At 70.7% G+C, this 55,367-nt stretch carries 53 protein-coding genes, 3 tRNA genes, 1 other RNA gene and 1 pseudogene (2 of these 58 running past the window's edge); 23 read left to right on the forward strand and 35 right to left on the reverse strand.

The genetic code is table 11. From position 1 onward, the window contains the following. On the forward strand, positions 1–757 hold the final stretch of the coding sequence (locus ASD66_RS06405) for an ABC transporter permease (protein ID WP_056890336.1). The gene continues 1,682 nt to the left of window position 1, outside the view; 757 of the gene's 2,439 nt are visible here — the last part of the coding sequence; its start codon lies beyond the left edge, outside the window; it ends in the stop codon at positions 755–757. A 217-nt stretch (positions 758–974) separates the two neighbouring features. On the opposite strand, the gene ASD66_RS06410 is transcribed toward ASD66_RS06405, so the two are convergent. The 3 genes and pseudogenes from ASD66_RS06410 to ASD66_RS25170 all read right to left on the reverse strand — a co-directional run. Beyond that, a complete protein-coding gene (locus ASD66_RS06410; RefSeq protein WP_056890337.1) occupies positions 975–1,613 on the reverse strand; it encodes a 3-oxoacid CoA-transferase subunit B in 639 nt (212 codons plus the stop codon). Continuing rightward, positions 1,610–2,135 (reverse strand): CoA transferase subunit A (locus tag ASD66_RS06415; RefSeq protein ID WP_235529976.1); only part of this gene is annotated, 526 nt, incomplete at its 5' end. The genes ASD66_RS06415 and ASD66_RS06410, both read right to left, overlap by 4 nt. 1 nt (position 2,136) lies before the next feature. Further along, positions 2,137–2,353, reverse strand: a pseudogene (locus tag ASD66_RS25170) (CoA-transferase); the annotation flags it as partial. Between the two features lie 171 nt (positions 2,354–2,524). Between ASD66_RS25170 and ASD66_RS06420 the strand changes: the two are divergent. From ASD66_RS06420 to ASD66_RS06430, 3 genes are read left to right on the forward strand one after another with little or no spacing between them, the layout of a single operon-like run. Continuing rightward, a complete protein-coding gene (locus ASD66_RS06420; protein ID WP_056890338.1) occupies positions 2,525–3,292 on the forward strand; it encodes an IclR family transcriptional regulator in 768 nt (255 codons plus the stop codon). A 28-nt stretch (positions 3,293–3,320) separates the two neighbouring features. Next, a complete protein-coding gene (locus tag ASD66_RS06425; protein ID WP_056679765.1) occupies positions 3,321–4,337 on the forward strand; it encodes an ArsA-related P-loop ATPase in 1,017 nt (338 codons plus the stop codon). Further along, complete coding sequence (locus ASD66_RS06430; RefSeq protein ID WP_056890339.1) at positions 4,334–5,515, forward strand: ArsA family ATPase; 1,182 nt, start codon at positions 4,334–4,336, stop codon at positions 5,513–5,515. Before ASD66_RS06425 ends, ASD66_RS06430 begins: the two co-directional genes overlap by 4 nt. Positions 5,516–5,563: 48 nt before the next feature. Here the strand turns inward: ASD66_RS06430 and ASD66_RS06435 are convergent, their stop codons facing one another. Then, entirely contained in the window at positions 5,564–5,845 is a 282-nt protein-coding gene (locus ASD66_RS06435; RefSeq protein WP_200949888.1) for a WhiB family transcriptional regulator, read from the reverse strand. 194 nt (positions 5,846–6,039) lie between these two features. Between ASD66_RS06435 and ASD66_RS06440 the strand changes: the two genes are divergently transcribed. Next, on the forward strand, positions 6,040–8,406 hold the full coding sequence (locus tag ASD66_RS06440; RefSeq protein ID WP_156388554.1) for a penicillin-binding protein: 2,367 nt from the start codon (positions 6,040–6,042) through the stop codon (positions 8,404–8,406). 36 nt (positions 8,407–8,442) lie between these two features. On the opposite strand, the gene ASD66_RS06445 is transcribed toward ASD66_RS06440, so the two are convergent. Next, positions 8,443–8,904, reverse strand: coding sequence for a GatB/YqeY domain-containing protein (locus ASD66_RS06445; protein WP_056679929.1), 462 nt, complete (start codon positions 8,902–8,904; stop codon positions 8,443–8,445). A 26-nt stretch (positions 8,905–8,930) separates the two neighbouring features. On the opposite strand from ASD66_RS06445, the gene ASD66_RS06450 reads away from it, so the two are divergent. The 3 genes from ASD66_RS06450 (at position 8,931) to ASD66_RS06460 (ending at position 11,498) form a co-directional block, all read left to right on the forward strand. Then, a complete protein-coding gene (locus ASD66_RS06450; protein WP_056890340.1) occupies positions 8,931–9,845 on the forward strand; it encodes a metallophosphoesterase in 915 nt (304 codons plus the stop codon). A 263-nt stretch (positions 9,846–10,108) separates the two neighbouring features. Beyond that, positions 10,109–10,182 (forward strand) — tRNA-Pro (locus tag ASD66_RS06455). 212 nt (positions 10,183–10,394) lie between these two features. Next, positions 10,395–11,498, forward strand: a complete 1,104-nt coding sequence (locus tag ASD66_RS06460) for a hypothetical protein (RefSeq protein WP_156388555.1) — start codon at positions 10,395–10,397, stop codon at positions 11,496–11,498. Between the two features lie 112 nt (positions 11,499–11,610). On the opposite strand, the gene ASD66_RS06465 is transcribed toward ASD66_RS06460, so the two are convergent. The 8 genes from ASD66_RS06465 to ffs all read right to left on the reverse strand — a co-directional run bounded on the left by ASD66_RS06465 (position 11,611) and on the right by ffs (position 19,024). Next, a complete protein-coding gene (locus ASD66_RS06465; RefSeq protein ID WP_082563678.1) occupies positions 11,611–12,663 on the reverse strand; it encodes an aspartate-semialdehyde dehydrogenase in 1,053 nt (350 codons plus the stop codon). Further along, positions 12,660–13,931 carry an aspartate kinase gene (locus tag ASD66_RS06470; protein WP_056679751.1) on the reverse strand — a complete coding sequence of 424 codons (1,272 nt, stop codon included), beginning with the start codon at positions 13,929–13,931 and terminating at the stop codon, positions 12,660–12,662. Before ASD66_RS06470 ends, ASD66_RS06465 begins: the two co-directional genes overlap by 4 nt. A gap of 67 nt (positions 13,932–13,998) precedes the next feature. Continuing rightward, positions 13,999–14,595: a DUF5063 domain-containing protein gene (locus tag ASD66_RS06475; protein WP_056679748.1), complete on the reverse strand. Its 597-nt coding sequence runs from the start codon at positions 14,593–14,595 to the stop codon at positions 13,999–14,001. Continuing rightward, positions 14,588–15,187, reverse strand: coding sequence for a recombination mediator RecR (gene recR / locus ASD66_RS06480; RefSeq protein WP_056679745.1), 600 nt, complete (start codon positions 15,185–15,187; stop codon positions 14,588–14,590). The genes ASD66_RS06475 and recR overlap by 8 nt, the downstream gene beginning before the upstream one ends. 1 nt (position 15,188) lies before the next feature. Further along, on the reverse strand, positions 15,189–15,581 hold the full coding sequence (locus ASD66_RS06485) for a YbaB/EbfC family nucleoid-associated protein (protein WP_056679742.1): 393 nt from the start codon (positions 15,579–15,581) through the stop codon (positions 15,189–15,191). Between the two features lie 16 nt (positions 15,582–15,597). Beyond that, positions 15,598–17,874, reverse strand: coding sequence for a DNA polymerase III subunit gamma and tau (locus ASD66_RS06490; protein WP_414858566.1), 2,277 nt, complete (start codon positions 17,872–17,874; stop codon positions 15,598–15,600). A gap of 36 nt (positions 17,875–17,910) precedes the next feature. Next, positions 17,911–18,885: a hypothetical protein gene (locus tag ASD66_RS06495; protein WP_056679736.1), complete on the reverse strand. Its 975-nt coding sequence runs from the start codon at positions 18,883–18,885 to the stop codon at positions 17,911–17,913. Positions 18,886–18,933: 48 nt separating this feature from the next. Beyond that, positions 18,934–19,024: signal recognition particle sRNA small type (ffs, locus tag ASD66_RS24095), an RNA gene on the reverse strand. Positions 19,025–19,120: 96 nt separating this feature from the next. Between ffs and ASD66_RS06500 the strand changes: the two genes are divergently transcribed. Next, positions 19,121–19,208 (forward strand) — tRNA-Ser (locus tag ASD66_RS06500). A 127-nt stretch (positions 19,209–19,335) separates the two neighbouring features. Here ASD66_RS06500 and ASD66_RS06505 read toward each other — a convergent pair. The 6 genes from ASD66_RS06505 to ASD66_RS24380 form a co-directional block, all read right to left on the reverse strand. After that, on the reverse strand, positions 19,336–20,553 hold the full coding sequence (locus ASD66_RS06505; protein WP_056890342.1) for a S8 family serine peptidase: 1,218 nt from the start codon (positions 20,551–20,553) through the stop codon (positions 19,336–19,338). Then, a complete protein-coding gene (locus ASD66_RS06510; RefSeq protein WP_056890343.1) occupies positions 20,541–21,941 on the reverse strand; it encodes a type VII secretion protein EccB in 1,401 nt (466 codons plus the stop codon). The genes ASD66_RS06505 and ASD66_RS06510 overlap by 13 nt, the downstream gene beginning before the upstream one ends. A 6-nt stretch (positions 21,942–21,947) precedes the next feature. Beyond that, a complete protein-coding gene (gene eccD, locus ASD66_RS06515; protein ID WP_056890344.1) occupies positions 21,948–23,306 on the reverse strand; it encodes a type VII secretion integral membrane protein EccD in 1,359 nt (452 codons plus the stop codon). A gap of 112 nt (positions 23,307–23,418) precedes the next feature. Further along, complete coding sequence (locus tag ASD66_RS06520) at positions 23,419–23,715, reverse strand: WXG100 family type VII secretion target (protein ID WP_056890345.1); 297 nt, start codon at positions 23,713–23,715, stop codon at positions 23,419–23,421. Between the two features lie 28 nt (positions 23,716–23,743). Further along, positions 23,744–24,064 (reverse strand): WXG100 family type VII secretion target, encoded by a 321-nt coding sequence (locus tag ASD66_RS24695; protein WP_162254251.1) that lies wholly within the window; start codon positions 24,062–24,064, stop codon positions 23,744–23,746. A 122-nt stretch (positions 24,065–24,186) separates the two neighbouring features. After that, positions 24,187–25,551 (reverse strand): hypothetical protein, encoded by a 1,365-nt coding sequence (locus ASD66_RS24380; RefSeq protein ID WP_056890347.1) that lies wholly within the window; start codon positions 25,549–25,551, stop codon positions 24,187–24,189. A 147-nt stretch (positions 25,552–25,698) separates the two neighbouring features. Here ASD66_RS24380 and eccCa point away from each other — a divergent pair, with 147 nt between their 5' ends. Continuing rightward, entirely contained in the window at positions 25,699–29,682 is a 3,984-nt protein-coding gene (gene eccCa / locus ASD66_RS06535; RefSeq protein ID WP_056890348.1) for a type VII secretion protein EccCa, read from the forward strand. A 146-nt stretch (positions 29,683–29,828) separates the two neighbouring features. Here eccCa and ASD66_RS06540 read toward each other — a convergent pair whose 3' ends face one another. Next, complete coding sequence (locus tag ASD66_RS06540; protein ID WP_056890349.1) at positions 29,829–31,445, reverse strand: helicase HerA-like domain-containing protein; 1,617 nt, start codon at positions 31,443–31,445, stop codon at positions 29,829–29,831. A gap of 96 nt (positions 31,446–31,541) precedes the next feature. Here ASD66_RS06540 and ASD66_RS06545 point away from each other — a divergent pair, with 96 nt between their 5' ends. Continuing rightward, positions 31,542–31,922: a VOC family protein gene (locus ASD66_RS06545; protein ID WP_056890350.1), complete on the forward strand. Its 381-nt coding sequence runs from the start codon at positions 31,542–31,544 to the stop codon at positions 31,920–31,922. 5 nt (positions 31,923–31,927) lie between these two features. Here the strand turns inward: ASD66_RS06545 and ASD66_RS06550 are convergent, their stop codons facing one another. Next, the gene (locus tag ASD66_RS06550) at positions 31,928–32,584 is read right to left on the reverse strand and encodes a LysE family translocator (RefSeq protein ID WP_056890351.1); all 657 of its coding nucleotides are present in this window, start codon (positions 32,582–32,584) and stop codon (positions 31,928–31,930) included. A 101-nt stretch (positions 32,585–32,685) separates the two neighbouring features. On the opposite strand from ASD66_RS06550, the gene ASD66_RS06555 reads away from it, so the two are divergent. Both ASD66_RS06555 and ASD66_RS06560 read left to right on the forward strand, forming a co-directional pair. Continuing rightward, the gene (locus ASD66_RS06555) at positions 32,686–32,982 is read left to right on the forward strand and encodes a type II toxin-antitoxin system VapB family antitoxin (RefSeq protein WP_056679706.1); all 297 of its coding nucleotides are present in this window, start codon (positions 32,686–32,688) and stop codon (positions 32,980–32,982) included. After that, positions 32,982–33,500 carry a LytR C-terminal domain-containing protein gene (locus tag ASD66_RS06560; RefSeq protein WP_056679702.1) on the forward strand — a complete coding sequence of 173 codons (519 nt, stop codon included), beginning with the start codon at positions 32,982–32,984 and terminating at the stop codon, positions 33,498–33,500. Before ASD66_RS06555 ends, ASD66_RS06560 begins: the two co-directional genes overlap by 1 nt. A gap of 2 nt (positions 33,501–33,502) precedes the next feature. Here the strand turns inward: ASD66_RS06560 and ASD66_RS06565 are convergent, their stop codons facing one another. After that, on the reverse strand, positions 33,503–35,023 hold the full coding sequence (locus ASD66_RS06565; protein ID WP_056679699.1) for a potassium/proton antiporter: 1,521 nt from the start codon (positions 35,021–35,023) through the stop codon (positions 33,503–33,505). Positions 35,024–35,109: 86 nt separating this feature from the next. Here ASD66_RS06565 and ASD66_RS06570 point away from each other — a divergent pair, with 86 nt between their 5' ends. From ASD66_RS06570 to ASD66_RS06590, 5 genes are all read left to right on the forward strand, one after another. Then, on the forward strand, positions 35,110–36,585 hold the full coding sequence (locus tag ASD66_RS06570; protein WP_056890352.1) for an FAD-binding protein: 1,476 nt from the start codon (positions 35,110–35,112) through the stop codon (positions 36,583–36,585). A gap of 78 nt (positions 36,586–36,663) precedes the next feature. Further along, positions 36,664–37,830 carry a pyridoxal phosphate-dependent aminotransferase gene (locus tag ASD66_RS06575; protein ID WP_056890353.1) on the forward strand — a complete coding sequence of 389 codons (1,167 nt, stop codon included), beginning with the start codon at positions 36,664–36,666 and terminating at the stop codon, positions 37,828–37,830. A gap of 143 nt (positions 37,831–37,973) precedes the next feature. Further along, the gene (locus tag ASD66_RS06580; RefSeq protein WP_156388556.1) at positions 37,974–38,396 is read left to right on the forward strand and encodes a hypothetical protein; all 423 of its coding nucleotides are present in this window, start codon (positions 37,974–37,976) and stop codon (positions 38,394–38,396) included. A 3-nt stretch (positions 38,397–38,399) separates the two neighbouring features. Beyond that, positions 38,400–39,332 carry a hypothetical protein gene (locus tag ASD66_RS06585; RefSeq protein WP_056890354.1) on the forward strand — a complete coding sequence of 311 codons (933 nt, stop codon included), beginning with the start codon at positions 38,400–38,402 and terminating at the stop codon, positions 39,330–39,332. Beyond that, positions 39,329–40,633 (forward strand): hypothetical protein, encoded by a 1,305-nt coding sequence (locus ASD66_RS06590; RefSeq protein ID WP_056890355.1) that lies wholly within the window; start codon positions 39,329–39,331, stop codon positions 40,631–40,633. The genes ASD66_RS06585 and ASD66_RS06590 overlap by 4 nt, the downstream gene beginning before the upstream one ends. 136 nt (positions 40,634–40,769) lie before the next feature. Here the strand turns inward: ASD66_RS06590 and ASD66_RS06595 are convergent, their stop codons facing one another. The 3 genes from ASD66_RS06595 to ASD66_RS06605 are packed head-to-tail and all read right to left on the reverse strand — an operon-like array spanning position 40,770 to position 43,740. Then, complete coding sequence (locus ASD66_RS06595; protein WP_056890356.1) at positions 40,770–42,173, reverse strand: vWA domain-containing protein; 1,404 nt, start codon at positions 42,171–42,173, stop codon at positions 40,770–40,772. Between the two features lie 9 nt (positions 42,174–42,182). Continuing rightward, positions 42,183–43,064, reverse strand: a complete 882-nt coding sequence (locus tag ASD66_RS06600; RefSeq protein WP_056890357.1) for an AAA family ATPase — start codon at positions 43,062–43,064, stop codon at positions 42,183–42,185. Positions 43,065–43,074: 10 nt separating this feature from the next. Then, positions 43,075–43,740, reverse strand: a complete 666-nt coding sequence (locus tag ASD66_RS06605) for a TetR/AcrR family transcriptional regulator (RefSeq protein WP_056890358.1) — start codon at positions 43,738–43,740, stop codon at positions 43,075–43,077. Between the two features lie 88 nt (positions 43,741–43,828). On the opposite strand from ASD66_RS06605, the gene ASD66_RS06610 reads away from it, so the two are divergent. After that, a complete protein-coding gene (locus tag ASD66_RS06610) occupies positions 43,829–45,739 on the forward strand; it encodes a CocE/NonD family hydrolase (protein WP_056890359.1) in 1,911 nt (636 codons plus the stop codon). A 3-nt stretch (positions 45,740–45,742) separates the two neighbouring features. Here the strand turns inward: ASD66_RS06610 and ASD66_RS06615 are convergent, their stop codons facing one another. Continuing rightward, a complete protein-coding gene (locus tag ASD66_RS06615) occupies positions 45,743–46,522 on the reverse strand; it encodes a hypothetical protein (RefSeq protein WP_056890360.1) in 780 nt (259 codons plus the stop codon). A gap of 146 nt (positions 46,523–46,668) precedes the next feature. Here ASD66_RS06615 and ASD66_RS06620 point away from each other — a divergent pair, with 146 nt between their 5' ends. Then, the gene (locus tag ASD66_RS06620) at positions 46,669–47,304 is read left to right on the forward strand and encodes a hypothetical protein (protein WP_156388557.1); all 636 of its coding nucleotides are present in this window, start codon (positions 46,669–46,671) and stop codon (positions 47,302–47,304) included. 3 nt (positions 47,305–47,307) lie between these two features. On the opposite strand, the gene ASD66_RS06625 is transcribed toward ASD66_RS06620, so the two are convergent. The 4 genes from ASD66_RS06625 to ASD66_RS06640 all read right to left on the reverse strand — a co-directional run bounded on the left by ASD66_RS06625 (position 47,308) and on the right by ASD66_RS06640 (position 48,542). Beyond that, the gene (locus ASD66_RS06625; protein ID WP_056679665.1) at positions 47,308–47,502 is read right to left on the reverse strand and encodes a hypothetical protein; all 195 of its coding nucleotides are present in this window, start codon (positions 47,500–47,502) and stop codon (positions 47,308–47,310) included. 100 nt (positions 47,503–47,602) lie between these two features. Then, a tRNA-Ser gene (locus ASD66_RS06630) sits at positions 47,603–47,692 on the reverse strand. Between the two features lie 38 nt (positions 47,693–47,730). Beyond that, the gene (locus tag ASD66_RS06635; protein WP_235529977.1) at positions 47,731–48,129 is read right to left on the reverse strand and encodes a PaaI family thioesterase; all 399 of its coding nucleotides are present in this window, start codon (positions 48,127–48,129) and stop codon (positions 47,731–47,733) included. After that, complete coding sequence (locus ASD66_RS06640) at positions 48,126–48,542, reverse strand: hypothetical protein (RefSeq protein WP_056679662.1); 417 nt, start codon at positions 48,540–48,542, stop codon at positions 48,126–48,128. The genes ASD66_RS06635 and ASD66_RS06640 overlap by 4 nt, the downstream gene beginning before the upstream one ends. An 86-nt stretch (positions 48,543–48,628) precedes the next feature. Between ASD66_RS06640 and ASD66_RS06645 the strand changes: the two genes are divergently transcribed. Next, entirely contained in the window at positions 48,629–49,426 is a 798-nt protein-coding gene (locus ASD66_RS06645; RefSeq protein ID WP_200949892.1) for a helix-turn-helix domain-containing protein, read from the forward strand. A 27-nt stretch (positions 49,427–49,453) separates the two neighbouring features. On the opposite strand, the gene ASD66_RS06650 is transcribed toward ASD66_RS06645, so the two are convergent. Then, positions 49,454–49,897 carry a nucleoside deaminase gene (locus ASD66_RS06650; protein ID WP_056890593.1) on the reverse strand — a complete coding sequence of 148 codons (444 nt, stop codon included), beginning with the start codon at positions 49,895–49,897 and terminating at the stop codon, positions 49,454–49,456. Positions 49,898–49,931: 34 nt separating this feature from the next. Next, positions 49,932–50,414 (reverse strand): tRNA adenosine deaminase-associated protein, encoded by a 483-nt coding sequence (locus tag ASD66_RS06655; protein ID WP_056679659.1) that lies wholly within the window; start codon positions 50,412–50,414, stop codon positions 49,932–49,934. 111 nt (positions 50,415–50,525) lie between these two features. Between ASD66_RS06655 and upp the strand changes: the two genes are divergently transcribed. Continuing rightward, positions 50,526–51,167 (forward strand): uracil phosphoribosyltransferase, encoded by a 642-nt coding sequence (gene upp / locus ASD66_RS06660; RefSeq protein ID WP_056679657.1) that lies wholly within the window; start codon positions 50,526–50,528, stop codon positions 51,165–51,167. Positions 51,168–51,177: 10 nt separating this feature from the next. Here upp and ASD66_RS06665 read toward each other — a convergent pair whose 3' ends face one another. Together ASD66_RS06665 and ASD66_RS06670 are read right to left on the reverse strand one after the other, a co-directional pair. After that, positions 51,178–51,987, reverse strand: coding sequence for a hypothetical protein (locus ASD66_RS06665; protein WP_056890362.1), 810 nt, complete (start codon positions 51,985–51,987; stop codon positions 51,178–51,180). A gap of 24 nt (positions 51,988–52,011) precedes the next feature. Next, complete coding sequence (locus ASD66_RS06670) at positions 52,012–54,162, reverse strand: HelD family protein (protein WP_056890363.1); 2,151 nt, start codon at positions 54,160–54,162, stop codon at positions 52,012–52,014. Between the two features lie 155 nt (positions 54,163–54,317). On the opposite strand from ASD66_RS06670, the gene ASD66_RS06675 reads away from it, so the two are divergent. Continuing rightward, positions 54,318–54,737 (forward strand): DoxX family protein, encoded by a 420-nt coding sequence (locus tag ASD66_RS06675; protein ID WP_056890364.1) that lies wholly within the window; start codon positions 54,318–54,320, stop codon positions 54,735–54,737. A gap of 27 nt (positions 54,738–54,764) precedes the next feature. Here the strand turns inward: ASD66_RS06675 and ASD66_RS06680 are convergent, their stop codons facing one another. Beyond that, positions 54,765–55,367 carry the 3' portion of a rhomboid family intramembrane serine protease gene (locus ASD66_RS06680; RefSeq protein ID WP_056679648.1) on the reverse strand. Its footprint extends 15 nt past the window's final position, so the window shows 603 of its 618 coding nt (coding positions 16–618); its start codon lies beyond the right edge, outside the window — the gene reads right to left on this strand; its stop codon occupies positions 54,765–54,767.

A 55,367-nucleotide genomic window follows, 5' to 3' on the forward strand; every position in this document is an offset into this window, starting at 1 on the left:
GCTGATGCGGAGCACGCCGGACTTCGCCGCGCCCCGCGCCGGGGAGATCTACCTGCCGATCGACGCACTGGAGAACGGCAACGTGCCACGCACGGTCACGGTCACCGTCGGCGAGCGCACGGAGACCCTGCGGGTGAACGCCGGGGAGGACTGGGGCAACGTCGCCGTCGTCGCCCCGCAGACGCTGGCCGGGCTCGACGCGGCACCGTCCACGCAGGCGATCTGGGTGCGGGCCGATCTCGACACCGACGCCGAGGACTTCAGCGGCGACCTGTCCGCCGTGGCCGCGGCCTCCGACGCCGACGTGGTCTCGACCCTGGGCAAGTGGGCCTTCGTCGACCTCCAGCTCGACGTGATGACCGGCGCGATCGTCGGCCTGCTCGGCATCGCCGTGGTCATCGCGCTGATCGGCATCGCCAACACGCTCGGCCTCTCGGTGCTCGAACGAGGACGCGAGAACGCCCTGCTGCGGGCCCTCGGCCTGACCCGTCGCCAGTTGCGGGCCACCCTGGCCACCGAGGCGGTGCTGCTCTCCGTGGTGGCGACCCTGCTCGGCACCACCCTGGGCATCGGCTTCGCCTGGGTCGGCGTCCAGACCATGCTGGCGAAGTACGTCGAGAACGCGTCCATGACCCTGCCGCTGGGCCAGCTCGCGATCGTCGTACTCGTGTCCGCTGCAGCCGGGCTCCTGGCCTGTGTGCTGCCTGCCCGCCGCGCGGCACGGGTGACGCCGGCCGCGGGCCTGACGATGGAGTGAGCGCGCCTTCCTCGTCGGTCGAGTGCCTCGCGTCGTTCGAGTGGCCAGCGCGCCCTCTCGGTGGTCGAGTAGCCGCGAGGAACGAGCGGCGTATCGAGACCCTCGGCAACTGGCCCTGGTCTCGATACGCTCGCTGGCGCTCGCCACTCGACCACCGAGGGCAGCGCTCGCCACTCGACCACCGAGGGCAGCGCTCGCCACTCGACCGACGAGCAGGTCAGAGCAGCTCGGGCTCGGTCTTCTCGCGGATCTCGTCCTCGGTCACGCCGGGAGCCAGCTCGACCAGCTTCAGCCCGCCTCCCTCGGCTGCCGGGAGGATGTCCATGACGCCGAGGTCGGTGATGATGCGTTGTACGACGCCGAGGCCGGTGTAGGGCAGCGAGCACTCGTTGACGATCTTGTAGGAGCCGTCGCGGGCCACGTGCTCCATCAGCACGATCACCTTCTTGGCGCCGTGCACGAGGTCCATCGCGCCGCCCATGCCCTTGACCATCTTGCCGGGGATCATCCAGTTGGCGATGTCACCCTTCACCGACACCTGCATCGCACCGAGGATCGCGGCGTCGATCTTGCCGCCGCGGATCATCCCGAACGAGGTGGCGGAGTCGAAGAACGACGCGCCACGGTTGAGCGTGACGGTCTCCTTGCCGGCGTTGATCAGGTCGGCGTCGACGTTCTCCTCGGTCGGGTAGGGCCCGACGCCGAGGATGCCGTTCTCGGACTGCAGCACCAGCTCGGTGCCCTCGGGCACGTAGTTCGGCACCAGGGTCGGCAGGCCGATCCCGAGGTTGACGTAGGAGCCGTCGCTCAGCTCCCCGGCCGCCCGGGCCGCCATCTCTTCACGCGTCCAGCTCATCGGACAGTCCTCTTCTCGATCCGCTTGTCGGCAGCCTGCTCGGGGGTCAGCGCGACCACGCGCTGCACGTAGACCCCGGGGGTGTGCACGTCGTTGGGGTTCAGCTCGCCCGGCTCGACGAGCTCCTCGACCTCGGCGATCGTGAGGCGACCGCACATCGCAGCGAGCGGGTTGAAGTTGCGGGCGGAGTCGCGGAAGACGAGATTGCCGTGCCGGTCGCCCTTCCAGGCCCGGACCAGCCCGAAGTCGGCGACGATCGCCTCCTCGAGCACGAAGTCACGACCCCCGAAGCTGCGCACCTCCTTGGGCGGCGAGGCCACCACGACGTTGCCGGCGTCGTCGTACCTCCAGGGGAGGCCGCCGTCCGCGACCTGGGTGCCGACGCCGGTGGCGGTGTAGAAGCCCGGGATGCCCGAGCCGCCGGCGCGCATGCGCTCCGCCAGGGTGCCCTGCGGCGTGAGCTCGACCTCGAGCTCACCGGAGAGGTACTGCCGGGCGAACTCCTTGTTCTCCCCGACGTACNTCCGGCGCAGGCGTCGGGCCATCAGCAGCCGGCCGAGACCCCAGTCGTCGACGCCGCAGTTGTTCGAGACCGCCTCGAGGTCGTCGGCCCCCTGGGTCAGCAGGGCGTCGATCAGCACCGACGGGATGCCGCACAGTCCGAAGCCGCCCACGGCCAGGGTCGCCCCCGAGCCGATGTCGGCGACCGCCTCGGCGGCGTTGGCCATCACCTTGTCCACGAAGGTCTCCTCCTCCTCGACGTGCCCACCGATCCGGAAGGCCCACCCCCTGTTCTGCCGCACCCGGGGGACGGCGTCAACGTCCGGTCGGGAGATGGACGCGGATCTCTCGTACGACGCACACATTCGAGCGGATGCGTTCACTGGGTGAACGCGCAGTATCGTCGTCCCATGCAGGCCTCACACCAGGTGGTCGCGCGCATCGGGCGGGTGCTGCGTGCGGTCTCCCAGCACGAGCCCGACGGTGTCACGACGACCGCTGCGGGGGTCGCCGCCGATCTCGCTCGGCCGACCGCCCACCGGTTGCTGGTCGCGCTGCAGCAGGAGGGTCTGGTCGACCGGACGCCGGCCGGCCTGTGGCAGCTCGGGCCCGAGACGTTCCTGCTCGGCAGCGCCGCGGCCGCACGCTACGACGTCAGCCACCTGGCCGGCGCCAGCCTGCGCAGGCTGAGCGAGGCCACCGGCGAGAGCGCGTTCTTCTCGGCCCGGCGCGGCGACGAGACGATCTGCCTGGTCCGCGAGGACGGCAGCTTCCCGATCCGCTCCCACGTGCTGCACGAGGGCATCCGGTTCCCGCTCGGCGTCGCCTCGGCCGGCCAGGTGATCCTGTCCTACCTGCCGGAGCGGGAGATCACCGACTACCTCGACGACCACGACCTCACCGAGCGGTACGGCGCCACCCACGCCCGCAAGGCGGTGGAGCAACGCATCGCCGAGACGCAGCGCCAGGGCTACGCGTTCAACCCCGGGCTGATCGTGCGCGGCAGCTGGGGCATAGGTGCCGCGGTCTTCGACTCCGACGAGTCACCCCAGTGGGCGCTGAGCCTGACCGGGATCGACCACCGGTTCGCCGACGACCGGCGTCCCGAGCTCGGCCGGCTCCTGCTCCAGGAGGCCCATGACCTGTCGCGTCGCATCCGCCGGTTCCGTTCCCAGTAGTCCGACCGCCCGGTTAGGCTCTCGTCCCGTGAGCACCACCGACTGGCCGAAGGTCCAGCTGCACGTCGTCACCGGCAAGGGCGGAACCGGCAAGTCGACGGTCGCCGCTGCACTGGCTCTTGCCCTGGCCAGCCGTGGCAAGAGCGTGCTGCTCTGCGAGGTCGAGGGTCGCCAAGGCATCGCCCAGATGTTCGACGTCTCGCCCCTGCCCTACGAGGAGCGCCGGATCGCGTCGGGGCTCCCCGGTTCCGAGGGCAGCGCCGGCGAGGTCTACGCCCTGCACATCGACGCCGAGTCCGCGCTGCTCGAATACCTCGCGATGTACTACAAGCTCGGTCGTGCCGGGCGGGCGCTCGACCGCTTCGGCGTCATCGACTTCGCCACCACGGTCGCCCCCGGCGTACGCGACGTACTGCTCACCGGCAAGGTCTTCGAGGCCGCCAAGGACGGCCGCAAGAAGGGCACCTCCAGCAAGGCCGGCCAGCAGTACGACGCGATCGTGCTCGACGCTCCTCCGACCGGCCGGATCGCCCAGTTCCTCAACGTCAACGGCGAGCTGGCCGGGCTGGCCAAGGCCGGGCCGATCAAGAAGCAGGCCGACACCGTGATGACGCTCTTCCGCTCTCCCCGCACCGCCATCCACCTGGTCACCGTGCTCGAGGAGATGCCGGTCCAGGAGACCGCCGACGGCGTGGGCGAGCTGCATCAGGCCAAGCTCCCCGTCGGCGGGGTGATCGTGAACCTGGTCCGGCCACGCGACCTCAGCGCGGAGCAGCTCGACGCGGCCCGCAACGGCACCCTCGACCGTGACGGCATCGAGGCGGACCTCCGCTCGGCCGGCGTCGAGGTCGACAAGGTGCTCGTCGACGGGCTGCTCACCGAGGCCCACGACCACGCCGAGCGGCGCGCCCTCGAGGAGAGCCAACGGGCCCTGGTCCATGAGATCGGCGTCCCCATCTACGAGCTGCCCCGACTCCCGTCAGGAGTCGACATGGGCGGCCTCTACCAACTGGCCGCGACGCTGCGAGAGCAAGGGATGGCATGAGCCGGCAACGCACCCGGGTCGGCCCGCTGGCCTCGACGGGCGAGGTCGCCCCGACCCTCGACATCGACGCACTGCTCGACAACCCGGCCACCGAGATCATCGTGTGCTGCGGGTCCGGCGGGGTAGGCAAGACCACCACCTCGGCATCCCTCGCACTGCGGGCGGCCGAGCGTGGCCGCAAGGTCGTCGTACTCACCATCGACCCGGCCCGACGGCTGGCGCAGTCGATGGGCATCGAGGCCCTCGACAACACGCCCCGGCCGGTGGCCGGCGTCGCCGAGGGCACCGGGTCGCTCGACGCGATGATGCTCGACATGAAGCGGACCTTCGACGAGGTGGTCGAGAGCCAGGCCAGCCCCGAGAAGGCGAAGCAGATCCTGGAGAACCCCTTCTACATCGCGTTGTCCAGCTCGTTCGCGGGCACCCAGGAATACATGGCGATGGAGAAGCTCGGGCAGCTCTACCGCGACGCGAAGCAGTCGGGGGCCTACGACCTGATCGTCGTCGACACGCCCCCGTCGCGTTCGGCGCTGGACTTCCTCGACGCTCCCGAGCGGCTGAGCAGCTTCCTCGACGGCAAGTTCATCCGGCTGCTGCTGGCGCCGGCGCGGGGCCCGGCACGCATCATGACCGCCGGCTTCGGGTTGATCACGAACGCGTTGACCAAGATCCTCGGGGCGACCGTGCTCCAGGACCTCCAGATGTTCGTCGCGGCGTTCGACACCCTCTTCGGCGGCTTCCGCCAGCGGGCCCAGAAGACCTATGAGCTGCTGCAGGCCGAAGGTACGGCGTTCCTTGTCATCGCGGCTCCGGAGCCCGACGCGCTGCGCGAGGCGGCGTACTTCGTCGACCGGCTCAGCGGGGAGAACATGCCGCTCGCCGGGTTGGTGGTCAACCGGGCCGGCATCAGGCCGGAGAGCGAGCTCAGCGCCGACGAGGCGATGGCCGCCGTCGAGCGGCTCGCCAGGCGTGACGGCGGGGCCGAGGTCACGGCAGGCCTGTTGCGGCTGCACGCCGACCGGGTGCGGATCGTCGAGCGTGAGACCGGGTTGCGGGCCAGGTTCGCCGCGGCCAACCCCAGGGTCGCCACGACGGTCGTCCCGGCACTGGCCACCGACGTGCACGACCTCGACGGGCTCCGTCGAATCGGCTCGCTGCTGGCCGGCCCGGCGGCCTGACGTCCGAAGTAGTCAGTCAGGACCGGGTCGACCCCAGTGGCCAGTCGCTCAGACGAGTGCGCCCGAGTGGCCGGCCTTGGCGGCTTCCAGCACGCTGCGCCAGGACGCGGCGGGGCTACGACGAAGCAGTGCCCGGCGCTCGCGCTCGGTCATGCCTCCCCACACACCCCACTCGATCTGGTTGTCCAGCGCTTCGGCCAGGCACTCGGTGCGCACGGGACAACCCGCGCAGACCTGCTTGGCCTTGTTCTGCTCCGCACCACGGACGAAGAGTTCGTCCGGCTGCGCCTGTCGACACGCCGCTGCCGGCGCCCAGTCTTCAACCCACATGATGTCCCCACATCCAAACCGAGATGGATGAGCTCCAATCTGAAACTCACCACGGGCCAATCCCCACAAGTAAAGGTAGGCAATGATCGGTGGTTGAAACAGACACGAGTTGGCCACTTCGTCTAGTCAGAAAGGACTAGTCGCCAACCCGCACCAATGCGGGTGATATGGCCCTGTCACGTATCCTGAGGTGCATGTCCGCCCCCGATGACGGCCGCTCCCGCCCGGTTTCCGTGCTCTCCCACCTCGGCTCGATGCTCGCTGTCTCGGTGATCCTGGGAGTCGTCGCCGCCGGGCTGGCCATCCCGTTCGCCGCGGTCGCCGGGCTCACCGCGGGCAACGTCTCGGACTCCCTGCAGGAGCTGCCCGACGAGCTCGAGACCGAGGCGCTGGCCCAGTCGTCCCGCATCCTCGCCAGCGACGGCACCACGATCGCCACCCTGTACGACGAGAACCGGGTGAACGTGCCGCTGCGCCAGATGGCCAAGGTCATGCGCCAGGCGATCGTCTCGATCGAGGACTACCGCTTCTACCAGCACGGCGCCCTCGACGTGAAGGGCACGCTGCGCGCGTTCATCACCAACCAGGCCTCGGGCTCGACCCGCCAGGGTGGCTCCTCGATCACCCAGCAGATGGTCAAGCTGACCCTGATCAGCCAGGCCAAGGACGACGACGAGCGCAAGGCCGCCCAGGCCGAGACGATCGCCCGCAAGCTGCGCGAGCTGCGCTACGCGATCGCCTTCGAGGAGAACTACTCCAAGGACTGGATCCTCGAGCGCTACCTCAACATCGCCTACTTCGGTGACGGCGTGTACGGCGTACAGGCGGCGGCCAAGCACTACTTCAGCAAGGACGCCCGCAAGCTGAACCTCCGCGAGGCGGCCACCCTGGCCGGGCTGGTGAAGAACCCGGTCGGCTACGACCCGATCACGTTCCCCGACAAGGCGCTCTCGCGTCGCAACGTCGTGCTCGACCGCATGGCCCAGCTGAAGGTGATCAGCGAGGAGCGGGCCGAAAAGATCAAGTCCCAGGGCCTGCGTCTCAAGATCACGTCCAGCCGCAACGGCTGCCTGCTGGCGCGGGCACCGATCTACTGCGACTACGTGGTCAACTACCTCACGCGTGACCCCGCGTTGGGCAAGACCCCCGAGGACCGCCTCACCCTGCTGAAGTCGGGCGGCCTGACCATCCGCACGTCCCTCGACCTCCGGTTCCAGGACGCCGCCGACGCGTCGGTGCGCAACCACGTGCGCCAGAACGAGTCGGCCATCGGGTCCCTGGCCCTGATCCAGCCCCGGACCGGCAACGTCAAGGCGATCTCCCAGTCCAGGCCCCTGGGGCTCAAGGAGAAGATGGGCGAGACGTCCATCAACTATGCGGTGCCCAAGGAAGAGGGCGGCGCCCGGGGCTTCCAGGCCGGCTCGACGTTCAAGGCGTTCGTGCTCGCCGATGCGATCCGGCAGAAGATCTCCCTCAACACCACGATCGACTCGCCCAAGGAACGCACGTTCCAGGAGGCCGACTACAAGAACTGTGACGGCCAGCCCTACGGCTACGGCAGCTTCTCCATCCCGAACTCCACGACCTCCGGTCCGAAGAACCTCTACACCGGCACGCGCGAGTCCGTGAACACCTTCTACATGGCCCTTGAACAGCTCACCGGCATCTGCACGCCGTACCGCCTGGCCAAGCAGATGGGCGTCAACCTGACCAACCCGGTCGACAGCAGCTCCGGTTCGGCCGAGCGAGTGCCGACCTTCACGCTCGGCGTTGCCGACGCCACCCCGCTCGAGATGGCCGAGGCCTACGCGACGTTCGCCGCCCGCGGCCTGCACTGCGACGCGCGACCGGTCACCAAGATCGAGGACGCCAACGGCACCCTGCTCAAGGACTACCCGCGCAAGTGCACGCAGGTGCTGCCCAGCGCGGTCGCCGACGCCGTCAACGACGTCCTGCGCGGCGTGCAGGAAGGCGACGGCTTCGGTGCCATCAACGGTCTCGCCCTCGGCCAGCAGTCGGCCGGCAAGACCGGTACGACGAACAGTGCCAACTCGGTGTGGTTCGTCGGCTACACGCCCAACCTGGCCGGTGCGTCGATGATCGCCGGGGTCAAGGAGGACGGCGGCCCCGACTCCCTGATCGGCAAGACCATCGGCGGCAGCACCCTCTACTCGGCCTCGGGCTCCGGCACGGCCGGCCCCATGTGGGGCGACGCCATGCACGTCATCGAGCAGTGGCTCGACGACGAGACGTTCACCCCGCCGTCCTCGACCGAGATCTCCGGTGTGCTCGTCGACATCCCGCCGACCGGTGGCATGAACGTCGACGACGCCAAGGCCACTCTCGAGGACCTCGGTTTCAAGGTGATCGTGGCCAGCGGCCAGGTCGACTCCAGCTACAACCAGGGCACCGTCGCCTACACCGACCCCGGGTCGGGTGGCCAGCAGTCCTCCGGCGACGTGGTGACGATCTACGTCTCCGACGGCTCGCCGTACGTCCCGCCGAAGCAGGACCCGCCCAAGAAGAAAAAGAAGAAGCCCGGGCGCGGACGCGGCCGCTGACTCACTGACGCGAGCGACACGGCGCCCGCGTGGAACTCAGGCGCCGAGCTGGCGGCGTACCTCGGCCGCCACCAGGCCGCCGTCCGCCTTGCCCTTCACCTGCGGCGAGACGATGCCCATGACCTTGCCCATCGCGCGCATGCCCTCGCCGGCGGCGCCGGTCTTCTCGACGGCGGCGGTGACGAGGTCGGCGATCTCGGACTCGCTCAGCTGGGCCGGCAGGTAGTCGCCGATCACCACGAGTTCGGCCCGCTCCTTGTCGGCCATCTCGGCCCGGCCGCCGTCGTCGAAGGCGGTTGCGGCCTCGCGCCGCTTCTTGGCCTCGGTGGACAGCACGCCGATGATGTCGTCGTCGGACAGCTCCACCTGGGTCTTGCCGGCCACCTCGGCGTTCGTGATCGCGGTGAGCAGCATCCGGAGAGTGGAGGAGCGCACCTCGTCCCGGGCCTTGATGGCCGTGGTCAGGTCACTGCGCATGCGGTCCTTGAGAGCACTCATGAGGACCATTGTGGCAGCCTTGAGGGATGTCGTTCACCCGCATTCTCGGCCTCGGCGTGCTCGCCGGCGTCGCCACGCTCGGGTACGCCGCCACGGAGGCCCGTGCCTACACGCTCCGGCGGGTGGAGCTGCCGATCCTTCCGGCCGGGCAACGGTCGCTGCGGGTGCTGCACCTCTCCGACATCCACATGACCCCTGACCAGTCACGCAAGCAGGACTGGGTACGCCGGCTGGCCGCGCTCCAGCCCGATCTGGTGATCAACACCGGTGACAACCTGGCCCACCGTGACGCCGTACCCGTGGTGCTCTCCACGCTCGAACCGCTCCTCGAGGCGCCGGGCGTCTACGTCTTCGGGTCCAACGACTACTTCGAGCCGGCTCCGCGCAACCCGTTCAGGTACCTCATGCCCGACGACGGCACTCGCGCCGTCGACTCGCCCCAGTTGCCGTGGAAGGACCTGCAGCGGGGCTTCGAGGAGGCCGGCTGGACGGGTCTGACGAACACGACCGGCTCGCTCACCATCGGCGACACCGCGCTCGCCTTCGCCGGTGTCGACGACCCCCACCTCTCGTACGACGACCTCCCGGCCGTGTCCGGACCGGCACCAGCGGGGGCCGACGTACGCCTGGCGGTTGCGCACGCTCCGTACCTGCGGGTGCTCGACCAGTTCGCCGCCGACGGGTACGACGCGATCATCGCCGGCCACACGCACGGCGGGCAGGTGTGCCTGCCGTTCAATGGTGCACTGACCACCAACTGCGACCTCGACAACGCCCGTGCCAAGGGCCTGCACCGGCACCCGGCGGAGTCGGCGCCCGGTGATCCGGGCTCGGCCTGGCTGCACGTCTCGGCCGGTGTGGGCACCAACCCCTACACGCGGATCCGCTTCGCCTGTCGCCCCGAGGCCACCCTCCTCACCCTGACCTGTCGCGAGAACTGATCGACCTGTCGCCAGTTCCGGTCGACCTGTCGCCAGTTCGGGTCGACCTGTCGCCAGTTCGGGTCGACCTGTCGCCAGTTCCGTAGGGCCGTGCCGAAGAACGGGCACAACGCGCTCGGCGCACGCCGCGCACGCCCGACGGCCCGCTCCATTCCGGCGGATTGCCCGTTCTTCGGTACATCGGTCTCGTCCCCGGGCACCGATTTCAGGGGGCCGGTTGCCCTCGGGTATGCTCGCGTCCGTTCGCGGGCACGTTCCGCGATCGGGCTGTGGCGCAGCTTGGTAGCGCGCTTCGTTCGGGACGAAGAGGCCGCAGGTTCAAATCCTGTCAGCCCGACCCTGTAGATGGCCGGACCTCCATGGTCCGGCCATCACGCATTTCCGACCCTCTCCGTCGTGTAACGCGCTGTCCATGACGCTGTGCACCCTGCCGGCCGGGTGCACAGCGTCAACAGAGGCGCACAAGACGAACCTGCTCCGGTGCACACCTGTACGCCCAACACCCGGATGCCAGGTAGGACACGTTGCACCTCTGGCAGACTGCGCTCCATGGCTGACAAGGATCTTGGGGACGGCCCCTCACTGGAGATGCCCTCACTCGGCAATCTCTTCCGGCGCAAGAAGGGCAAGCAGGAGCCTGCGCCGGACGACTCGCTCACGCCGACCCAGGAGGAGCTGGACGCCGTCGTACGCGGCCGGAAGCCTTCGGAGGCGAGCGAGCCCCCCGCGGACAGTGCGACGCCCGCGGACGAGTCCCCGGAGCCCGTCACGGAGACGCCCGAGGTGGCCGAGGAACCGGTCGCGGAAGCCGTCGCTGAGCCGGAGTCACCCGCGCCGGCCGTTGTCGACGCCACCGCGCCCGAGACCACCGTCACCGAGACCCCCACTGAACCGGACGCGGAGCCCACCGTCGTCCTGGGCAGTACGCCGGACGCGGACGACACGTCCCACACCGCGGTGCTCGACGACCTCGACACGGTCGACCCGCAGCCGGCCCCACCCGTGCAGGAGTCGCCCGCAACAGCTGCACCGGCACCAACGGCCGAGCCGGCTGCTCCTGCCCAGGCACCAGCAGCGGACGACGACATCGACGACCGGCCGCTCTTCACCGACGAGGTGACCGAGCCGGCCGCCGCCATGCCGTCGCCCGAACCCGCTGGCGACGTCACGGACGAGGACCTCACGGACGACGAAGACGACGAGGACGAATCAGCTGTTGCGGCCAGGCGTCGCGCGCCCCGCGAGCGGCGTACGTTCACCCTGCCGGCACTTCCGGGACGGGTCGCCGCAGCGATCACCGGCCTGGTGATCGGTGCCCTCGCCGTCGCGATGACCTACCTGGCCGTCCAGGGCTGCGAGGCGGTCAAGGGCACCAGCAGCTGTGGCACGCCCGGCTTCTTCCTGCTGATCGCGATCATGATCCTGCTCGTGGTGATCGGCAGCGCCCTGCTCGGCGCATGGAAGGTCGCCGACCCCGGCAGCACCAGCTTCCTGGCCGTCGGCCTCGTCGCCGTGATCGCGCTGCTGTTCCTGATCCGGGTGATCTTCTCGCCGTGGATGGTCGTGGTCATCCCGGCCGTCGCGGTGGTCACCTTCGTGGTCTCGCAGTGGCTGACCTCGCTGTTCATCGAGGACCACGGCACACCGGAGTAGCCGCGCGACTTGTGCGGTGCTGTGGTCGCTCCCCACGCGTCACAACGCGTGTGGAGCGACCGTAACCCCGCGTTACACGGGGCAGGGCGCGGGGCAGCTGGCCGCGGAGCGATCAGAGGGTGGCGGCGACCAGTTCGGCGATCTGCACGGCGTTCAGGGCGGCACCCTTGCGCAGGTTGTCGTTGCTGATGAACAACGCCAGGCCACGCTCGTCGTCGACGCCGGGGTCGTTGCGCAGGCGCCCGACGTACGACGGGTCCTGGCCGGCGGCCTCGAGCGGGTTCGGGATCTCGGACAGCTCGACGCCGGGGGCGTCGGCGAGGAGCTCCTCGGCGCGCTTGACCGGCAGCGGCCGCTCGAACTCGGCGTTGATCGCCAGCGAGTGGCCGGAGAAGACCGGCACCCGCACGCAGATGCCCGAGACCCGCAGGTCGGGCAGGCCGAGGATCTTGCGGGACTCGTTGCGGAGCTTCTGCTCCTCGTCGGTCTCGTTCAGCCCGTCGTCGACGATCGAGCCGGCCAGCGCGACCACGTTGTAGGCGATGGTGCGGGCGTACTTCACCGGCTCGGGGAACTCCACCGACGAACCGTCGGTGGCCAGGCTGCGGGCGTCGCCGGCGGCCTCGACCTGCCCGGCCAGCTCCTCGACGCCGGCGAGACCGGAGCCGGAGACGGCCTGGTAGGTCGAGACGATGAGCCGCTGGAGCCCGGCCTCCTCGTGCAACGGCTTGAGCACGGGCATTGCGGCCATCGTGGTGCAGTTCGGGTTGGCGATGATGCCCTTGCGGGCCTCGCCGATCGCCTCCGGGTTCACCTCGGAGACCACGAGCGGTACGTCGGGGTCCATCCGCCAGGCCGACGAGTTGTCGACCACGATCACGCCGGCCTCGGCGTACTTCGGGGCCAGCGCCTTCGACGTCGAGCCGCCGGCGGAGAAGATCGCGATGTCGAGGTCGGAGATGTCGGCGGTCGAGGCGTCCTCGACGGTGATCTCGCCGTCGCCCCACGGCAGCGTGGTGCCGGCCGAGCGGGCCGAGGCGAGGAACCGGATCGACTCGAGCGGGAAGTCGCGCTCGGCGAGGATGCGACGCATGGCGTCACCGACCTGGCCGGTGGCGCCGACGATGCCGAGACGCACGGGGCGGGAGGCGTGGGGTGAAGTCATCGGCCGGTTCCTCCGTAGACGACGGCCTCGACCTCTTCGGAGTCGAGGTCGAAGGCGGTGTGCGTGGCTTGTACGGCGGTGTCGACCTGGGCCTCGTCGACGATCACGGAGATGCGGATCTCGGAGGTGGAGATCATCTCGATGTTGACGCCCGCGGTCGCCAGCGACGCGAAGAACTTCGCGGTGATGCCCGGGTGCGAGCGCATGCCGGCGCCGATCAGCGAGACCTTGCCGATCTGGTCGTCGTACAGCAGCTCCTCGTAGCCGACCTCGCCCTGGATGCGGGCCAGCGCGCTCATCGCGGCCTGGCCGTCCTCGCGGGGCAGGGTGAAGGAGATGTCGGTGCGGACCGTCGCGGCGGCCGAGACGTTCTGGACGACCATGTCGAGGTTGACCTCGGCCTCGGCCAGGGTCTCGAAGATGCGAGCCGCCTCGCCCACCTTGTCGGGGACACCGACGATGGTGATCTTGGCTTCGCTTCGATCGTGGGCGACGCCGGAAATGATCGCCTGTTCCATGGGGGTCTCGCCTTCGATGTCGGGAATGATCCAGGTGCCTTCCTTCTCGGAGAAGGAGGACCGGACGTGGATCGGCATGTTGTAGCGGCGGGCGTACTCCACGCACCGCAGGTGGAGGATCTTGGCGCCGGAGGCGGCCATCTCGAGCATCTCCTCGGTGGAGACGCGGTCGAGCTTGCGAGCCGCCGGGACGATGCGCGGGTCGGCGGTGAAGACGCCGTCGACGTCGCTGTAGATCTCGCACACGTCGGCACCCAGCGCCGCGGCCAGCGCGACGGCGGTGGTGTCGGAGGCGCCGCGTCCGAGCGTGGTGATGTCCTTGGTGTCCTGCGAGACGCCCTGGAAGCCGGCCACGATCGCGATCGCGCCGCTCTTGATGGCGTTCTCGATGCGTCCGGGCGTGATGTCGATGATCTTGGCCTTGCCGTGCGCGGAGTCGGTGATGACCCCGGCCTGCGAGCCGGTGAACGACTGCGCCTTGTGGCCCAGCTGCGCGATCGCCATCGCCACCAACGCCATCGAGATGCGCTCACCAGCGGTCAGCAGCATGTCGAGCTCGCGCGGGGGCGGCAACGGGGTGACCTGTTCGGCCAGGTCTCGCAGCTCATCGGTGCTGTCGCCCATGGCGGAGACCACGACGACAACATCGTTGCCGGCCTTGCGGGTGGCGACGATGCGCTGGGCGACCCGCTTGATGCCGGCCGCGTCAGCCACGGAGGAGCCGCCGTACTTCTGCACGACAATGCCCACGAAATCTTCCTCACGGTGTGATGACACAACTGGGCCGGCGACGCTGCTCGGCCACGCTGCCTGAATTCTACCGGGGCTCGGGCTCGGCACCTTCCAGCATCTCATCAGCGGCGGCGACCTGCTCCTGCTCGATCTCGAAGTCGATGTCGAGCCGGTCGTGCGTCACGATCGACTGCAGCGCGCGGAGTACGCCGGAGGCCTCGCTGCCCCACGTCGAGACGTAGGAGAACTGCCACCACCAGAGGGCTTCGTCGACCCGGCCGGCCTTGTAGTGCCGCAGGCCGTGGGCCAGCGACGAGGCGACGCTGGTGAGGTCGTCGGAGAGCATCGAGGTGACGATCTCAGGCTCGCCGTAGGTGTCGAAGACCTCGGCGTACATGTCGACGCCGTCGAGCATGCGGGCCAGGCGCAGCCGCATGCCGTCGAGGTCGGGGTCGGGCCCGGCGTCGGGCTGGAACTCCTCGGCCGGCGTGAAGTCGGACTGCACGCCGAGTCGCGCGCCGGCCAGAAGCACCTGGGACACCTCGAGCAGCAGGAGCGAGATCGCCCGGCTGCCGTCGGCGTCACGGGTGATGGCCTGCAGTGCGACCAGGAAGCTCTCGACCTGGTCGGAAATCTGTTGGGCGAACTCCTCCAGCTGGGGGTCCACGGTCTGGTCAGTCATCGGCTGATCTCCTCCCGGCGAAGGCCCGCCCGAGTGTCACCTCGTCGGCGTACTCGAGATCTCCGCCCACAGGCAGTCCACTCGCCAAACGCGTCACGCGCAACCCCATCGGCTTGAGATTGCGGGTGAGGAACGTCGCAGTGGCCTCGCCCTCGAGGTTCGGATCGGTCGCGAGAATGACCTCGGTGACCGTGCCGTCGGCCAGTCGCACCATGAGCTCACGGATGCGCAGCTGCTCAGGCCCGATGCCGTCGATCGGCGAGATCGCCCCGCCGAGCACGTGGTAGCGGCCCCGGAACTCACGGGTGCGCTCGATGGCGACGACGTCTTTGTACTCCTCGACCACGCACAGCACCGACGGGTCACGTCGCGGGTCGCGGCAGATGCGGCACTGGTCGTCCTCGGAGACGTTGAAGCAGACCGAGCAGAACTTCACCTTCGCCTTGACCTGGATCAGCACGTCGGCGAGGCGGCGTACGTCGACCGGGTCGGCCTGCAGCAGGTGGAACGCGATGCGCTGGGCGCTCTTCGGGCCCACTCCGGGGAGCTGACCGAGCTCGTCGATCAGGTCCTGGACGATTCCTTCGTACAACTCAGAACCCCAAGCCGGGCAGGGAGTCCCCGCCACCACCGGCGCCGCCCATGCCGCCGCCGGCCAGCGGGCCGAGGGTCTCGGCGGCCAGCGCGTCGGCCTTCGCCTTCGCGTCGCGCCAGGCGGCCACGATGAGGTCGCCCAGGTCGGTGAGGTCGTCGGCGTCGTCGCCCGCGAAGTTGCCGGCGGTGATGGCGACACCGAGCAGGTCACCGGTGCCGCTGAGCTTCACGGTGACCGCTCCCCCGGCGACCGTGCCCTCGACCTCGGTCTCGCCCAGGCGGGCCTGCGCGCTCATCAGCTGCTCCTGCATCTGCTGGGCCTGCTGGAGCAGCGCGTTCATGTCGAAGCCACCTTGGCCGAACTGCTCGGATCCGAACGGGTTCTCGGTCATCGTCGTGCCTCTCGCCTCAGTCGTTCTTGATCTCTTGGATGATCTTCGCGCCGAGCTCTCGCTGGAGGAGCTCGGCGGCCGACAGCCCGGAGCTGTCGATGTCGGGGTCGTCGCGGCTGACGTCGGCGTCCGCGGCCCCGTGGTCGGGTGCGGCCTTGGGCTCCGCGGCACCCGAACGGGTCGGCTGGATGGCCTCCCGGGCGGCTGCCACCGCGCTCGGGGACACGGCCTCGGCTGTCGGGGCCTCCGCGGCCTCCGGGGGCGGGCCGGCTTCGGGCACCGGCGTCGACGGGTCGGCCCACGGCGGCGGCGCATCCGGTGCTGCCTGCGCCGCGTCGCCACCGAACGGGTCGCCCTGCGGCTGACTGGCTGCCTGCTGCTGCTCGGGCGCGGGGTCCGTGCGCGACGGGGCCTGTGGGGCGGCTGGCCCTGCCCCCTGCGCCTGGGCACCCGGGTCGACGATCGCCTCGATGCGCCAGTCGGTGCCGATCACGTCGATCGCCGCCTGGCGGACGATCTCGTCGCTGCCACCGTTGACGAACGACTCCCGGGCACCGGAGTTGGTGAACCCGAGCGTCAGCGTCTTGCCGTCGACCGCCACGACCTGCGAGTTCTGAGTGAGGTGGATCCAGGTGACGCGCCGCTTGAGCTTGGCCGCCTCGACGACGTCGGGCCACAGCCGGCGTACGTCACCCAGGCTGAGCCCGCCGCTCGGCGCCGCCGGCGCGGCCGAAGGCGGCTCGGGCGCAGCGGGCTCCGGCGCAGCGGGCTCCGGCGCAGCGGGCTCGGGCGCCACAGACGGAGCGGCCGGGGCAACGGATTCGGGGGTCGGCTCCGGCACGACGGGAGCCGACGCTGCCGGCGCCGGCGCGGAAGTCTCAGGCGTGGGCTCGGAAAGGACAGGCGCCCGCTGCTGGTCGCGGGCCGCAGGGCCGGACGGCGGAGTGGCCGGCTGGGTCGTCGCGATGTTGGCGGCGGCGGCTGCTTCGCCGGGAGCCCCGGAGGCCGGCTGCGGCGTCGCGGCGCGCGCGGCAGGCGCATCGCCGGAAGCCCCGGAGGACTGCACGGGCGCAGGACCGGCAGGCACGCCACCCGTGATGTCGACGCGCCGCTCGAGACGGTCGAGTCGCGCCATGAGCCCGTCGGTCGAGTGGTCGGCCCCGGGCAGCAGCACGCGGGCGCAGATCAGCTCGAGCAGGAGTCGGGGCGCGGTGGCGCCGCGCATCTCGGTCAGGCCGGTGGCGAACAGGTCGGCCGCCCGGCTGAGCCCCGCGACGCCGTACCGGCTGGCCTGGGCGGTGAGGCGCTCGGCGGCGTCCTCGGGGACGTCGATCAGGCCGGTCGTGGACGCGTCGGGCACCGCCGCGATGATCACCAGGTCGCGCAGCCGGCGCAGGAGGTCCTCGGTGAATCGGCGCGGGTCCTGGCCGGTCTCGATCACCTTGTCGACGACGCCGAAGACGGAGGCACCGTCACCGGCGGAGAAGGCGTCGATCACCTCGTCGAGCAGGGAGTCGGGCGTGTAGCCGAGCAGGCCGGTGGCCAGCGCGTGGGTGACACCCTCGGGCCCGGCGCCGCCGAGCAGCTGGTCGAGCACCGACATGGTGTCTCGAGCCGACCCGGCGCCGGCGCGCACGACCAGCGGCAGCGCGGCGGGCTCGATCGAGACACCCTCCTTCTCGCAGAGCTCGCCGAGGTACGCCGAGAGCAGGCGCGGCGGGATCAGCCGGAACGGGTAGTGGTGGGTGCGCGAGCGGATGGTCGGGATGACCTTCTCGGGCTCGGTGGTGGCGAAGATGAACCGCAGGTGGGGCGGCGGCTCCTCGACCAGCTTCAGCAGGGCGTTGAAGCCCTGCGGGGAGACCATGTGGGCCTCGTCGATGATGTAGACCTTGTAGCGGCTCTTCACCGGGGCGAAGAACGCCTTCTCGCGCAGGTCACGGGCGTCGTCGACACCACCGTGGGAGGCGGCGTCGATCTCGATCACGTCGATGGACCCGGGGCCACCGCGAGCCAGGTCGCGACACGAGTCGCACTCGCCGCACGGGTCGGCGATCGGGGCCTTCTCGCAGTTCAGTGCGCGGGCCAGGATGCGTGCCGACGTGGTCTTGCCGCACCCCCGTGGACCGGAGAACAGATAGGCGTGGTTGACCCGGTTGTTCGCGAGGGCAGCGCGCAGCGGCTCGGTGACGTGCTCCTGGCCGATGACCTCGGCGAACGTCTCGGGCCGGTAGCGGCGATAGAGGGCGAGGGGTGCTTCCACGTTGTGAACCCTAACCACCTGCCCCGACAGCCGAAAGGCGGACTGCTCGGCCGGCTCGGTCCGGGGTCAGAACTTGTGGAACCAGCGGTCGGGTTGGAGGCGTACGCCGGGGCAGGTCACGTTGACGTCGCGGCTGTCCTGGACCCATTGCCCGAACACCGCGTCGCCGCCCTGGAAGGACCATTCCGCCCCGCACCGGGCGCGTGCGGCGGACTCCGAGGTGATCCCTGCGGGCCGCCACTCGGGAGCGTCGAAGGCCAGGTCACCGACGATCCTGCTCCACATCGACGGAAGTGAGTAGAAGCCGACGCGCACCCCGCGGTCGCCGTACCCGCGCACTGCTCCTTCGACGACTGCCGCGTTGGCCTGCTTGTCGTTGCTCCACTCGAAGAGCGGCACCGGCTCCACGTCGAGCCACACGATCGGGCTCTCGAGGCCGGCGTCGGACATCGTGACGAGGTTGAACAGCGCGGACTGGTACCCGACGTTCTTCAGGGCGCCGAGGCGGGTGCTGCCGTCGTACGGCCCCTCGTCAGAGAGCTTCTCGAGGGTGGCTGCGTCGGGGTAGCTGACGATCGCGTACGCCGCCGCGAGCAGCTTGCGGTCCCGGACCCAGGCGACCTGGTCGGCCAGGCACGGGTTGCGGGTGAACGACGGGCTGTTGGTGAGGCCGATGATGACGAACTGCGCGGTCTCGAGCGGCATCGGCTGGCCCTGCCCGCGCTTCTCGGGGATGCCGACGCCCTCAGGACACTGCGGCCAGCTGACGTCGGCCCCGCGCAGGTGGTCGAGGCGACGCTTGGCCTTGGCGTTGTAGTCGTCGACGATCGAGGCGAGGTCGCTCGGCACGAGGTTCTCCGTGGGTGCCGTCGTGGCGGGCAGGTCCTCGGTGCGTACGGCGTCCGGCGGCGGCGTGCTCGACGCCCGAGCAGAGCCGGTGGGCGACTCCGACGAGGCGTCACCGTCGTCCGAGCAGGACGACAGCGCCAAGCCGAGCGCTCCGACGAGCAGGAGCGAGAGGCCGCGTCGTCGGAAGTCCATCCGGTGAGGATAGGCGGCGTCGACGAGTCGGGGCGGGCCCGGGAACGAAAAGGCCCCCCGCGCACCCGACAGAGCTCACCTGCCCTTGCTGCCTTCCGGCCCTGGGGGAGTTCAGCGAGATGCCGCCACGCGGGGGGTTGCGGAGAGTCTAGGTCAGCGCCTCCGCGAGGGCCAAAGCGGCCGCACACGTCGGCCGGATTTCTCCCCATCGTGAGTCACCGGTAATCTCCTCCGCGGAGGTATCGCCTAGTGGCCTATGGCGCTCGCTTGGAAAGCGGGTTGGGTTAACGCCCTCGGGGGTTCGAATCCCCCTACCTCCGCCACCTGGACGCCCGGACTGCTCGCAGTCCGGGCGTTCTTGCACTTGTGCGCCCCTGTTGACACTTTGCCCCCTGCCGGTCGGGAGCGAAGTGTCATGGACGGCGCGTTACATGCGGGGTGAGGCGCGGGTCAGGGGCGGCGGGCGGTCAACGGGCGCAGCAGCAGGGCCAGCCCCAGCAGTCCGCCGGCGCCGATCCCCCACCACAGCACGCGATCGCGTCCCTCGGCGAAGTCGTCGTGCTGTGCCCGCGGCCGCGGGGCCTGGTACGCCAGCCGCTCACGGTCGCCGGCACCGCGAAGGGATCCGTCGGCCGCGACGTCGAGCACGGCGGTCAGCGCCTCGTGCGGCTGGATCATGCCGTGCCCGTCGAGGGCACTGTCGCGGTAGCCGCCCTGCGCGGTGACCTCGATGCGGGTCTTGACCTGGGCCGGAGTGAGGTCGGGGTCGCGTTGCAGGATCAGCGCCGCCAGACCCGACACCTCGGCGGCCGCCCAGCTCGACGCGGTCTCGGAGATGTCGCAGACGATGCCGTCGAGCATCACCGACCGCAGGCCGACCACGGGCGCCGAGACGTCGATCTCCGGCCCGGTCAGCAGCGACTCGGCGGTCATCGCGAGGCTCGCGTCGCGGGCGGTCACCGCGATCACCTCGTCGAGACTCGCCGGGAACAGCACCTCGTCGGGGGCCGAGCCCGGCTCGCCCTCGTCCGTCTGCGTGTCGCCGTCGACCGTAGGTCGGTTGCCGGCCGCGGCCACGACGACGAAGCCCGCATCGACCGCCTTGTCGACCGCGGACGTGATCGCGGGGTGTGGGGACGTGAAGCCGAGCGACAGGTTGATCACCCGGACGTTGCCGGGGTGGGCCACCACCCACTCGATCGCCGAGGCGACGGCGTCGGGCGACACCGACCCGGACCGGGGGTCGTCGGGCTCGGGCTCGGAGGAGCTGACCCGCACCGAGACGATGTCGGCGTCGGGCGCCAGGCCGGTGGCGTCGCCGCGTCCGACGATCAGGCCGGCCACGATCGTGCCGTGCCCGTCCTTGACCGCACCCTTGCCTGCGAAGGACGCGCCTTCGCGGGCCACCAGGTCCGTGCCGGACTGCACGCCGGAGTCGATGACCGCGACACCGACGCCGGCGCCGGTGGCCAGTTCGTGCACGTCGTCGAGGCGCAGCGACCGGAGGGCGGCGTTCTCCTCGTCGTCACGCGGGCTGACGTCGGTGGAGCGCGCGTCGTCGCCCGGGGGCGACGTGGTGCACACCGTGCTGTCGGCGTACGCCGGCACGGGCGCGAGCACCACGGACGACGCGAGCAGTGCCGTGGCGAGCAGGCTCAGCCGTCGCATCGCGCCATGCCGCGGGGATCCGGAGCCCGTCGGGCCGCCTCCTGTGACAGCTCCGGGCCGCAGTCGAACCCCTCGGTCCACGCATCGGGGACCGTGGGCGGGTCGTAGTCGGCGTACCCGAACATCTTCGCCGCCAGCCCCGCCTCACCGCCGAGGCGGTAGCGGGTGGCGTTCATGTCGATCAGCACGGGCGACCCGCCGGTGGCGTCACCGAACTGGCCGACGTTGACGTAGGCGCCGTAGGACGGCTCGACCGACACGTTCTCCATGCCGGGGTCGAGTGCCTCGGCGCTCTCGTCCTCGGAGGGATCGCTGGCCAGCAGGACCCGGGCCGGTTCTCCGGCATCGGACTCGAGCAGCGCACACGCCTCGTCGGCCTGGAGCGGGGTGGGCAGCGTGGCCGGCCAGTCGGCCAGGTCGTCGGGGGTCGCCCCGGAGAGTCCCTCGACGTCCGCGGGCTCGCCGACATCGGACACTGCACCGTAGACCCGTTCGGAGAACTCGGTGAGCAGCAACGGCTCGTCGGGGCCGAGGAGGTACACCTGGCCAGAGCTGGGGTTGCGGGCCAGGTCGCCGACCTTCAGCCTGCGCGCCCCGGCCCCGACGTCGTAGGTGATCCGGGGCGAACCGGACGGGAGCCCGAAGCTGGCCCGGGTCAGGGCCGGGGCCTCGGGGAACAGGTTGATCCAGCGGGTCGAGACCGCGAACTCGGCACCGACCAGACCGAGGTCGCCGAGCAACGGGCCGGCCACCGAGCGGGCGCCGAGCTCATAACGGAAGTAGCCGTTCTCTGCCTCCGCCGAGGGCGCCACGAGATAGAGGGTCTCGCGGGACCTGCCGGTGCGCACGACGGCCACCATCGCCTCGCCCGGCGTCGGGGTCGCGGTGGGGTGGTCGCCGATGTGCAGCTGGCTGGCCGCCTCGGGAGTGGTGCACGCGGTCCAGTTGGTCGAGCGCAGGAAGTCGGGGTCGGGCACTCCGTCGGGGGCACCGTAGATGCCGATCTGGGCGGCCAGCGGCTGGTCGTTGATCAGCTCCTGCCGGACCACCTTGGGCTCGGAGTCGCCGATCAGCAGCTTGGCGGAGACCGGGTTCAGGACCGGGTGGAGGTCCCCGCCCTCGGTGAGGACGACGTAGCGACTGCCCTCCTCCTTGGAGATCACCACGCCGGGGTCGAGCCAGTCGGACGGCGAGCGGCCGCCGCCCAGGATGGCGGCCAGTGCGGCGCCGGCGACCAGCAGGACGCCGAGGGCCAGTCCGCCGATCACCACCCGGGACTGGCGGACCGGTTCGACCTCGCGCCCACCCGGGGCGCCGCTGACGAAGGCGGTGACGAGGCGCCGGCGGCTGAAGGCGTGTGCCTCGACCAGGTCACGCTTGGTGGACACCGCGCATCACCCGCGCAGCTGCTCGAACAGGCCGCTGGCCAGGACCAGCAGGGGGATCAACGACAGCAGCGCAGCAACCTCGGCCAGGTCGCCCAGTCGGCCACGGCGCACCGATGCCGACGACGGGACCAGCGTGCTGGCCAGGGGTACGGCGGCACCGGCGGCAAGCACCACGGCCTCGGTCGCTCGCCAGTCGGGGTGCAGCACCAGCGTCGCCGCAGCGGTCGAGACCAGGCCGAGGGTGCCGGCGACCAGCCCGGCGAGCACCTCGGTGCCGGAGAGGTACTGGCGGGTGCGCAGCATGACCACGGCGGACGCTGCCACGGCGAGCAGCGTGCCGGCGAGGCCGAGCGAGACGGCCAGCGGGGCACACAGCACGAGGAGTGCCCCGACCGCCGCGGTGACGGCGAGCAGGATCTCGTGGCCGAGCCGGGCGTCGTCGCGCACCGTCTCGGGGTCGATCGAGGTGGGGTCGCGGGTGATGTCGGCCTCGGAGTAGAGCTGCTGCACACGGGTGCGGGTGACACCGAGGGCCAGCCACGGCAGCACACTGCCGGCCATCACGACCAGGGTGAGCACGATCGTGAACGCCTTCGCGGGGTCGAGGTCGGCGGCCTCGGAGACGAGCCCCACCACCGCGAACACGCTGCCCACCACGACGGTCGGGATGACCAGGGCGCGCCCCTCGGCCAGGCCGACCAGGGCGACGCCTCCGGCGACCAGGGCACCGAGACCGGCCGCTGCCAGCGGCGTGCCGAGCAGGCTCGCGTCGGGCACCAGCATCAGGCCCAACACGGCGCCGTACGCCGCACCCATCCAGGCCAGGCAGACCGCGGCCTCACGTTCGCGCTGCGCGTGGCTGAGCACGATCGCGCCGACCACGAGGAGCACGGAGATGATGCCGGCCGCGGCGGTGGCGACGTCGGAGCCCCGTTGCATCAGGACGGCGAGGCCGCCGACGGCGAGCAGCAGGGCCGAGGCCACCAGGGCGGTCCGCCGACCGGCTGCGGGCTGCCACGGCTCGAGGTCGCGTTCGACGGCATCGGCCATCGCCTCGACCACGTCGTCGTAGACCCGTGGCGGCGCATCGTCGACACCGGCCGCGACGGTCAGCAGGCCGCCGTCCTCGACACCCTGCATGGTCAGGCCGGCGTCGTTGACCAGCTCGCGACCGTCACCGGTGACGACGCGGTAGCCGCCGTGCACGGTCGAGGAGTCGAGGAGTCCCACGCTGCGGGCCAGCTCGGGCACGAGCTCGGCCACCGGGATGGACCCGGGCAGCACCAGGTCGACGCGGCGGGTGCCGGAGGCGACCGTGACCCGGACCAGGCCGGACGTGCTCGCGGGAGTCGCGGCTTGGGACATCCTCTCTCCCCAGTTCTGTGCTCGGAGCGGGCTGATCGGCGTACGCGGACGGGCCGCGGGTGCAGCCTACCGTCGTCGGAACGTCCGCCCCGGCACCTGACTCCGAGCGCGCTCAGGCCCCTCGGAAGCGCCGCGCGTTGCGGGCCTCGGCGGCCTGGTACTCGGCGTTGGACAGCCCGACGGTCAGGCCGACGTCCTGGAGCACCTCCTTCATGTCGTTCATCGCGGCATCCCACGCGGTGCGCGCCTCGTTGAAGGCCAGCGACGCGTCACCGGTCCACTGGTCGGCCCGGCCCAGCATGCGCCGCTCCATCGCGTCGAGCTTCTCCTCGATGTCGATCGCGCGGTTCTTGATGTAGGCCGCGGCACCGTCGAGTGCCTCGTATCCGACTGCAATGTTCTCGCCCATGTCTCATCTCCTCCGTCGGGTCGGCAGCTCAGAGCTTGCCGTCTTGGTAGCGGTTGAGGCCGCTGGCCACGATGTCTTCGGTCTCGGTGTAGGTGGCCTCGGTGCCGGTCAGGCTGGCGTGGAAGTTGTCCATCGCCCCCACCACTCGGTCAGCGGTGTGCTGCCAGGCCTGGATCGCACCCTGGAACGCGGTGCCACCGCGGCCCTGCCACGAGCCGTTCAGGGCGTCGAGGCGACTGCGCAGCTCGGAGATGATGCCCTGCAGGTCGAGCTTGGTGCCCTCGACGTCGTGGGCCGCCTCGGCGAGGACCACGTCTGTTGTCTTGTACCCGGATCCGGGTGTGCTCATCGGGATTCCTTCCGTCGTCCGGCAACCCGGTGCGGGTGCCGACGGGGAAGGTCTGCCCGGGCCCCCGCCCGGAAAACGGCGAATGTGGGTTGTCCACAGGCCACGCCTGAGAACGCCCGATTTCAGCGCGTGAAGGGGATCTCCCAGACGATCCTGACCAGACCGCTGGCCACCACCAGGGAGCCGATCGCGAGGACGCCGACGACCGTCTCGGCCCATTCCGCACGGCGGGCCCATCGCGCCGAGCGCCAGCCGCGCCCGGTCGCCACCGCAGCCAGCAGCGTGCCGAGACCGAGGACCAGGCAGGCCAGCGCGACGTACAGGAGCGAGCGGTGCGACAGCGTGGTCGCGACGTCGACCACGAGCACGGCCCAAGCGAAGAGGCCGGCGCAACGCAGGAGCCCCCGGGCCCGCGGGTGCCGGAAGCTGCGGGCGGCCAGCAACAGGCCGGCTCCGGTGAAGAGGACCAGGCACCGGGCGCCCGGCCGGTCGACGTCGTACGTCGCCGAGCGCAGCAGGTTCGGCGCGGCGAACACCGTCACCACCAGGATCGCGGCGGCCGACGCGTCGACGACGCGGGCGCCACGAGCGAGGATCGCCACAACTGCCGGCTGCTTGATCATCAGGCTGCCGCGCCCGGCAAGGGCCTTGTCGCGGGCCGACCAGGCCGAGACCGCGAGGCGGTCCAGGTCGAGGAGCACCTGGTCGGGAACGTTCACGGCCAGGCCGGCCACCGACCGGGTGGCGAGCAGGGCGACCACGAGCAGTGCGGCCCAGGCGACCTGCGGGTCGAAGCCGGCCAGGACACAGCTCCCGGAGACTGCGAAGACGCCGACCCCGCTGGCGATCCAGACCTGCTGCACGACGGCCGGGCCGGCTCCGCCAGCGCGTCCCACGGCGGCCGTGACGGCGGCGCCGAGGCCGGCGATGCCGAAGGTCAACGGAAGGGTCGACGGCGACGGGTCCCAGGCCAGGACCCACGCCGCGGCGGCACCGAAGGCCGGCGCGGCCACCGCGCGCTGGTCGACGAACCGCCCGAGCGGCAGTACGCCGACCGCGGCCGTGGCGGCGAGCAGCACGAGGGTCGCCTCACGCAGGCCATCGGACTCGGTGTGCGCGGCAAGCAGTCCGGCCAGGCCCGCGGCGAGCGTGGCCAGGAGGACAGGGAGCACCGACCGACCCGGCGTGGCCAGGCTGGAGTCGTCGACCGGTGACGGGTGACGAGTGGTCGGACCGGTGGGCAGGGGGCCGTCGAGGGCCACCAGCATCGCCCCGGACCGCAGGCCGGCACGGGCGATCGGAGTGGTCGGCGCCAGGGCCGTTCCGGTGGTGGTGAACAGGGCCGGCGCGTGCTGGAGCCCGCACTGCACGGCGTACTCCCGCGCCACGTCGCCGGCCGAGGCCGCGTTGGGGACCACGAGGTCCACGGCACCGGAGGGTCCGTGCACCGTCATGGCCACGGTGTCCGCGACGTCCGCTTCCGACACGACGCACTCCCTTCGGCTGTTGCCGGAAGGGTAGTACGAGCGCTCGACGTCCCGTACCCGTCAGTCATTGCCTCTAGGATCGTCGAGACCGAGCCACGCTTTCTCAACCACACGTTCTTCAATCAGACTTTTCGGGGGGATGCCGCCGTGACGACGCTCCGCAGTGGACACCGGCTCGACCCGCCGGAGGTGCCCACCGGGAAGGTCGCGCTCCAGGCCCCGCCGGAGCTGGAGCCCCACGAGGGCGCCGGCAACGCCATGATGATGGCGATCCCCCTGCTGGGCAGCGTCGGTTCGATCCTGGTGCTGGCCACGATGAACGGCGACGACGGCGGGGGAAGCAAGCGGCTGGTCGCCGGTGGCCTGTTCCTCTTCGCCACCCTCGGCTTCATCGTCCTCCAGATCGACCGGCAGCGGAAACAGCGCCAGCAGAAGGTCGGCGGGTCGCGGACCGAGTACCTCCGCTACCTGGCGGGAGTCCGCGAGGTGGCCCGTGACGCCGCCGACAAGCAGCGCGCGGCGTTGAACTGGCACCACCCCGACCCGTCGGCCCTGCCGTCGATCGCCGAGGACCGGCTCCGCCTGTGGGAGCACACGCCCTCCGACGACCGTTTCCTGAACGTCCGCTACGGCCTCTCCTCCCAGCCTCTGTGCCTCGAGCTCGTGCCGCCCGAGAGCGCACCCATCGAGCAGGTCGACCCGGCAGCGGCGTCCGCACTGCATCGGCTCCTCGCCGTACACCGGGTGCAGCCGAACCTGCCGGCCTCCGTCGACCTGGCCGCGTTCGACCGCATCGAGCTGACCGGACCGGCGCCGGCGGCCCGGGCCCTGGCCCGGGCGATGATCTGCTCCGCGACCGCCTTCCACAGCCCCGACCACCTGATCGTCGCCGTGCTCTGCAGCGCCCACCGCCTGGCCGAGTGGGACTGGCTGAAGTGGCTCCCCCACTCGTTGAGCAGCCAGCAGGGCGATGCCGTCGGTCCCCGACGCATGGTCACGACGTCCCTCGACGACCTCGGCTCCATGCTTCCGCCGGACCTCTCCGAGCGTCCCCGCTTCGGCGCCGACGAGGGGGTGTCCACACCCCACATCGTGCTCGTCATCGACGGGGCCCGCCTGCCACCCGGCAACCACGTCATCCCGCCCGACGGGCTGCACGGCGTCACCCTGATCGACCTCCCCGAGCGCTGGGACGAGCTCGACGACCCGACCCGGCTGCGCCTCGACTTCGCCGCCCGCCCCGCCGTCGGCGGCCGGCTCCCGATCAACGCGCTGCGGGTGCGGGCCGACCCGATGGCCGGTCTCGCCGACCAGATGGACCTCGCCACCGCGGAGGCCTTCGCCCGTCGGCTGGCCCCACTCAACACGGTCGCGATCGGCGCCGAGGGCGGCACCGAGTCCGCCGGCCCGACCGACTTCATGGACCTGCTCGGCCTCGGCGACGTCTTCTCGTTCGACACCCGTGCCTCGTGGCGCCAGCGCCCGGGCCGCGACCGGCTCCGTGTGCCGATCGGCGTCATGGACAACGGGTCGCCCGTGCACCTCGACCTCAAGGAGTCCGCCCAGCAGGGCATGGGTCCCCACGGCCTGGTCATCGGCGCCACCGGCTCGGGCAAGTCCGAGTTCCTGCGCACGCTCGTGCTCGGACTCGCGATGACCCACTCCCCCGAGCAGCTCAACATGGTGCTGGTCGACTTCAAGGGCGGCGCGACCTTCGCCGGCATGTCCGGCATGCCGCACGTCTCGGCGGTGATCACCAACCTGGCCGAGGAGCTCACCCTCGTCGACCGCATGCAGGACGCACTCTCCGGCGAGATGGTACGGCGCCAGGAGATCCTGCGCGCCGCCGGCAACTTCGCCTCGATCCGCGACTACGAGAAGGCGCGCGCGGCCGGTGAGGACCTTCCCCCGATGCCGTCCCTGTTCATCGTGGTCGACGAGTTCTCCGAGCTGCTCACGGCCAAGCCCGAGTTCATCGACCTGTTCGTCGCGGTCGGCCGGCTCGGTCGCTCCCTGGGCCTCCACCTGCTGCTGGCCAGCCAGCGACTCGAGGAGGGTCGGCTGCGCGGGCTCGAGTCGCACCTCTCCTACCGGGTCGGCCTGCGCACGTTCTCGGCCGTGGAGTCGCGCACGGTGCTCGACGTACCCGACGCCTATGAGCTGCCCGCCGTGCCCGGCCTCGGCTACCTCAAGCCCGACCAGTCGACCCTCTTGCGGTTCAAGGCCGCCTACGTGTCAGGTGCGCCGTCCGGGCGGGCCCGGATCCGCCGCGACGAGGGCGGCAACCTGCGCGGCATTCTCCCGTTCACGATCGCCGAGGTGCAGTCACTCGAGCCGGCCGACGACGACGTCGACGCGAGCCCGGCTCCGATGCCCCCACAGGGCGAGCAGGACTCCCTGCTCGACATCGCCGTCGACAAGATGGTCGGCCAGGGCAAGCCGGCCCACCAGGTCTGGCTGCCGCCGCTCGACGTCCCCGACACCCTCGACCAGCTGATGGGCGACCTCACCGAGCACCCGGACCTCGGGCTGACCAGCCGGTTGTGGCGCTCCGTGGGTGGCCTGACCATCCCGATCGGCACCGTCGACCGCCCCCGTGAGCAGCGCCGCGACACGATGACGGTCAGCCTCACCGGCGCGGCCGGCCACGCGGCCGTCGTCGGCGGTCCCCGCAGCGGCAAGAGCACCCTGCTCCGCACGATGGTGACCAGCCTGGCGTTGACCACCACGCCGCTCGAGAGCCAGTTCTTCATCCTCGACTTCGGAGGCGGCAGCTTCGCCCCGCTCACCGACCTGCCCCACGTCGCAGGCATCGGCACCCGTTCCGAGCCCGACGTCGTACGCCGCATCGTGGCCGAGGTGAAGGGAGTCGTCGACCGGCGCGAGGCCTGGTTCCGCGAGCAGGGCATCGACTCGATCGAGACCTACCGCAGCCGGCGTGCTCAGGGCCGCGCCGACGACGGGTACGGCGACGTGTTCCTGGTCGTCGACGGGTGGAGCACCCTGCGCTCCGACTTCGACGACATCGAGCTGGAGCTCCAGGCGCTGGCCCAACGTGGGCTCACGTTCGGCGTGCACCTCCTCGTCGCGGCCGGACGCTGGGCCGACTTCCGGGCGGCGCTGCGCGACATCTTCGGCACCCGGCTCGAGCTGCGCCTGGGCGACCCGCTCGACTCCGAGATCGACCGCAAGGCGGCCCAGCTGGTGCCCGCCTCACGCCCCGGGCGTGGCCTGTTGACGGGCAACCTGCACTTCCTCGGCGCCCTGCCCCGCATCGACGGCGTCGCCGACGGGACCACACTCGGCGACGGGATCGAGTCGCTGGTCCGTCGCTCGACCGCGGCCTGGCGCGGACCGGCCGGGCCGAAGGTGCGCCTGCTGCCGTCGAAGATCACCCTGGACAAGCTGCGCGAGCAGGCCGGGGACTCCGCCGCGCGCTCGCTGCTGCTCGGCGTCAACGAGAAGGAGCTGGCCCCGGTCATGCTCGCCCCCGACACCGAGCCGCACCTGCTGGTGCTCGGCGACGGCCAGTCGGGCAAGAGCGCGCTGCTCCGGTCGATCGTGCAGGAGATCGTGCGCACGAAGTCGCCCAAGGAAGCCCAGATCATCGCGGTCGACTACCGGCGCTCGCTGCTCGGCGAGATCCCCGAGGACTACAACCTCGACTACCTCACCAGCGCGACCCAGGCGACGCCCGCGCTCAAGGACCTCGCGGCCTACCTGACAAATCGGCTGCCCGGGCCCGACGTCACGCCCGACCAGCTGCGCAACCGGTCGTGGTGGACCGGCGCCGACGCCTACGTGCTGGTCGACGACTACGACCTGGTCGCCACCCAGCAGGGATCACCGGTGCACGCGCTGGCCCCGCTGCTGGCCCAGGCCCGCGACACCGGCTTCCACCTCATCGTCACCCGTCGCTCCGGTGGCGCCTCCCGGGCGATGTACGACCCGGTCATCCAGACCCTCCGGGACCTGGCCATGCCGGGCATCATGCTGTCCGGCAACCCCGAGGAGGGCGCCCTGCTCGGCAACCTGCGGCCCACGCCCTCGCCGCCGGGCCGGGGTCGCCTGATCACCCGCGACCGGGGTGTCGAGGCCGTCCAGCTCGCCTGGACCGACCCCACGAGTTGACCTGTCGCCAGTTTCGGTCGACCTGTCGCCAGTTTCTGCGCCGTGCAGAAACTGGCGACGGGTCGATCAGAACTCACGACAGGTCGACCAGAACTCACGACAGGTCGACCAGAACTCACGACAGGTCGATCAGAGTTCGCGACGGGTCATCGGCGGCGGCCTGCCCCGAACATGCCGCGCACGAACTCACGCGCCGCGGTGCGCAGCACCTGCTTGACCGCGGTGTTGCCGAGCACCTCCTCGACGGTGCTCTTCTCCCTCCTTGTCGATGACCGGCTCGTGGTCCGCTTGCGCGACTCCTTCGCCAGCCGGTCAGCCTCCTTCTGGAGAGCCGTCTGCTCCTCGGCGCCGGCCTTCGCCGCCGCCTCGGCCTCGGCCTGCGCGGCACCCGCGTCGAGCTTGGCGGCGAGGATCTCGCGGGCCGACTCACGATCGACGGTGGCGGAGTACTTCGCGAACAGCGGCGACGCCTTGACCGCCGCGTCCATCGCCGTGGCGTCGGCCGTGCCCATCAGCGACTCGGGTGCGCGCAGGCGGGTCCACGCCACCGGTGTCGGGGCACCGCGCTCGTTCATCACCGTCACGACCGCCTCGCCGATGCCGAGTGAGGTGATCACCTCACCGAGGTCGTCGTACGCCGAGTTGGGGTAGGTGTTGACGGTGGCCTTGAGCGCCTTGGCGTCGTTGGGCGTGTGGGCCCGCAGCTGGTGCTGCACGCGCGAGCCGAGCTGGGCCAGCACCTCGTCGGGCACGTCGGTCGGGCTCTGGGTCACGAAGAAGACGCCGACGCCCTTGGAGCGGATCAGCCGCACGGTCTGGGCGATCTGGTCGAGGAAGTCCGGGGAGGCGTCCTTGAAGAGCAGGTGCGCCTCGTCGAAGAAGAAGACCAGCTTCGGCTTGTCAACGTCGCCGACCTCGGGCAGGTCGTGGAACAGGTCGGCCAGCAGCCACATCAGGAAGGTGGAGAAGACCGCCGGACGGTCCTGCAGGTTCGGCAGCTCGACGAGGGAGATGACGCCCTTGCCCTCGGGCGTCGTACGCAAGAAGTCACTGGACTCGAACTCGGGCTCACCGAAGAACGCGTCGGCGCCCTGGTCCTGGAAGCCGATCAGCTCGCGCAGGATCACCCCCGCGGTGGACGACGAGAGCCCGCCGAGCTCCTTCAGCTCGGGCTTGCCCTCGTCGCTGGTCAGGTGTTGTACGACGGCGCGCAGGTCGGCCAGGTCCAGCAGGGGAAGCCCGGCCTTGTCGGCGTAGTGGAAGACCAGGCCGAGCGACGACTCCTGGGTGGCGTTGAGGCCGAGCACCTTCGAGAGCAGCAGCGGCCCGAAGGCGCTCATCGTGACCCGCAGCGGGGTGCCGGTGCCCTCGCCACCGAGGGCGAAGAACTCGACCGGGAAGCCCGTGGCGGTCCACTGCTGGCCGACGCTCGCCGCACGGGAGCTGATCTTCTCGCCACCCTCGCCGGGCACGCTGAGACCCGAGAGGTCGCCCTTGATGTCGGCTGCGAAGACCGGCACCCCGTTGGCGCTGAGCTGCTCGGCCAGCAGCTGCAGGGTCTTGGTCTTGCCGGTGCCGGTGGCGCCGGCGACCAGGCCGTGCCGGTTGACCATGGCGAGCGGGATGCGGATGTGCACGTCGGAGAGGTCGGTGGCGTCCAGCATCAACCCGCCGAGCTCGAGGGCCGGGCCCTCGAACGCGTAGCCGGGACGCACCGCGTCGGCGATCGGACTGGCCTCAGGCGCTGCGGGCGTCTCGCTCATGACCGAAGACTAGGACGTGCCCCGGCAGGCCGTCTCGGATATCAGGTGGCGATCGGGCGGAGACCCGGCGCAGGATGGGACCGGAGGCGAAGACAGATGACCATCAGCTTGAACCACACCATCGTCCACTGCACCGACAAGGCAGCGTCCTCACGGCACCTCGTCGAGATCCTCGACCTGCCCGAGCCCACGACGTACGGCCCGTTCGTGGTGGTGCAGATCGACAACGACGTGTCCCTCGACTACGCCGACGACCACGGCACGCCGCATCCTCAGCACTACGCGTTCCTGGTCGACGACGACTCCTTCGAGCCGATCCGCCAGCGGATCGTCGCGCGGGGCCTGACCTACTGGGCCGACCCGTTCCACCGGGTCGAGGGCGAGATCAACACCAACGACGGCGGCAAGGGCCTCTACTGGCTCGACCCCGACGGGCACAGCATGGAGATCATCACCGTGCCGTACGGCGGAGGCTGAGCGGCTCAGTGCGTGGTGTTGCCGGTCGCGGCGAGCCCGGCACCCAGCCCGACCATCATCACGCCGCCCGTGACACCGAGGCGGTCGAGCCGCTGCGGCTTGCGGGCGAACCAGTCGCGGGCCCGGCTGGCGGCCAGCGCCCAGCAGGAGTCGGAGCAGACCGCCAGGAGACCGAACACGGTGCCGAGCAGGAGCAGCTGCGGAGCCGCGGGGGCCGTCGGGTCGACGAACTGCGGCAGGAACGCCGCGAAGAAGACGATGGTCTTCGGGTTGGTGGCGCCCACGAGGAAGCCGGTCCACACCGAGCCGAGCGTCGAGCCCGAGGCGGGCACCTCGTCGGGTGACTCCATCGCCCGGCGGGCGTCTGCCCGGTGCCGGATCGCCTGGATGCCGAGGTAGACGACGTACGCCGCACCCACGAGCTTGAGCAGGGTGTACGCCGCGGCCGACGCGGCGACCAGCGCCCCGAGACCGAGGGCGACCCCGAGCACCTGGGCGATCAGCCCGAGCGCGTTGCCGAGCACCGACAGCAGCGCCTCACGGCGGCCGACGGTGAGCGCGCGGCCGATCGTGAACAGCAGGCTGGGTCCCGGCACCTGGATGAACAGGATCGAGGCGATCACGAACGCGATCAGGGCATTGGTCGACGGCACGGAATCCATTGTGCGGTCTGTCCCGAGAGTCCGCCACGTGATTCCGGTCCCCGGCCTCCCGGGCACCGCCGAAGCCGTGAACGTGGGGCGGTCTCGTTATAGTCGGCCGCGTGATCTTCAAGCGCGTGGGTGACAGCCGCCCCTACCCCGACCACGGGCTCGACTCCCGTGGCTGGTCGCAGGTGGCGCCGCGACAGGTGCGCCTCGACGAGCTGATCACCACCAAGGACACCCTCCACCTGGGCTCCCTGCTCGACGAGGACGGCACGTTCTACGGCGACCTCTTCGCCCACGTCGTCTACTGGCGCCGCGAGCTCTACCTCGAGGACGGCCTGCACCGCGCCCTGCGGGCAGCGCTCCAGCAACGCAACGTGCTGCACGCCCGCGTGCACGTGTTGGAGGACTGATGGGCGAGCGCCAGACCTCGACCGTGACCCTGGCCGTGCTCGGTGTCATCTGCGTGCTGATGGCGGTCTTCGGGTTCTCCCAGTTGACCCGCGGCCTGCCCGACTCGATCGTCGCCGACGAGAAGCCGGCCTGCGAGGACCACACCCTCAAGGCCGGCACCAAGGTGCGGCCGGGCGACATCACGGTGAGCGTCTACAACGCGGGGCGCACGTCGGGGCTGGCCAGCCAGACCATGGAGAAGCTGATCCTGCGCGGGTTCGGCACCGGCTCCAGCGGCAACGCCAGCTCGGCCAAGGTCGACCGTGTGGAGGTCCGCGCCGACGCCAGGAACAACCCGGCCGCGCGCCTGGTCGCGTCACAGTTCGGACCCGGCACCCCCGTCGTCACCGGCAAGGACATGCTCGGCATCGGCATCGTCGTGGTGGTCGGCGACAAGTACACCAAGCTCAGCAAGCGCGCCAAGAAGTCCGTCCCCGTCACCAAGGACACCGTCGTCTGCCGTCCCCCGGTCGACTGACGTCAGTCGTCGGGTTCGCCGCGGTCGTGGTCCTGGCCGAGCCACTGGGCGAGCCGTCCACCGCGCGAGACCTCGCGAAGCCGTTCGTCGGTGCGCGCACGCAGCCGGCGCGGGGTCACCACGAGCAGCTCGTCACCGCGTCGCAGGACCGTACGTCGTTCCGGCACCCGCGACTCCCCGTCGCGGATGACCAGCGCGACCGAAGCGCCCTGGGGCAACCGCAGCTCACCCACCTCGACCCCGTGCATGCGTGAGACCGGGCTGATGGTGACCTGCAGCAGGTCGGCGGCGATGCGTTCGAGGGGCGCGGCCTCGACGTCGAGGTCGCGCGGCTCGGACCGACGGGCGACGTGCAGCACCCGGGCCAGCAACGGAAGCGTCGGGCCGGTCACCACCGTGAAGACGATGACCATGATGAAGACGATGTCGAAGAGCTGCTGGGAGTCGTCGACGCCCTCGGCGAGCGGGATCGTGGTGAGCACGATCGGCACCGCCCCGCGCAGGCCGGCCCACGAGATGAAGGTGAGGTCGCGCCACGGCATCGGGCGCACCACCGAGCTGACCAGCACCGAGATCGGGCGTGCGACCACGGTGAGGACGATGCCGGCGACCAGCGCGAACCCGACGGTCTGCGCGGTGATGCGCCCCGGGGAGAGCAGCAGCCCGAGCATCACGAACAGGCCGATCTGGGCCATCCAGCCGATGCCCTCGGTGAACGACTTGGTGGCCGCGCGGTGGGGCAGCTCGGTGTTGCCGAGGACCAGCGCGGCCACGTAGATCGCGGCGAATCCGGAGGCGTGCGCGGCTGCCGCGACGGCGTACGCACCGGTGGCCAGCGAGAGGATCGCCAGCGGGTAGAGGCCGGAGGACGGCAACGCGATGCGGCGCATGATCCAGGCCCCGCCGAAGCCGACGGCGAGGCCGATCCCGACACCGGCCACGAGCTCGTACACGATGACGCCGGCGATCTCGAAGATCGAGTCCTCGGCCAGTGCTCCGCTGGAGATCAGTGCGACGAGCACCACGGTCGGGGCGTCGTTCAGGCCGGACTCGGCCTCGAGGGTTCCGGTGATCCGTCGAGGGAGCGGCACCACGCGGAGCACCGAGAAGACGGCCGCGGCGTCGGTCGGCGAACACACCGCGCCGAGGAGGATGGCCAGCTCCCACGGGAGTCCGAGCAGGAAGTGGCCGGCGACCGCCATCACCGCGACGCTGACGACCACGCCGAGGGTGGCCAGCGAGGCGCCCAGGCCGATCACCGGCCGGATCTCGGACCACTTGGTGCTGATGCCACCCTCGGCAAGGATCAGCGCGAGCGCCCCGAACCCGATGGCGTGGGCCATCGCGGCGTCCTCGAAGGCGATGCCGACGCCGGCCTCCCCGAGGGCGACGCCCATCAGCAGGTAGATCAACAGGCTGGGCAGCCCGGCCCGGCTGGAGAGGCGCACCGCGAGGATCGCGGCCAGGGTGACGATCGAGCCCAGCAACAGGAATTGATCGAGCTGGTGGGCGTCGAAGGTCAAGGGCACCTCGCAGTTCGGGAGCGGGCCTGAATCCTATCGTGGACAAAATCTGGAACTTGTTCTAGTTTTCGCCTAACCTGCTCGGCATGAGTGGAACCGACCTGCCCGAGGTCCTCGACGCTGCGAGCCTCACCGAGCACGAGGACTGCGACGTGGTGGTCGTCGGCTTCGGCATCGCCGGCGGGTGCGCGGCCCTCGAGGCGGCTCGCTCGGGCGCTCGCGTCGTACTCCTCGAGCGGTCCGCGGTGCACGGCGGCACGTCGGCCATGAGCGGCGGCGCGTTCTACCTCGGCGGTGGTACGCCGGTCCAGGAGGCCACCGGCCACCCCGACTCCGTCGAGGCGATGGTCGACTACCTGACCGCCGTCTCCCGCGAGCCCGACGCCGCCAAGATCCGCGCCTACTGCGAGGAGAGCGTCGAGCACTTCACCTGGCTCGAGGCGCTGGGCTTCTCCTTCGAGCGGTCCTTCCACGACAAGAAGGCCGTCATCCAGCCCGGCACCGAGGGGCTGATGTACACCGGCAACGAGAAGGTCCACCCCTTCGTCGACCAGGCGGCCCCCGCGCCACGCGGGCACAAGGTCCCGGTCGCCGGTGACACCGAGGGCACCCGGCTGGTGATGGACCTGCTGCGCGACCGGCTCGCCGACGAGGGCGTCGACGTGCGCTACGAGACCGGTGCGAACGCGCTGGTCACCAGCGGTTCGAACGGAGAAGGGGCCGGCGACGTGGTCGGCGTCCGCTGGCGGAGGTTCACCGAGACCGGCCTGATCCGGACCCGGTCGGTCGTGCTGGCCGCCGGCGGCTTCGTGATGAACAAGGACATGGTCGCGAAGTTCACCCCCAACCTGGCCGAGAAGCCCTTCGTGCTCGGGACGACGTACGACGACGGGCTGGGCATCCGGCTCGGGGAGTCGGTGGGCGCCGCGACCGCCTTCATGGAGGAGGCGTTCATCACCGCGCCGTTCTACCCGCCGTCGCGGCTGGTCACGGGCATCGTGGTCAACAAGGAGGGCCGGCGCTTCGTCGCCGAGGACTCCTACCACTCCCGCACCTCGGCGTTCGTGATGGACCAGCCCGACCACGCGGCGTACCTCATCGTGGACAGCGCGCACATCGAGCACCCCGCCTTCCCGCTGGCGCCGTTCATCGACGGTTGGGAGACCGTCGAGGAGATGGAGACCGCCCTCGGCCTGCCGGTCGGGTCGCTGACCGCCACCCTGGCGGCGTACAACGAGAACGCGGCGCGCGGCGAGGACCCCGACTTCCACAAGCAGCCCGAATGGCTGGAGCCGCAGGACACCGGCCCGTGGGGCGCCTTCGACCTCACCCTCGGCACGGCGCTCTATGCCGGCTTCACGATGGGCGGCCTGGTCACCGACGTCGACGGCCGGGTGCTGCGCGAGGGCGGCGCGCCGATCACCGGGTTGTACGCCGCCGGCGCCTGCGCGTCCAACATCGCCCAGGACGCCAAGGGCTACGCCTCCGGGACCCAGCTCGGGGAGGGCTCCTACTTCGGACGCCGGGCCGGCCGCCACGCCGCACAACCCGTGCCTTCCTGATGCGCGAACCGTGGGTTCTTGACGTGCGAACACCGGGTTCTTGATGCGCCCGCGGACGCGCACGCCACACTGGGGCCCATGACCGACCGCTACACCGTCGCCAGCCGCGCCAACGTCCCGCCGTTCCACGTGATGGACCTGCTGGCTGCGGCAGGTGAGCGCCAGCGCAGCCACGGCGACATGGTCAACTTCGTCGCCGGCCAACCCAGCAGCGGCGCCCCCGCACCGGTGCTGGCCGAGGCGATCCGGCTGCTCGGCAGCGGCGACCCGTTGGGCTACACCGTGGCCACCGGGATCCCCGACCTCCGCGACGCGATCGCCGGACACCACCAGCGCATGCACGGCATCGACGTGCACCGCGACGACGTGGTCGTCACCACCGGCTCCAGCGGCGGCTTCCTGCTGGCCTTCCTCGCCGCGTTCGAGCCGGGCGACCGGGTGGCGATGGCCCGGCCCGGCTACGCCTGCTACCGCAACGTGCTCCGCGCCCTGGGCTGCGAGGTGGTCGAGCTCGACTGCGGCGCCGAGACCCGCTTCCAGCCGACCGTGGCCCAGCTCGAGCAGCTCGACGACATCAAGGGCCTCGTGGTGGCCAGCCCGGCCAACCCGACGGGCACCATGCTGCTGCCGGAGGAGCTGGCCGCCCTGGCCACCTGGTGCGAGACCCACGCGGTGCAGCTGGTCAGCGACGAGATCTACCACGGCATCGAGTACGCCGAGGAACCGCTGAGCCGCAGCGCCTGGGAGACCTCGCGCGAGGCGATCGTGTTCTCCTCGTTCTCGAAGTACTTCTCCATGACCGGGTGGCGGATCGGCTGGATGCTGGTGCCCGAGCGTCTGCGCCGGCCCGTCGACGTACTCACCGGAAACTTCACGATCTGCCCTCCGGCGATCGCCCAGCACGCGGCGATCGCGGCCTTCACCGAGGCGGCGTACGACGAGCTCGACGGCCACGTCCGACGCTACGCGCACAACCGGGCGATGCTGCTCGAGGGACTTCCGCGACTCGGGATCACGGAGCTGGCGCCGGCAGACGGCGCGTTCTACGCGTACGCCGACATCGGCCACCTCACCGACGACTCGATGGCCTGGTGCCTGGACCTGCTCGACGCGACGGGCGTCGCCGTGGCCCCCGGCGTCGACTTCGACACCGAGAAGGGGAACCGCACGATCCGGTTCAGCTTCGCCGGGTCCTCCGGTGAAATCGCGACCGGACTCGACCGTCTGGCGACGTACCTCGGCTGAGCCTCGGCTACTCTCGGCGCGGGAGAAGGTTTAGGGCTTGACCACTCGGGGAAGAGAAGTTCGGTTGAGTGGTTTGAACCGCTCAGACGGGGGTACACACCCGGCAACTTGAGAGGTGATCCATGTACGGCGACTCTGCCGCCATGCGCAAGCGCGCATCCCAACTGCGAGAGCAGTGCACTGACATCCGTGCGATGGCCGACCGACTGATCGCACAGATCGAGTCCATCAACTGGGAGGGCAGGGCGGCCGCCGACATGCGGGCCCGCATCCACGACCGGGCCGCCCACCTCCGCGACTGTGCCGCACAGCACGAGACCGCGGCCGAGTCACTCACCCGGCACGTCGCCGAGGTCGAGCGCCTCAAGGACTCCATCGACGGCATCGAGCGCAAGGCCCACTCGCTGGTCGCCGACGCCCGCACCCGCATCGCCGCACAACAGGCCCAGGACACTCCGGCCGGCGTCACCATCGACGCGACCGACGTCGACCGCACCCTCGACCAGTTCGTGCCGCCCGCCCCGGGCCACAAGGACTGGCTGACCGTCAACCTTCCGGGACTCTGAGACATGGCGACCATTGACCTGACCACTCCCGGCCCGGTGGCCGAGGGGACCCTCGAAGGCCTGCCCCGCCGGCTCGCCCTGACCCGGCCCGAGCTCGAGTTCCTGGCCGAGGCCGCCGGCGGAGCGCCCCTGCCCTTCGCTCCCGAGGACCCGACACCCAGCGCCGCCGCCAACGCGTTCGAGAGCCGACTCGGCCAGTCGCGTGGTGCCGCAGAGGACCAGTCGTACGTCGAGGCCCTGGCCACCCTGCACGACCCCGCCGAGGGCCTCGAGAAGCGTGGCCTCCTGGTCGACGGCACCGCCGATGCGGGCGTCGTCGGCGCCCTCGGCCTGCTGGCCACCCCGGCCGTCGCCCTCGACCTCGACGTCAACATCAGCGGCGTCCGAGCCCGGGCCTGGCACCGCCAGCGCGGCGGAGCCGTGGCCACCCTGGCCACCACCGACGGCGTCGTCTTCGAGCTCGCGTGGTTCGAGGCGCAGCACTGGCCGGCCGAGCTCGGCCGCGTCGCCGGGCTTCCCGACGACCACGTGCTCACCGACTCCACCGTGCCCGCCGCGATCGACCTGCCCTACGAGCTGCTCGACGCGGGCGGCGAGGCCGTCCGTTCGGGCCGGGCCGACCTGCTCGGCACGATCGTGGCCCACCACGCCGGTGACGTGCGCGATGCCGCCGGAGACGCCGTACCCGACGCCACCGTCTCGTCGGTGATCAGCTCGCTGGTCACCGAGACCCAGGGTCGGCTCCGCGGACTGGTCGCCGACATCGACGCCGGCGGCGAGGCCGTCGGTGTCGTGTCATGGGTGTTGCTGGCCGACGGCTGGCACGTCCTGCGATCCCACCAGGTCGACGGCGCCAACCGCGTCGAGGTCCGTCGAGTCGATGCCACCGAACTGGCCGCCACCCTCGGCCCGATCCTCGCGGAGGTGACCGCATGAGCGAGCAGCAGCAGGCACAGGCCGCAGCCGCCCAGGACAAGTACGACCAGATGATGCGTCTGGCCGACCTCTTCGACTCCTCCGGCGACGAGATGCGCGAACGCGCCACCCTGGGCGCCGAGATCCTCGCCGACGAGGCGGTCGCCGAGTCCGAGGAACTCTCCAAGGCCACCTTCACCCAGGCCGAGCAGGACATCATCGGGGCGACCACCGGCAAGACCGGGCTCATGGTCCGCTCCGTCGAGCTCGACGCCGATGCACTGATCGTGCGCGCCACGGTGCTGACCTACCGCTGGATCGACGACCTCCAGCTGGCGGCGTACAAGACGCTCGGCTCGATCGCGGCCCGCGCGGTGGGCTACCTGGCGCCCGAGGTGGCGCTCGGCGGCGCGATCTTCTCGGCCGGCCTCATCGAGACCGACGCCCTCGACCGCGAAGGCCTCGCGGCCTACCTCAACGAGCTGGCCGACCAGAACCCCGAGCTGATGGACCACTTCGTCAGTGGTGGCGGTGGCCTGATCGAGGGCCTGCAGATGCGCTCGCTGCTCACCGCGGCCGTGCTCGGCGGCGACGAGGGCCCGGCAGTCACCCACGGTGGCCTGCGCGCGGTCGGTGCCCCCGACTTCGCCGACGACTTCACCTCCGCCCTGCGTGACATCGCCGGTGGATTCCGTGAGGAGGAGGCGGCGCCTGCTGCTGCCGGCGACGCGTCGGCCCTGCCGGCCCCGTCCTCCATCGAGGAGCTGATGACCTCACTCAGCCAGGTCGAGGGCGATCTGCTGGTACAGCGCCTGCCCGGCGGCCGGTTCATCGCCTACCTGCCGAGCCACGCCCAGCGCACGCCCGGCAACCTGCAGCTCGTCGGCAGCGACGTCGCCGGCCGGGTCTCCTCGGTGATCAACGCCCTCGAGGCCGCCGTCGGTGACGAGCCCGGCGCCCGGGTGATGGTCGTCGGCCACGCCCAGGGTGGCGTCGCCGCCGCCGAGATCGCCGCGGCAGCCGGCTCCGACAAGTTCGTGGTCGACCAGGTCATCACCGCCGGCGCCCCCAACGCCCAGGTCACCCACATCCCGGAGCCGACCACGGTGCTGTCCCTCGAGGACCGCGCCGACCCGGTCGCACTGTTGGGATCGCTGATCAACGCCCGGGTCACCAACCGGTTGACCGTGGTCTTCGACGGCGGACTCCAGACCGGCGCGTCGGCGTACGTCGCCGGAGGCCGGGCCGCCGACACCGCCACGCACCCCGAGCTGAAGGCCGCGATCCAGCGGATCCACGAGCTGGGCTTCCTCGCCGACTGATCACCAACCCCGCCCTTTTGATGCGCGAACACCGGCTTCTTGTGCTTCGAACCGTGGGTTCTTGATGCGATCCGTCAAGGACCCGGTGTTCGAACATCAAGAATCCACGGTTGGCGCATCAAGAAGGCACGGTTCGTCAGACGATGTCGTGCACGAACTCGCCGAGCTGGGCGAGGTTGCGGCACTCGACCATCGAGACCAGCTCGGCGTACTGCGGCGCGGCGGAGTCGCCGGTCCCCCAGTTGCGGGCGTGCTCGGGGTTGAGCCACCACGCGTTGCGACACTGCGCGACCATCGCCTTGAAGCCGTCGAGCTGGAGGTCGCTGTAGTTGGAGCGGGCGTCACCGAGCACCAGCAGTGAGGTCTTCGGGCCGAGCGCGTCGGCGTGCTCCTCGACGAACTTGGTGAACGCGCGCCCGTAGTTGGTGCGGCCCCACAGGGCGGCGTGACTGGTCGCCGCGGCCAGGTCGGTCATCACGTCGACCACGTCGGCGCCCGGCTTGAAGTGGTGGGTGACCTCGTGGACGTGGTCGATGAACGTGAACGCGCGCACCTTGGTGAACTGGTCGCGCAGTGCGAAGACCAGTAGCAGGGTGAACTGCGCGAAGTTGGCCACCGAACCGCTGACGTCGCACAGCACCACCAGCTCGGTGCGGTGCGGCCGCTTGGGCCGATGATGCGTGGTGAGGGGCACCCCGCCGGTCGAGATCGAGGCCCGGACCGTACGCCGGAAGTCGAGCGGGCCGCGACGCTTGGCGTGCTGCTCCTTCGTCAGCCGGGTGGCCAGCCTGCGCGCCAGGGGCTGGATCTCCCGGCGCATCGCCTCCAGGTCGGTACGGCGAGCGCTGAGGAACGGCAGGTTGTCGATCGTCGGGCGGACCGTCGTGTCGGCGACGTGCTGGGCGCCCTTCTCCTCGGCGATGCGGCGCAGCGCGTCCTGCTCGACCAGGGCGGTGAACTGCTGCACCCGGCTGGCGGCCCGGCGTCGGGCGGTGCGGGTGTCGTCGCCCTGCATCAGGAGTCCGGCGACGATCTGGTCGACGAGCTCGTCGGGAGCCACCCGCTTCAACGCCTGGTAGGCGCTCCACGACGACAGGCCGGGCGCGCGTCCGCGCATCGCACCGAACGTGCCGACGGCCTCGATGGCCAGGTCGCGCAGGGCGTCGGGCTGGCCGTCGGGTTGGGCCCCGATCATCGCGTCGGCCAGCTCGTCGCGGAAGCTGCTCAGTGCCTTGCCGGTGTCGTTCGGCATGCTCCCGTCCGGTGCATCCTCGCCCTCCACCTCTTCGTCGAGGCCGCGCGCGCGAGTTTCGCCAGTCAGGGCTGGGAAGTAGAGGTCGAAGAGTGCGTCGAACGGGGCCCGGTGACCGGACCGCTTGACCAGCGTCGCGGCGTACGCCGTCCGGACCTGGTCCCGCCCCGACCACGAGAGAGCCGTTGCCGCCCGCGCCGCGTCGATGTCCTCGGCCAGCGACACCGGGATCCCCGCGGCGCGCAACGCCTCGATGAACTCGACGTGCCGGTCCAGGAGTCCGCCCATGGGTTAGTCCTAACCTCTCAGCTTGAGCTCGCGCACTGCGCGGTCGTGGTCGGAGACGTGCTTGAGCACGACGCCGAGCGTGCTGCTGATCGCCGCCGGGTCGAGGTTCTTGATCTGGAGCGCGATGAGGGTGCGGGCCCAGTCGATCGACTCCGCGATCGACGGCGCCTTCTTGAGCTCGAGCTCGCGCAGCCGGGCCACCACGGCGACCAGCTCGTGGGCCAGCCTGTCGTCGAGACCGGGCACCCGGGAGAGGAGAATCTCCTGCTCCCGTTGGGCATCCGGGTAGTCGAGGTGCAGGTAGAGGCAGCGTCGCTTGACTGCTTCGGACAGCTCGCGGGTGGCGTTGGAGGTGAGCACCACGAATGGTCGGCGTACCGCCTCGACGGTGCCGAGCTCGGGGATCGTGACCTGGAAGTCGGAGAGCACCTCGAGCAACAGGCCTTCGACCTCAACATCGGTCTTGTCGACCTCGTCGATCAGCAGGACGGTCGGCTCCTCGCGGCGGATCGCGGTCAGCAACGGCCGACTGAGCAGGAACTCGTCGGTGAAGATGTCGTCGTGGGTCTGCTCCCACGCCTGGTCCGGCCCGGTGGCCTGGATGCGCAGCAGCTGCTTCTTGTAGTTCCACTCATAGAGCGCGCGGGCCTCGTCGAGCCCCTCGTAGCACTGCAGCCTGATCAGCTCGGCGCCGGTCGCGGCCGCCACCGCCTTCGCGAGCTCGGTCTTGCCGACCCCGGCCGGGCCCTCGATCAGCAGCGGCTTGCCGAGCTCGCCGGCCAGGAACGCGGTCGTCGTGGTCGCCGAGTCGGCCAGGTAGCCGGTCGCCTCCAGCCGCTTCAGGGCGTCGTCGGGGGACTTGAACCAGGGCTGTGCTTCGACGGTGGTCACGCCCGCGAGCCTAGTCGGCGGGCCGTTTCGCCCTGGGCAGGGCGTCCGTGATCGCCTGCGGGTCCATCGTGGCCGTCGCCACCAGGCGTCGTACGGCGTCGAAGAGCACGTCGGCGGTGTGCTCGTCGTCGTGCCGGCCGGTCAGCCGCGTGGCCGCCGAGCCGATCATCAGGTGCACGAGGGACTCGGCGATCGCCTGGGCGTCGGTGACTCCCACCGTGGCCAGCATGCGTGCGGCCAGACTCTCGACCGCCCCCAGGGCCCGGGTCGCCAGCGGCTGGAGCTCGGGGTCGGCGCTGACCGCCAGGAACGTCGAGAGCTGGAGGTGGACGGTGTCGAGGCTCCGCTCGCCGAACGCCATCGAGACCAGTCCGCGGGCGTCGTCGAGGTCGATCTCGAGGCCCAGGGACAGGTCGGCCATCGCGGTCATGTCCTCGATCCACGTCTCGACGTGCCGGGTCAGCGCGGTGGTGAGCAGGTCGCCCACCGAGTCGAAGTAGTAGCCGGGCGTGGCCGGGGGCAGCTCGGCCCGGGCGGCCACGGCGCGATGGGTGACCGCGCGTGCACCGCCCTCGGCAAAGAGCGCGATGGTGGCGTCGAGCAGCTGCTCGCGGCGCACCCGGCTGCGCTCCTGGCTGAGCCGCGCCTTCGAGGAGGCCTTCGTGGGGGCCGTCATCTCACCCCGTCACCTTTCTCGTTGTCCCGTGGACAAAAAAATTGTACGTTCGTCCAAGTTTACTTCCCGGCCGCACCGGAGGACACCGATGACCCGATCTCTCAAGAGCGTGCTCGTCGCGCTGCTGCTCGGACTGACGATGCTGGCACCCGCCACGGCATCGGCCGACGACCGGGTCGTCGTACGAACGAACGTCGGTGCGGTCACGGGAGCAGAGCAGGCCGAGAAGTACGACGTGGTCGTCGAGCGCGACGTGCCGATCACCATGCGCGACGGGCGCGTGCTGCGGGCCGACATCCACCGACCGGCGACCAAGGGGACCACCGAGCGCGCACAGGGGACGTTCCCGGTGATCCTGGTCCAGACGCCGTACGGCAAGGGTGTCGGCAACTCGGGGTTGGGCGCGATGAACCCCTACCTCGTGAAGCGCGGCTACATCGGCGTCATCGTCGACGTCGCCGGGACCGGCGGGTCCGAGGGCCAGTCGATGCTGTTCGGCAGGAGCGAGGCCCTCGACGGCGCCGAGCTCGTGCGCTGGTCGGCCGCGTTGGAGGGCAGCAACGGCAAGGTCGGGCTGCTCGGCGGCTCCTACCTCGGCATCGACCAGGTCTTCACCGCAGCGGCGGTCGGGAAGAACTCGCCGCTCAAGGCGATCTTCCCGATCGCCACCGCGTCCGATCCCTACCGCGACCTGTTCGTGGCCGGCGGCCTGGTCAACATGACCTCCAGCCTGGGCCTGATCGCCGGCTACTTCGGCCTGCGCACACTGACCCCGTTCGCCGAACGCGCCTCCGATCCACTCGACGCGCTCAGGCTCTCGCTGCAGCACGGCCTGGCAGGGATTCCGTTCGAGCTCACCACCGGCCTGAACGCACTGCTCGAGAACGGTCGCGTGTACGACGGCCCCTACTGGCAGGAGCGCGCTCCGCAGAACGTGCTCGACAAGGTCGTCGCGAACGGCGTGCCGGCGTACGTGGTCGGCGGGCAGTACGACGTGTTCCAGCGCGGCGAACCCCTGCTCTACAGCGGCCTCCAGAACGCGTGGGCCGGCCGGTCCGTCCACGCGCCGATGAACCGCACGCAGCCGGTCACCAGCCGCTACCAGCTGCTCACCGGCCCCTGGGACCACGGCAACCAGGGCAGCACCGTCGACCTCGACGCGATCGAGCTGGCCTGGTTCGACCACTGGCTCAAGGGCGTCGACAACGGCATCACCGACACGAAGACACCGTTCCACGTGCAGGAGCCGGACGGTGCGTCGTACTCCGTGGCGCGCTATCCGTCGGAGGCCGCGACCTACGAACGCCTGCACCTGCAGGGGAACAAGTCACTCGGCACAGCGGCACCCACCGCGGCCACCGGCTCCGACCGCATGCTCTACAAGCCGGTCTCGCTGGCCTGCCAGCGGGCGATCGTGCAGTGGACCGCGGGGCTGGCCCGCGACCTCTACGCCCAGTGCTCGAAGGTGAAGGAGCTGACCGCGCCACAGCCCGGCGACCTCTCCTACGACACGGCACCGCTGACCCGGGACACCCGTCTCGCCGGCCCGGTCGGCCTCACCCTCCGGGTCAGGGCGAACCGCCCGCAGACCATGTTCGTGGTGACGCTCCAGGACGTGGCGCCGGACGGCTCGGTCACCGACCTCTCGGCCGGGGCGCTGCTCGGCTCGGCGCGCGCGATCACGCAGGGTCGCAGCTGGGCCTCCCGCGGCGGCTCCTACGCACTCCCCTACCACCCGCACACCGAGGCGGCCGAGCAGCCGGTGCCGGTCGGCAGGGTGACCCGCTACGACATCGAGATCAGGCCGGTCTTCTCGACGCTGCCCGCCGGCCACCGGCTGCGGCTGCTGGTGCAGAGCGGCGACACCCCGCACCTGCTGACCTCGCCGGGCCGGCTGCTCAGCGCGCTGGGCGGCGTGTACGACGTACAACGCAACGCCGTGGCGGCGTCGTACGTCGACCTGCCGATCGCGTCGGGAGCGCTGCCGACCGGAAGGTGAGATTCACCAGTCCTGCCACGGGATGATCGTCCTGACCGGTGTGTCGAGGAGGATCTCCGTGCCCGGGGCGTCGTGCCCGGCGATCTCGTGCTCGGCGAGCTCGTTCTCGGCCCGGGCGATGCGGTCCGTGGTCTCGAGTGGATCGCCGTCCAGGTAGAGGAGCCGCAACCGCATCGATCCGCGGGCGTCCTGCTTGTCCTCGCCGAAGGTCAGCGTGCTGTGCTGCTGGTGGCGGTCGAAGCTGAAGGTCCAGCCGCCGGCCACGCCGTCGAGACCGGTCAGCCGGGGCATCTCGACACGGTCGGCGAAGGTGTGCCGTTCGTGCACGGCCAGCGACATCGGCTCGGCATGCTTCACGAGCTGCACGTGCATGCCCCGCACCGGACGGAAGGGGAGGACGTCGGCAGCGACCAGCGAGCCCGGATTGACGTAGCCGCGCACCGGCCGGAAGAACGCCAGCAGGGACCTGGAGACGCCGGGGATGATCGGCCCCCGCCCCCACTGGAACGAGTCGGCACCCAGCTGGTCCCAGGCGCGCACCGACTCGGACACCGGATCGCGGAACCAGTACATCGCCACGTAGTCGGTGCCGGCATGCTCGTCGCTCGCGCTCGACACCGCCTTGAAGTCGTCGGGGCGGGACCACCGATCCCCCCACGCGACTCCGGGCAGGGCCAGGTTCTCCGGCCGGTGGTCGAGCAGGTGCCACTCGTTGTAGGCCCGGTGCTCAGCGGCACCGGCCTGCCCGAGGGAGACGAACGAGAAGAAGACGAGCGGGGTCATGCAGCTCTCCTGACCGAGGGTGCGTGCTCGGCACCGTAGCCGCGCCCGACCGGGCGTGGCCGGCGGATCCCGCGCAGCAGGAGTGGCCGGCCGGATGAGTACGCGGGCGCATGCGTCGGATCTCCGGGTCGGCCAGCATGGAGGGCATGACGACACGACTCCTCGCCGGTGCCGCAGCGGCCTTCCTTCTCCTCGCTGCAACCGGGTGCACCACCGACACCCCGCTCGGCACCGAGGTCACCGACACGGCAGTTGCGCCCGGCGATGCGGTGAAGGGCCGGGTGATCTACCCGGACGGCAAGATCCGCGTGACCATCGTGTCGGCGGGCTCGCCGGTGGTGAAGGACCACGAGTACGCCGGGCACCGCGACCAGGGAGAGCAGGCCTGCTCCTACGACGACGAGAAGTTCTCCTGCCCGACCGACGGGCTCACCGACGGCCTGTACGTCGTGCAGGTGATCGACGAGGGAGTGCCGAGCGAGGGTACGTCGACCGCGATGGTGAGCGTCACGTCGATCGCGGACTACCAGCCCACGTGGCAGGCGGACGGAGACGTCGTACGCCTTTCGGGGTGGGGAGCCGACCGCACGGTGAAAGCGTTGATCCGCACCGAGAACGGCAAGGAGGTCATCGCACGGACGCTGCGCACCGACGGGTCCGGCTCGGCCCGGTTGTCGGTCGCGACGCTGAAGAAGGCTCGCTACGAGATCTCGCTGGACGACGGCCTGTGGCACCTGGGCAACATCGACTACCCGTTCAACGTGCTCGACCGGACCGAGTGAGACTCAGAGGCCGCCTCTGCCACCCCTGCCGTTGCGGGTGGCGGACGCCTGTGCCTCGAGGGCGGAGTAGTTGCCCGCCGAGCTGCCGCCCTTGTCGAGGTTCCAGCCGGGCTTCTTCTGGCGCCCCTCGAAGACCCAGACCGCGGCGAGTGCAGCGATGACCAGGACACCGATTCCGATAGCCACGTAGATCCCCATGCACCTCACAGTAGCGGGGACGCCAGGCCATCAGTCCGGAAATGCGAAGGATCCGAACCCGGCGAGGGTTCGGATCCTTCGGATCTCTGCTGAGATCAACTGGCGGTGGCGGTGGGATTTGAACCCACGGTGGGTTTGACCCCACACATCATTTCGAGTGATGCACCTTCGGCCGCTCGGACACGCCACCGCCGGAGAGATTACTAGATCGGCGGCCCGAGGCCGAAATCAGGACGCCGCCAGCACGGCCTGCGCCTGGACGGTGACCGCCACGAGGCGCCCGTCGGCGTCCCGCAGCTCGGTCTGTACGACGACCTGGGTGCGGCCCCGGTGCAGTGGTCGGGCGGTCGCCGTGACCGTTCCGCCGTGCACGGCCCGCATCAGTTGCGTGGTCGTGGACGTGGTCGCCGTACCGGCGCCGGGAGGCAGCCCGAGGAACGCGCACACCGCACCGACGCTGTCGGCCAACGTGATCAGCGCGCCACCGTGCAGGGCGCCGCCGGCGGTGCACCGGTTCTCGGCCCAGTCAAGGTGCCCGACCACGCGATCTGCGTCGGCGGAGTCGAGGACCACGCCCGTGGCCTCGGCGAAGGGCATCAGCGCGACCAGGTCGGCGGGTGCGCTCACGCCCGGCCTCGCAGGACGACGTACTGGGCCGCCCCGAAGCCGGCCACGACCACGGCCTGCATCAGGCACCAGGCCAGGCCGATCCCGGTCAGGGACAGGAGCCCGAAGGCGACTGCGACCGAGCCTGCGACCCACACGAGGTTGCCGATCACGACCTCGCGGGCGAGGCCGGCCGGCACGGGGTCACGGGTGGCGATCCAGGCCAGCGCGCCGGCCCAGACGAGGAGGAACGCACCGAGCAGCTCGAGGGTCGGCACGGACGGGCCGAGCACGTCGTCGAGCAGCGTGGCGCCGGCGAGGTAGGCGACCGCGTTGAGGCCGGAGACGCCGGCGTCGAGCAGCAGCAGCCTGGCGATCGGGGACCGGCGGGCGGTCGAGGTGGACAGGGGCTGGGTTTCGGTTCGAGTGGTCATGGCATCAACCGTGAAGCGCGCGGCGAGGCTTGTCGATGACGTCGGAGGTAATGGAGCCGGCTACCCCCGGCCGACACAATGGGCGCATGACGATCACCGAAACGCGTCCGGAGACCGGCGGAGTCGGCGTACTGCTCAAGGACTGGCGGCAGCGCCGCCGGCGCAGCCAGCTGGAGCTCTCCAACGAGTCGGGCATCTCGACCCGGCACCTCAGCTTCGTCGAGACCGGGCGGTCCCGGCCGAGTCGCGACATGGTGCTCCGGATCGCCGACCAGCTCGAGGTCCCGCTGCGCGAGCGCAACACCCTGCTGCTCGCGGCCGGCTACGCCCCGGCGTACGACGAACGCACGCTGGAGGACGACGACATGACCGCGATCCGTGAGGCGCTGGACCTGATCCTGACCGGCTACGAGCCGTTCCCGGCGCTGGTCGTGGACCGCGACTGGAATCTGGTGCAGGCCAACAACGCGGTGGGTCCGCTGATCGCCGACGTCGCTCCGGAGCTGCTCGAACCACCGCTCAACGTCTTGCGGTTGAGCCTGCACCCCGACGGGATGAGCTCACGCATCGTCAACCTGTCGGAGTGGCGCGGTCACCTGATCGACCGGCTGGCGCGGGAGTTCGCGGTGACCGGGTCGCCGAGCACGAAGGCCCTGCACGACGAGCTCATGGACTACCCCGGCGGCCTGTCCCACGCATCACCCGACGGTCGCATCGCCGTACCCATGCGGCTGCGCACCGACGCCGGCGAGCTGTCCTTCATCAGCACCGTCACCACCTTCGGCACCGCGGTCGACATCTCGGTCGCCGAGCTCACCGTCGAGGCGTTCCTGCCGGCGGACGCCTTCACCGCTGCTGCACTGCGTGGCGGCATCAACACCTGACGGCGTCAAGAACCCACGGCTCGCGCATCAACCATCCACGGTTCGCGCGTTGCGGAAGAAGGAGTCGAGGAGGGCGGCGGACTCGTCGGCCCTGACCCCGGCCAGCACCTCGGGCCGGTGGTTCAGCCGCCGGTCGCGCACGACGTCCCAGAGCGAACCGACGGCGCCGGCCTTGGCGTCGTACGCCCCGAAGACCAGGCGCGCGAGCCGGGACAGCACGATCGCGCCGGCGCACATGGTGCACGGCTCGAGCGTGACCACGAGCGTGCAGCCGGTGAGCCGCCACTCGCCGACTGCCTGCGCGGCCCGGCGGATCGCGACCACCTCGGCGTGGCCGGTCGGGTCGCCCTCGGCCTCACGGGTGTTGCGGCCGCGGCCGATCACCGCGCCGGACGGGTCGAGCACGACGGCGCCGATGGGTACGTCGTCGGTGGTCAGGGCGGCACGCGCCTCGTCCAGGGCAAGGCCCATCGCCTCGTCGTACCTGCTGGCGATCAAGGAACGCTCACGCAGTCGTCAGGTCGACGGCGTCGTCGAACGCGGGGCCGAAGCCGAGCCGGCCGGCCACGTCGGAGAGCATCTCGTCGGGGTAGAGGTCGTAGTCGTCGATGAGCACGCCCATGTCCATCGCGTGCATGCCCAGGTCGCCGAGGATGTCGAGGTCGCCGGCCGGGGCGGACTCGTCGTCCTCCTCCGGGTAGGGCAGGGCGAGGTGCTCGATCACGGTGCGGGCGAGGTCCCACTCGTCGACGGCGGTGATGTCGGAGAGCAGCACGCGCACGGTCGGCCCGGTGACCCGGACGATCAGGAAGACGTCCTCGTCGAAGCCGATCAGTGCGATGGCGCCGCCGTCACCGGGAAAACGCCGGAGGGCACCGGACAGCGTCTCGAGGTCCTCGAGCACCGGATCGACCAGCTCCTGGAGCTGCCAGACGCCTTCTTCACGGTATGCGGCCAGGGCGAAGTCGACGTCGAACTCGTCAACCATGGCTGTCCCTCCAGCTCGTGAACCGCACTCCGATGTCCAGAGTGACAGAGGTTGGGGGTGGTTCCAAGCCTGTTTTCCCAAACGTCACGCGGACTGGACTAGGTTTTCTCCATGCGTACCCACGTCGTCGACCACCCGCTGGTGGCCCACAAGCTGACCACCCTCCGCGACCAGGACACCGACAGCCCGACATTCCGCCGGCTGGCCGACGAGCTGGTGACGCTGCTCGCCTACGAGGCGACCCGCGACGTGCGCGTCGACGACGTCACCATCACCACTCCCGTCGCGCCCGCGACCGGCGTGAAGCTGGCCTCCCCGAAGCCGCTCGTCGTCCCGATCCTGCGCGCCGGGCTCGGCATGCTCGACGGCATGGTCCGCCTGCTGCCCACGGCCGAGGTCGGCTTCCTCGGCATGATCCGCAACGAGGAGACGCTCGAGGCGTCGACGTACGCCGAGCGCCTGCCCGAGGACCTCTCCGGGCGCCAGTGCTACGTGCTCGACCCGATGCTGGCCACCGGCGGCACACTCGCCGCGGCGATCCGCTTCCTGGTCGACCGCGGCGCCGACCACATCACCGCGATCTGCCTGCTGGTCGCGCCGGAGGGCTGCGCCCGGCTGGAGCAGGAGCTGGCCGACCTCGAGGTCCCGGTCACCATCGTCACCGCCGCGATGGACGAGAAGCTCAACGAGAAGGGCTACATCGTGCCCGGCCTCGGCGACGCCGGCGACCGGCTGTACGGCGTCGCCCACTGACCGACCACGGTCAGAGCGGGCGGACCGGCTCCCCCTGCAGTGCGCGGAAGGCGAACGCAGTCGCGACCGTGATCACCGGGAAGGCCACCAGGAGCCCGACGCCGCAGGCGACGGCACCACCGAGCATGCACAGGAAGCAGAGCAGCGCCAACAGGAGCAGCTCACCCACGTTGGCCGTGGTGAGCGAGACGCTGGACCTGATCGCGGTGAACGCGTCCTGCCCCTTGCCGACGATGAAGTAGTTGGTCAGGAACGTCAGGAACAGCACGACCAGGCCGGGCAGGACACACAACGCCAGGCCGATGGTCGTGGCGATCGAGAGAACGACGGCGGCGATCAGCACCTGCACCAGGTCGAAGCGGGAGAACATGGCGCCGACACTGACCTGCTGGCCGTCGACCACGTCGAGCGCGAGGCGCACCATCGCCGCAGACAGGATCAGGCTGATGATGCTGCCGAGCAGGTTGAGCACCAGTGCCATCGGGTGGAAGTCGAACTCGAAGCCTCCCCCGGAGGAGTCGGCGGTGAACGAGAACGTCTGCCCACCCGTGGTCAGTGCGCTCACCACCTGGATGGCGATCGGTACGAGCAGCACGATCAGCGCGGCCCCGAGCAGCGCCCCGGTGTGGGTGGTGAAGGCCTTCCAGCCGTAGCCGATCGCCTCGGTTGCCGCGAAGCCCCGCCCGCCCGGCGGCGGACCGGGCGGCTGCTGGCCCCAGCCGGGAGGCTGCTGGCCCCAGCCTGGAGGACCGGCCGGCGGCGGCTGCCCCCAACCGGGCTGGTTCGGGTCGCTGGGCGGGTACGGCGGCTGCTCGCTCATGCCGCCTGACCCTAACGCCTTCGCTCAGCTGACGGTGGAGAGCAGCTGGGTGGCGCGGGTGAGGACGACGTAGAGCACGGCCCGGCCGGTCTGGGACTCGTCCTCGATCTCCTGGGGGCGCACGACGACGATGCCGTCGAACTCCAGGCCCTTCGTGTCGAGGCCGGTCAGCACGACGATGCGGTCGTCACCGCTCGGCGTGACGCCGGGCGATGCGGCGGAGGGCGCGTCGCCGGCGAACTCTGGCCAGGACGCCAGCCACGCGTTGACCTCGGCGCGACGGGCCACCGGCACCACGATGCCGACGGTGCCCGAGACCTCGCCGGAGAGGCGGGCCACCTCGCTGCGCACCGACACCTCGAGGTCGTCGACCGGACCGAGCACCGTGGGCGGGATGCCGGTCGAGCGGACTGCGGTGGGCAGGTCGGCGTCGAGGCCGACGCGGGAGGCGTACGCCGCGGCGAACTCGTAGATCTCGGACGAGTTGCGGTAGTTGGTCGACAGGTGGAACCGGTGCACCTGCTTGCCCTCGAGCGCCGTACGGCGTGCAGCGTCGGACTCCGACGGCACCGGCCACGACGACTGTGCCGGGTCGCCGACGATGGTCCACGACGCAGCGCGGCCACGGCGGCCGACCATGCGCCACTGCATCGGGGTGAGGTCCTGTGCCTCGTCGATCAGCACGTGGGCGAAGGGGTCGTCCTCGATGCGGTTCGTCGGCGGCTTCCACGACGGCCCGGTGGCGAACTCACGCTCGGAGGCGGTGGTCAGCTCCTGCAGGTCGCCGCCGAGGTGGTCGGAGAACTCGTCGCCGTCCTTGGACTTCTCGGGCAGGTCGCCCAGCTCGTAGCGGGCCTCGTCGAGCAGCGGGATGTCCTCGATGGTGAGCGTCTCGGACCAGTGCTTGTTGAGCAGGGCCTGCTCCTCCTGGCCGAGCACGCCGTCGGAGACGCGGGCCAGGAAGTCGGGGTCACGCAGCCACGCCATGACCTGCGCGGCGTCGAGCGGCGGCCACCACTGCAGGGCGAACTCGAGGAACTGGTCGTCGCCGAGCATCTCGTCGTTGAACGAGTCGCGACCCCGCTCACGGCCACGCTCACCGCGGACCTGACGCCACATCGCGTCGAGCAGGGTCATCGCCACCCGCGGCATCTGGCGGTTGCGGTGGCCCTGGTTGAGCAGTTGGCGACGCAGTCGGCCGAGCAGCTGGCGGTCGAGCACGATCGTGTCGTCGCGGTAGAAGATCCGGAAGTCGCGGGGCGCACCCGGGACGGCCTGGCGCGCGGCCCGGCGTACGACCTCGGCCATGCGGATCGAGCCCTTCACGTCGGCGACGGCCGGCTCGTCGTGACGGGTGGCACGGACGCCGTCGACGACCTCGCCGAGCGAGCGGAGCGCCACGGCGGTCTCGCCGAGGGACGGCAGCACCCGCTCGATGTAGCGCATGAACACGCCGGACGGACCGACGATCAGCACACCGCCGCCCTCGTAGCGGCGACGGTCGGTGTAGAGCAGGAACGCGGCACGGTGCAGGGCGACGACGGTCTTGCCGGTGCCCGGACCGCCGGAGATCTCGACGACGCCCTTCGAGGGGGCCCGGATCGCCTTGTCCTGCTCTGCCTGGATGGTGGCCACGATGGAGTGCATCGACCGGTCACGGGCACGGGAGAGCTGCGCCATCAGGGCGCCCTCGCCGACGATGGGCAGGTCGGTCCCGGCCTGGTCGTCGAGGAGCTCGTCCTCGACACCGACCACCTTCGGGCCGGTCGCGCGCAGCACCCGGCGTCGTACGACGGAGTGCGGCTCGGCCGCCGTCGCCTGGTAGAACACCGCGGCGGCGGGGGCGCGCCAGTCGATCAGCAGCGAGTCGCGGTTGGCGTCGCGCAGACCGATGCGGCCCACGTAGCGGGGCTCGGGATCGAGCTCGGGGCGCATGTCGAGACGGCCGAAGACCAGGCCCTCGTGGGCCGCGTCGAGCTGGGCCATCCGCTTCGCGGCCTGGAAGACCATGGCGTCGCGCTCGACCAGGCCACCCTCGTGACCCAGGCGACCGCGCTCGTGGCCCTCGCGGGCCAGTTGCTGGGCCGCCGCCGTCGACTCCTCGAGCTGGTCGTACACCCGGTCGACGAACGCCTGTTCCGCAGCGACTTCCCGCTCGGCAACGTCATCGGACAACGCAGGACCACCCCTCGAAGATGCACAAGAACCAAGCAGGCAAGACTACCGGGCCGCGCCTGCCAGCGGAAAACCAGATCGGCCAGCGATGAATTCCCGAAACCTGCGTGGTCTCCATGGGCATCGACCCACCCACCACTTCAGGAGAAACCGCCATGAGCACCACGACCTTCGCCACCGAGACCACCACCACCGCCACCACGAGGAGCACGAAGCGCACCGTCAGCTACGTGATCAGCGGCCTGGTCGGTCTCTTCCTCGCCGTCGACTCGATCAGCCACCTGCTCAACGTGCAGACCGCGCAGGACTGGAACGAGAAGTACGGCGCCCCCGAATGGTTCAGCTATCCGCTGGGCATCTCGCTCGGCATCGCCTTGATCGTCCATCTGATCCCGCGCACCGCGGTCCTCGGCGCCGTGTTGATCACCGGCTACCTCGGCGGCGCGATCGCGGTCAACATCTACCTCGACGACCAGGCGGTCTTCGGCTCCGTCTTCGCCTTCGCGATGGCGGTCCTGGTCTGGCGCGGCCTGTGGCTGCGGGACGACCGGGTCAAGGCGCTCTACACGCGCTGACCCACCGCGCTCTGCGCCCGACCTGCGTCAGGCAAGCAGGTCGCGCTGCCGCTCGGCGCCCTTGCGCTCGGCGAGGAGCCAGGCGGCCAGCCCACCGCCGATCGCGCCGAACAGGTGTCCCTGCCACGAGATGCCGGGCTGTCCGGGGAGCACGCCCCAGAGCACGCCGCCGTACATCAGCAGGATGAGTACGCCGAGGGCAATCTGCCCGGCCTTGCGGGCGAAGAAGCCACGCACCAGCAGGTAGACCAGCCAGCCGAAGACCAGCACCGAGGCGCCGATGTGCACCGAGTTGTCCTGGCCGGTCAGCCAGGTGCCGACGCCGCCGACGACCCACACGATCGCGGTGACGCCGAGCCAGGTGCGGGTGCCGGACAGCAGGATCAGGAAGCCCAGCACCAGCGTCGGGACGGTGTTCGCGATCAGGTGGTCCCAGCCCCCGTGCAGCAGCGGGGCGAAGACGATGCCGAGCAGCCCGTCGGTCTCGCGGGGTTGCACTCCCTCGGCGTCGAGGCGGTTGCCCATCAGCGTGTCGACGAACTCGATCACGTAGAGCAGCGCGACGAAGCTGCCGATGACCGTGGCGGCCCGCACCCACCGCGGGGTCTCCGCAGTGGAGGACGTGCGTGC

The organism is Nocardioides sp. Root151 (assembly GCF_001427925.1).
Classification (GTDB): Bacteria; Actinomycetota; Actinomycetes; order Propionibacteriales; family Nocardioidaceae; genus Nocardioides.

Bases quoted from the DNA above. Each gene is read 5' to 3' on its own strand.
- ASD66_RS06435 (WP_200949888.1), bottom strand. From the start codon at position 5,845: ATGTGGGTTGAAGACTGGGCGCCGGCAGCGGCGTGTCGACAGGCGCAG.
- ASD66_RS06620 (WP_156388557.1), top strand. From the start codon at position 46,669: ATGACGACACGACTCCTCGCCGGTGCCGCAGCGGCCTTCCTTCTCCTC.
- ASD66_RS06430 (WP_056890339.1), top strand. From the start codon at position 4,334: ATGAGCCGGCAACGCACCCGGGTCGGCCCGCTGGCCTCGACGGGCGAG.
- ASD66_RS06420 (WP_056890338.1), top strand. From the start codon at position 2,525: ATGCAGGCCTCACACCAGGTGGTCGCGCGCATCGGGCGGGTGCTGCGT.
- ASD66_RS06655 (WP_056679659.1), bottom strand. From the start codon at position 50,414: ATGGTTGACGAGTTCGACGTCGACTTCGCCCTGGCCGCATACCGTGAA.
- eccD (WP_056890344.1), bottom strand. From the start codon at position 23,306: ATGTCCCAAGCCGCGACTCCCGCGAGCACGTCCGGCCTGGTCCGGGTC.
- ASD66_RS06545 (WP_056890350.1), top strand. From the start codon at position 31,542: ATGACCATCAGCTTGAACCACACCATCGTCCACTGCACCGACAAGGCA.
- ASD66_RS06650 (WP_056890593.1), bottom strand. From the start codon at position 49,897: ATGGGCCTTGCCCTGGACGAGGCGCGTGCCGCCCTGACCACCGACGAC.
- ASD66_RS06495 (WP_056679736.1), bottom strand. From the start codon at position 18,885: ATGGACTTCCGACGACGCGGCCTCTCGCTCCTGCTCGTCGGAGCGCTC.
- ASD66_RS06625 (WP_056679665.1), bottom strand. From the start codon at position 47,502: ATGGGGATCTACGTGGCTATCGGAATCGGTGTCCTGGTCATCGCTGCA.
- ASD66_RS06570 (WP_056890352.1), top strand. From the start codon at position 35,110: ATGAGTGGAACCGACCTGCCCGAGGTCCTCGACGCTGCGAGCCTCACC.
- ASD66_RS06550 (WP_056890351.1), bottom strand. From the start codon at position 32,584: ATGGATTCCGTGCCGTCGACCAATGCCCTGATCGCGTTCGTGATCGCC.
- ASD66_RS06485 (WP_056679742.1), bottom strand. From the start codon at position 15,581: ATGACCGAGAACCCGTTCGGATCCGAGCAGTTCGGCCAAGGTGGCTTC.
- ASD66_RS06410 (WP_056890337.1), bottom strand. From the start codon at position 1,613: ATGAGCTGGACGCGTGAAGAGATGGCGGCCCGGGCGGCCGGGGAGCTG.
- ASD66_RS06595 (WP_056890356.1), bottom strand. From the start codon at position 42,173: ATGGGCGGACTCCTGGACCGGCACGTCGAGTTCATCGAGGCGTTGCGC.
- ASD66_RS06675 (WP_056890364.1), top strand. From the start codon at position 54,318: ATGAGCACCACGACCTTCGCCACCGAGACCACCACCACCGCCACCACG.
- ASD66_RS06605 (WP_056890358.1), bottom strand. From the start codon at position 43,740: ATGACGGCCCCCACGAAGGCCTCCTCGAAGGCGCGGCTCAGCCAGGAG.
- ASD66_RS06645 (WP_200949892.1), top strand. From the start codon at position 48,629: ATGACGATCACCGAAACGCGTCCGGAGACCGGCGGAGTCGGCGTACTG.
- ASD66_RS06505 (WP_056890342.1), bottom strand. From the start codon at position 20,553: ATGCGACGGCTGAGCCTGCTCGCCACGGCACTGCTCGCGTCGTCCGTG.
- ASD66_RS06475 (WP_056679748.1), bottom strand. From the start codon at position 14,595: ATGACTGACCAGACCGTGGACCCCCAGCTGGAGGAGTTCGCCCAACAG.
- ASD66_RS06585 (WP_056890354.1), top strand. From the start codon at position 38,400: ATGGCGACCATTGACCTGACCACTCCCGGCCCGGTGGCCGAGGGGACC.
- ASD66_RS06575 (WP_056890353.1), top strand. From the start codon at position 36,664: ATGACCGACCGCTACACCGTCGCCAGCCGCGCCAACGTCCCGCCGTTC.
- ASD66_RS06465 (WP_082563678.1), bottom strand. From the start codon at position 12,663: ATGACTTCACCCCACGCCTCCCGCCCCGTGCGTCTCGGCATCGTCGGC.
- ASD66_RS24695 (WP_162254251.1), bottom strand. From the start codon at position 24,064: ATGAGCACACCCGGATCCGGGTACAAGACAACAGACGTGGTCCTCGCC.
- upp (WP_056679657.1), top strand. From the start codon at position 50,526: ATGCGTACCCACGTCGTCGACCACCCGCTGGTGGCCCACAAGCTGACC.
- ASD66_RS06560 (WP_056679702.1), top strand. From the start codon at position 32,982: ATGGGCGAGCGCCAGACCTCGACCGTGACCCTGGCCGTGCTCGGTGTC.
- ASD66_RS06450 (WP_056890340.1), top strand. From the start codon at position 8,931: ATGTCGTTCACCCGCATTCTCGGCCTCGGCGTGCTCGCCGGCGTCGCC.
- ASD66_RS06540 (WP_056890349.1), bottom strand. From the start codon at position 31,445: ATGAGCGAGACGCCCGCAGCGCCTGAGGCCAGTCCGATCGCCGACGCG.
- ASD66_RS06520 (WP_056890345.1), bottom strand. From the start codon at position 23,715: ATGGGCGAGAACATTGCAGTCGGATACGAGGCACTCGACGGTGCCGCG.
- ASD66_RS06445 (WP_056679929.1), bottom strand. From the start codon at position 8,904: ATGAGTGCTCTCAAGGACCGCATGCGCAGTGACCTGACCACGGCCATC.
- ASD66_RS06440 (WP_156388554.1), top strand. From the start codon at position 6,040: ATGTCCGCCCCCGATGACGGCCGCTCCCGCCCGGTTTCCGTGCTCTCC.
- ASD66_RS06610 (WP_056890359.1), top strand. From the start codon at position 43,829: ATGACCCGATCTCTCAAGAGCGTGCTCGTCGCGCTGCTGCTCGGACTG.
- ASD66_RS06640 (WP_056679662.1), bottom strand. From the start codon at position 48,542: ATGACCACTCGAACCGAAACCCAGCCCCTGTCCACCTCGACCGCCCGC.
- ASD66_RS06590 (WP_056890355.1), top strand. From the start codon at position 39,329: ATGAGCGAGCAGCAGCAGGCACAGGCCGCAGCCGCCCAGGACAAGTAC.
- ASD66_RS06665 (WP_056890362.1), bottom strand. From the start codon at position 51,987: ATGAGCGAGCAGCCGCCGTACCCGCCCAGCGACCCGAACCAGCCCGGT.
- ASD66_RS06615 (WP_056890360.1), bottom strand. From the start codon at position 46,522: ATGACCCCGCTCGTCTTCTTCTCGTTCGTCTCCCTCGGGCAGGCCGGT.
- ASD66_RS06580 (WP_156388556.1), top strand. From the start codon at position 37,974: ATGCGCAAGCGCGCATCCCAACTGCGAGAGCAGTGCACTGACATCCGT.
- ASD66_RS06460 (WP_156388555.1), top strand. From the start codon at position 10,395: ATGGCTGACAAGGATCTTGGGGACGGCCCCTCACTGGAGATGCCCTCA.